Origin of the sequence: Acinetobacter sp. YH01008, assembly GCF_013420435.1 — a bacterium.
Classification (GTDB): domain Bacteria; phylum Pseudomonadota; class Gammaproteobacteria; order Pseudomonadales; family Moraxellaceae; genus Acinetobacter; species Acinetobacter pseudolwoffii.
This window is the reverse complement of the sequence record NZ_VOYD01000010.1, coordinates 1-57,671: the sequence shown is the minus strand read 5'-3', so window position 1 is coordinate 57,671 and position 57,671 is coordinate 1. Positions and strand designations below refer to the sequence as shown.

The 57,671-nt window shown below is 42.4% G+C and carries 52 protein-coding genes, 3 tRNA genes and 1 pseudogene (1 of these 56 running past the window's edge); 33 read left to right on the top strand and 23 right to left on the bottom strand.

From position 1 onward, the window contains the following. Both FTT75_RS07785 and FTT75_RS07780 read left to right on the top strand, forming a co-directional pair. Positions 1-1,008: the 3' portion of a sodium:proton antiporter gene (locus FTT75_RS07785; protein WP_005171990.1), read on the top strand. Its footprint begins 492 nt before the window's first position; the window shows 1,008 of its 1,500 coding nt (coding positions 493-1,500); the start codon falls outside the window, past its left edge; its stop codon occupies positions 1,006-1,008. Positions 1,009-1,206: 198 nt separating this feature from the next. Then, positions 1,207-1,503 (top strand): MGMT family protein, encoded by a 297-nt coding sequence (locus FTT75_RS07780; protein ID WP_005096272.1) that lies wholly within the window; start codon positions 1,207-1,209, stop codon positions 1,501-1,503. Positions 1,504-1,556: 53 nt separating this feature from the next. Here FTT75_RS07780 and FTT75_RS07775 read toward each other — a convergent pair whose 3' ends face one another. Both FTT75_RS07775 and FTT75_RS07770 read right to left on the bottom strand, forming a co-directional pair. Then, positions 1,557-1,997 carry a universal stress protein gene (locus FTT75_RS07775; RefSeq protein ID WP_005096273.1) on the bottom strand — a complete coding sequence of 147 codons (441 nt, stop codon included), beginning with the start codon at positions 1,995-1,997 and terminating at the stop codon, positions 1,557-1,559. Between the two features lie 240 nt (positions 1,998-2,237). Beyond that, entirely contained in the window at positions 2,238-2,642 is a 405-nt protein-coding gene (locus tag FTT75_RS07770; protein WP_005171986.1) for a hypothetical protein, read from the bottom strand. A 176-nt stretch (positions 2,643-2,818) separates the two neighbouring features. On the opposite strand from FTT75_RS07770, the gene FTT75_RS07765 reads away from it, so the two are divergent. Next, positions 2,819-2,895: transfer RNA gene (locus FTT75_RS07765), tRNA-Met, on the top strand. Positions 2,896-3,110: 215 nt separating this feature from the next. On the opposite strand, the gene FTT75_RS07760 is transcribed toward FTT75_RS07765, so the two are convergent. From FTT75_RS07760 to gltA, 3 genes are all read right to left on the bottom strand, one after another. Beyond that, complete coding sequence (locus tag FTT75_RS07760) at positions 3,111-4,736, bottom strand: NAD+ synthase (RefSeq protein ID WP_180186200.1); 1,626 nt, start codon at positions 4,734-4,736, stop codon at positions 3,111-3,113. A 372-nt stretch (positions 4,737-5,108) separates the two neighbouring features. Beyond that, positions 5,109-5,612: a hypothetical protein gene (locus FTT75_RS07755; protein WP_074383086.1), complete on the bottom strand. Its 504-nt coding sequence runs from the start codon at positions 5,610-5,612 to the stop codon at positions 5,109-5,111. Between the two features lie 151 nt (positions 5,613-5,763). After that, entirely contained in the window at positions 5,764-7,038 is a 1,275-nt protein-coding gene (gene gltA / locus FTT75_RS07750; RefSeq protein WP_005096279.1) for a citrate synthase, read from the bottom strand. 1,008 nt (positions 7,039-8,046) lie between these two features. On the opposite strand from gltA, the gene sdhC reads away from it, so the two are divergent. The 9 genes from sdhC (at position 8,047) to sucD (ending at position 20,091) form a co-directional block, all read left to right on the top strand. Next, complete coding sequence (gene sdhC / locus FTT75_RS07745) at positions 8,047-8,445, top strand: succinate dehydrogenase, cytochrome b556 subunit (protein ID WP_074383085.1); 399 nt, start codon at positions 8,047-8,049, stop codon at positions 8,443-8,445. Then, a complete protein-coding gene (gene sdhD, locus FTT75_RS07740) occupies positions 8,445-8,810 on the top strand; it encodes a succinate dehydrogenase, hydrophobic membrane anchor protein (RefSeq protein ID WP_005096282.1) in 366 nt (121 codons plus the stop codon). Before sdhC ends, sdhD begins: the two co-directional genes overlap by 1 nt. A gap of 12 nt (positions 8,811-8,822) precedes the next feature. Continuing rightward, positions 8,823-10,721, top strand: a complete 1,899-nt coding sequence (sdhA, locus tag FTT75_RS07735; RefSeq protein WP_005171973.1) for a succinate dehydrogenase flavoprotein subunit — start codon at positions 8,823-8,825, stop codon at positions 10,719-10,721. A gap of 14 nt (positions 10,722-10,735) precedes the next feature. After that, complete coding sequence (locus tag FTT75_RS07730; RefSeq protein WP_005171970.1) at positions 10,736-11,446, top strand: succinate dehydrogenase iron-sulfur subunit; 711 nt, start codon at positions 10,736-10,738, stop codon at positions 11,444-11,446. 821 nt (positions 11,447-12,267) lie between these two features. Continuing rightward, positions 12,268-15,090: a 2-oxoglutarate dehydrogenase E1 component gene (locus FTT75_RS07725; RefSeq protein WP_074383181.1), complete on the top strand. Its 2,823-nt coding sequence runs from the start codon at positions 12,268-12,270 to the stop codon at positions 15,088-15,090. A gap of 18 nt (positions 15,091-15,108) precedes the next feature. Continuing rightward, the gene (gene odhB, locus FTT75_RS07720) at positions 15,109-16,323 is read left to right on the top strand and encodes a 2-oxoglutarate dehydrogenase complex dihydrolipoyllysine-residue succinyltransferase (RefSeq protein ID WP_005171964.1); all 1,215 of its coding nucleotides are present in this window, start codon (positions 15,109-15,111) and stop codon (positions 16,321-16,323) included. A gap of 95 nt (positions 16,324-16,418) precedes the next feature. Continuing rightward, the gene (gene lpdA / locus FTT75_RS07715; RefSeq protein ID WP_005096288.1) at positions 16,419-17,849 is read left to right on the top strand and encodes a dihydrolipoyl dehydrogenase; all 1,431 of its coding nucleotides are present in this window, start codon (positions 16,419-16,421) and stop codon (positions 17,847-17,849) included. A 172-nt stretch (positions 17,850-18,021) separates the two neighbouring features. Beyond that, complete coding sequence (gene sucC, locus FTT75_RS07710) at positions 18,022-19,188, top strand: ADP-forming succinate--CoA ligase subunit beta (protein ID WP_005096289.1); 1,167 nt, start codon at positions 18,022-18,024, stop codon at positions 19,186-19,188. Between the two features lie 12 nt (positions 19,189-19,200). Next, the gene (gene sucD, locus FTT75_RS07705) at positions 19,201-20,091 is read left to right on the top strand and encodes a succinate--CoA ligase subunit alpha (RefSeq protein WP_005096290.1); all 891 of its coding nucleotides are present in this window, start codon (positions 19,201-19,203) and stop codon (positions 20,089-20,091) included. 64 nt (positions 20,092-20,155) lie between these two features. On the opposite strand, the gene FTT75_RS07700 is transcribed toward sucD, so the two are convergent. From FTT75_RS07700 to FTT75_RS07690, 3 genes are all read right to left on the bottom strand, one after another. Beyond that, complete coding sequence (locus tag FTT75_RS07700) at positions 20,156-21,862, bottom strand: flotillin family protein (protein ID WP_005096291.1); 1,707 nt, start codon at positions 21,860-21,862, stop codon at positions 20,156-20,158. Positions 21,863-21,899: 37 nt separating this feature from the next. Continuing rightward, positions 21,900-22,535, bottom strand: a complete 636-nt coding sequence (locus FTT75_RS07695) for a YqiJ family protein (protein ID WP_005096292.1) — start codon at positions 22,533-22,535, stop codon at positions 21,900-21,902. A 308-nt stretch (positions 22,536-22,843) separates the two neighbouring features. Continuing rightward, a complete protein-coding gene (locus FTT75_RS07690) occupies positions 22,844-23,386 on the bottom strand; it encodes a hypothetical protein (protein WP_005171949.1) in 543 nt (180 codons plus the stop codon). Between the two features lie 311 nt (positions 23,387-23,697). Here FTT75_RS07690 and cysD point away from each other — a divergent pair, with 311 nt between their 5' ends. The 3 genes from cysD to FTT75_RS07675 all read left to right on the top strand — a co-directional run bounded on the left by cysD (position 23,698) and on the right by FTT75_RS07675 (position 26,781). After that, entirely contained in the window at positions 23,698-24,612 is a 915-nt protein-coding gene (gene cysD / locus FTT75_RS07685) for a sulfate adenylyltransferase subunit CysD (RefSeq protein ID WP_005096294.1), read from the top strand. A gap of 138 nt (positions 24,613-24,750) precedes the next feature. Further along, entirely contained in the window at positions 24,751-26,367 is a 1,617-nt protein-coding gene (cysN, locus tag FTT75_RS07680) for a sulfate adenylyltransferase subunit CysN (RefSeq protein ID WP_005171945.1), read from the top strand. A 144-nt stretch (positions 26,368-26,511) separates the two neighbouring features. Continuing rightward, positions 26,512-26,781 carry a hypothetical protein gene (locus FTT75_RS07675; RefSeq protein WP_005171942.1) on the top strand — a complete coding sequence of 90 codons (270 nt, stop codon included), beginning with the start codon at positions 26,512-26,514 and terminating at the stop codon, positions 26,779-26,781. Positions 26,782-26,857: 76 nt separating this feature from the next. Here the strand turns inward: FTT75_RS07675 and FTT75_RS07670 are convergent, their stop codons facing one another. After that, on the bottom strand, positions 26,858-27,202 hold the full coding sequence (locus tag FTT75_RS07670) for a co-chaperone YbbN (RefSeq protein WP_005171940.1): 345 nt from the start codon (positions 27,200-27,202) through the stop codon (positions 26,858-26,860). Between the two features lie 127 nt (positions 27,203-27,329). Between FTT75_RS07670 and FTT75_RS07665 the strand changes: the two genes are divergently transcribed. The 3 genes from FTT75_RS07665 (at position 27,330) to FTT75_RS07655 (ending at position 29,795) form a co-directional block, all read left to right on the top strand. Further along, a complete protein-coding gene (locus tag FTT75_RS07665) occupies positions 27,330-28,322 on the top strand; it encodes an NAD(P)H-quinone oxidoreductase (protein WP_180186199.1) in 993 nt (330 codons plus the stop codon). A gap of 213 nt (positions 28,323-28,535) precedes the next feature. Further along, entirely contained in the window at positions 28,536-28,739 is a 204-nt protein-coding gene (locus tag FTT75_RS07660; RefSeq protein ID WP_159516433.1) for a hypothetical protein, read from the top strand. A gap of 153 nt (positions 28,740-28,892) precedes the next feature. Continuing rightward, the gene (locus FTT75_RS07655; RefSeq protein ID WP_180186198.1) at positions 28,893-29,795 is read left to right on the top strand and encodes a YafY family protein; all 903 of its coding nucleotides are present in this window, start codon (positions 28,893-28,895) and stop codon (positions 29,793-29,795) included. 119 nt (positions 29,796-29,914) lie between these two features. On the opposite strand, the gene FTT75_RS07650 is transcribed toward FTT75_RS07655, so the two are convergent. Next, positions 29,915-30,000: transfer RNA gene (locus FTT75_RS07650), tRNA-Leu, on the bottom strand. A 10-nt stretch (positions 30,001-30,010) separates the two neighbouring features. Continuing rightward, a tRNA-Cys gene (locus tag FTT75_RS07645) sits at positions 30,011-30,084 on the bottom strand. A gap of 153 nt (positions 30,085-30,237) precedes the next feature. Between FTT75_RS07645 and folD the strand changes: the two genes are divergently transcribed. Together folD and FTT75_RS07635 are read left to right on the top strand one after the other, a co-directional pair. Then, complete coding sequence (folD, locus tag FTT75_RS07640) at positions 30,238-31,086, top strand: bifunctional methylenetetrahydrofolate dehydrogenase/methenyltetrahydrofolate cyclohydrolase FolD (protein WP_180186197.1); 849 nt, start codon at positions 30,238-30,240, stop codon at positions 31,084-31,086. Positions 31,087-31,221: 135 nt separating this feature from the next. Further along, a complete protein-coding gene (locus tag FTT75_RS07635; RefSeq protein ID WP_180186196.1) occupies positions 31,222-31,890 on the top strand; it encodes a methyltransferase in 669 nt (222 codons plus the stop codon). 61 nt (positions 31,891-31,951) lie between these two features. On the opposite strand, the gene FTT75_RS07630 is transcribed toward FTT75_RS07635, so the two are convergent. After that, positions 31,952-32,374: a hypothetical protein gene (locus FTT75_RS07630; RefSeq protein WP_180186195.1), complete on the bottom strand. Its 423-nt coding sequence runs from the start codon at positions 32,372-32,374 to the stop codon at positions 31,952-31,954. Positions 32,375-32,509: 135 nt separating this feature from the next. Beyond that, positions 32,510-34,339: a phosphoenolpyruvate carboxykinase (GTP) gene (locus FTT75_RS07625; RefSeq protein ID WP_180186194.1), complete on the bottom strand. Its 1,830-nt coding sequence runs from the start codon at positions 34,337-34,339 to the stop codon at positions 32,510-32,512. 415 nt (positions 34,340-34,754) lie between these two features. Here FTT75_RS07625 and FTT75_RS07620 point away from each other — a divergent pair, with 415 nt between their 5' ends. The 4 genes from FTT75_RS07620 to groL all read left to right on the top strand — a co-directional run bounded on the left by FTT75_RS07620 (position 34,755) and on the right by groL (position 38,607). Beyond that, complete coding sequence (locus tag FTT75_RS07620; RefSeq protein WP_180097242.1) at positions 34,755-35,693, top strand: diacylglycerol kinase family protein; 939 nt, start codon at positions 34,755-34,757, stop codon at positions 35,691-35,693. Next, positions 35,674-36,450 carry a metallophosphoesterase gene (locus tag FTT75_RS07615; protein WP_005171918.1) on the top strand — a complete coding sequence of 259 codons (777 nt, stop codon included), beginning with the start codon at positions 35,674-35,676 and terminating at the stop codon, positions 36,448-36,450. The genes FTT75_RS07620 and FTT75_RS07615 overlap by 20 nt, the downstream gene beginning before the upstream one ends. A gap of 168 nt (positions 36,451-36,618) precedes the next feature. Continuing rightward, positions 36,619-36,906, top strand: a complete 288-nt coding sequence (gene groES / locus FTT75_RS07610) for a co-chaperone GroES (RefSeq protein WP_005096311.1) — start codon at positions 36,619-36,621, stop codon at positions 36,904-36,906. Between the two features lie 66 nt (positions 36,907-36,972). Continuing rightward, on the top strand, positions 36,973-38,607 hold the full coding sequence (groL, locus tag FTT75_RS07605) for a chaperonin GroEL (RefSeq protein ID WP_180075194.1): 1,635 nt from the start codon (positions 36,973-36,975) through the stop codon (positions 38,605-38,607). 430 nt (positions 38,608-39,037) lie between these two features. On the opposite strand, the gene FTT75_RS07600 is transcribed toward groL, so the two are convergent. Beyond that, positions 39,038-39,451, bottom strand: coding sequence for a hypothetical protein (locus FTT75_RS07600; RefSeq protein ID WP_180186193.1), 414 nt, complete (start codon positions 39,449-39,451; stop codon positions 39,038-39,040). Positions 39,452-39,938: 487 nt separating this feature from the next. Here FTT75_RS07600 and FTT75_RS07595 point away from each other — a divergent pair, with 487 nt between their 5' ends. Next, positions 39,939-41,627, top strand: a complete 1,689-nt coding sequence (locus tag FTT75_RS07595) for a YadA C-terminal domain-containing protein (protein ID WP_180186192.1) — start codon at positions 39,939-39,941, stop codon at positions 41,625-41,627. Positions 41,628-41,694: 67 nt separating this feature from the next. Here the strand turns inward: FTT75_RS07595 and FTT75_RS07590 are convergent, their stop codons facing one another. After that, positions 41,695-42,189, bottom strand: a complete 495-nt coding sequence (locus FTT75_RS07590; protein ID WP_180186191.1) for a copper resistance protein NlpE — start codon at positions 42,187-42,189, stop codon at positions 41,695-41,697. 229 nt (positions 42,190-42,418) lie between these two features. Between FTT75_RS07590 and FTT75_RS07585 the strand changes: the two genes are divergently transcribed. Both FTT75_RS07585 and FTT75_RS07580 read left to right on the top strand, forming a co-directional pair. Further along, complete coding sequence (locus FTT75_RS07585) at positions 42,419-43,573, top strand: LuxR C-terminal-related transcriptional regulator (RefSeq protein WP_180186190.1); 1,155 nt, start codon at positions 42,419-42,421, stop codon at positions 43,571-43,573. Positions 43,574-44,488: 915 nt separating this feature from the next. Next, positions 44,489-45,037: a 1-acyl-sn-glycerol-3-phosphate acyltransferase gene (locus FTT75_RS07580; RefSeq protein WP_171255736.1), complete on the top strand. Its 549-nt coding sequence runs from the start codon at positions 44,489-44,491 to the stop codon at positions 45,035-45,037. 78 nt (positions 45,038-45,115) lie between these two features. Here FTT75_RS07580 and FTT75_RS07575 read toward each other — a convergent pair whose 3' ends face one another. From FTT75_RS07575 to FTT75_RS07565, 3 genes are all read right to left on the bottom strand, one after another. Next, positions 45,116-45,436: a hypothetical protein gene (locus tag FTT75_RS07575; protein ID WP_005096317.1), complete on the bottom strand. Its 321-nt coding sequence runs from the start codon at positions 45,434-45,436 to the stop codon at positions 45,116-45,118. Positions 45,437-45,570: 134 nt separating this feature from the next. Continuing rightward, positions 45,571-46,332 (bottom strand): 3-oxoacyl-ACP reductase, encoded by a 762-nt coding sequence (locus tag FTT75_RS07570; protein ID WP_180050718.1) that lies wholly within the window; start codon positions 46,330-46,332, stop codon positions 45,571-45,573. 99 nt (positions 46,333-46,431) lie between these two features. Further along, on the bottom strand, positions 46,432-47,166 hold the full coding sequence (locus FTT75_RS07565) for a sulfite exporter TauE/SafE family protein (protein ID WP_180186189.1): 735 nt from the start codon (positions 47,164-47,166) through the stop codon (positions 46,432-46,434). 245 nt (positions 47,167-47,411) lie between these two features. Here FTT75_RS07565 and FTT75_RS07560 point away from each other — a divergent pair, with 245 nt between their 5' ends. Then, on the top strand, positions 47,412-47,630 hold the full coding sequence (locus FTT75_RS07560) for a hypothetical protein (protein WP_005171910.1): 219 nt from the start codon (positions 47,412-47,414) through the stop codon (positions 47,628-47,630). Positions 47,631-47,722: 92 nt separating this feature from the next. On the opposite strand, the gene rsmD is transcribed toward FTT75_RS07560, so the two are convergent. Next, positions 47,723-48,280, bottom strand: coding sequence for a 16S rRNA (guanine(966)-N(2))-methyltransferase RsmD (gene rsmD, locus FTT75_RS07555; protein ID WP_005096323.1), 558 nt, complete (start codon positions 48,278-48,280; stop codon positions 47,723-47,725). A gap of 1 nt (position 48,281) precedes the next feature. Then, positions 48,282-50,333, bottom strand: a complete 2,052-nt coding sequence (gene mrdA / locus FTT75_RS07550) for a penicillin-binding protein 2 (protein ID WP_074383064.1) — start codon at positions 50,331-50,333, stop codon at positions 48,282-48,284. A gap of 238 nt (positions 50,334-50,571) precedes the next feature. Between mrdA and FTT75_RS07545 the strand changes: the two genes are divergently transcribed. From FTT75_RS07545 to FTT75_RS07530, 4 genes are all read left to right on the top strand, one after another. Further along, a complete protein-coding gene (locus FTT75_RS07545) occupies positions 50,572-51,090 on the top strand; it encodes a hypothetical protein (RefSeq protein WP_180039487.1) in 519 nt (172 codons plus the stop codon). Positions 51,091-51,155: 65 nt separating this feature from the next. Beyond that, positions 51,156-52,472 carry a hypothetical protein gene (locus tag FTT75_RS07540; RefSeq protein ID WP_005096327.1) on the top strand — a complete coding sequence of 439 codons (1,317 nt, stop codon included), beginning with the start codon at positions 51,156-51,158 and terminating at the stop codon, positions 52,470-52,472. Between the two features lie 75 nt (positions 52,473-52,547). Then, positions 52,548-53,207 carry an adenylate kinase gene (gene adk / locus FTT75_RS07535; protein WP_005096329.1) on the top strand — a complete coding sequence of 220 codons (660 nt, stop codon included), beginning with the start codon at positions 52,548-52,550 and terminating at the stop codon, positions 53,205-53,207. A gap of 86 nt (positions 53,208-53,293) precedes the next feature. Continuing rightward, entirely contained in the window at positions 53,294-53,509 is a 216-nt protein-coding gene (locus tag FTT75_RS07530) for a DUF3149 domain-containing protein (protein ID WP_005096331.1), read from the top strand. A 117-nt stretch (positions 53,510-53,626) separates the two neighbouring features. Here FTT75_RS07530 and nth read toward each other — a convergent pair whose 3' ends face one another. Together nth and FTT75_RS07520 are read right to left on the bottom strand one after the other, a co-directional pair. Next, complete coding sequence (nth, locus tag FTT75_RS07525) at positions 53,627-54,340, bottom strand: endonuclease III (protein ID WP_100328794.1); 714 nt, start codon at positions 54,338-54,340, stop codon at positions 53,627-53,629. A gap of 4 nt (positions 54,341-54,344) precedes the next feature. Beyond that, positions 54,345-55,136 (bottom strand): RnfABCDGE type electron transport complex subunit B, encoded by a 792-nt coding sequence (locus FTT75_RS07520; protein WP_100328793.1) that lies wholly within the window; start codon positions 55,134-55,136, stop codon positions 54,345-54,347. Between the two features lie 347 nt (positions 55,137-55,483). On the opposite strand from FTT75_RS07520, the gene gdhA reads away from it, so the two are divergent. Further along, a complete protein-coding gene (gene gdhA / locus FTT75_RS07515; RefSeq protein WP_074383062.1) occupies positions 55,484-56,827 on the top strand; it encodes an NADP-specific glutamate dehydrogenase in 1,344 nt (447 codons plus the stop codon). A gap of 65 nt (positions 56,828-56,892) precedes the next feature. Here gdhA and FTT75_RS07510 read toward each other — a convergent pair. Continuing rightward, positions 56,893-57,543 (bottom strand): annotated as a pseudogene (locus tag FTT75_RS07510) (DUF4377 domain-containing protein); the annotation flags it as partial. Between the last annotated feature and the right edge of the window lie 128 nt (positions 57,544-57,671).

The following is a 57,671-nucleotide window of genomic DNA, read 5'->3' as shown; positions in this document are numbered from 1 at the left end:
GTTCGCGCACCGCATCATCTGATTGTCAAGCTGGAAGGCGAATCGTTATTTAATGATGCCATGTGTATCGCCTTATTTATGACCCTGCTCAATGTTCTGCAAGGCGAAAACTTTACGGTACTGGCTGTCATGCAAACTTTATTGTATGAGATTGTGGTGGCCGTACTGATTGGTCTGGGATTTGGCTTTGCAATATTAAGAATCTTGCGTGGCAAGCATGAAATGGAGTCACTGATTCTGACCACTGCTTTATTGGCATGTGGCTCTTATCTTATTGCTTTATTGGCCCATGCTTCAGCACCGATTGCCTGTGTCATTGGTGGCTTAATTGTCGGTAATAAATGGAAAGAAATTCTGGCCGATGCCGATATTGGTGACGTGAACCATTTCTGGCATACGGTTGAAGGGATTATTAACTCCTTCCTGTTTACTCTGATTGGTTTGGAGTTGTTTATTCTTGACCTGAGTACCAGTCTGGTCTTGGGCGGGATTGTGGCATTTATTATTTTACATTTAGCCCGCTTTGCTGCCAATCACTTGGCATTTGCCATGTTCCCCAAAATACGCCGAAAAAGCTATAACGGCAGTTTAACGATTTTGTCCTGGGGCGGTGTGCGTGGCGGGATTTCCCTGGCGCTTATTCTGGCGGTGGCCAATATTCCTCAGCTAGAGGCTTATAGCAGTATCTTGGTGGGCTATACCTTTATTGTGGTGCTCTTGTCGGGTCTGGTGTGTGGTCTGGGCTTACCTGCAGTGATGAATGCTTTTTACTATAATCCCGAGGAAGACACACAGGGCTTTAAAGGCTGGTACCAGCGTATGTGCCACAAGCTGAACCGTAAGGGTTTTCAATATATTGTCGGAGAAGATGTCAAAGGAAATGAAACCATCACTATTTTTCAGCCAGAGATTCTGATTGATCAGAAAGATATCGATGGTGTTGCTACCGTACATCATCCAGACAAAGTTCAAGAGGTAAAACGGCTGGAAAATCCAGATAATTTCTAAAGATAAAATCCAGAAGATAAAGCGCTACTGGATTATGTTTAATAGTGAAATGAGATCGCTTGAATCAGCATTTAATCAGGCGTGATTATTTTCCTATAGCTGTTAATAGGGGGATCAGGGCGTGATCTTTTATTTAAAGGTACTATTGAACAGATGAAATGCAGCAAGACAAGTTCAGCCAGTCAGGAAATGGCAGAGATGATTTTGACTGTGGTCAGTCAGATCCCTTATGCAAAAGTTGCAACCTATGGGCAGATTGCCAGACTGGCCGGTTTACCTCAACATGCACGTTTAGTGGGTCGGGTTTTAAGCCATCTGGAAGAAAATACCGACATTCCCTGGTATCGGGTGATCAATGCACAAGCTAAAATCAGTCTGAACAAGCTTGATTCATCTGGCCAGAATATTCAGCAACAAAAGCTGATACAGGAAGGGATTGTACTTGACGGTGATCGTGTGGATTTAAAACGCTATCAGTGGGATGGTTGGGTCTAGATATAAAAAATCCCCGCTTTTAGAAAGTGGGGATTTTAAGTTTGATGCACGGATTACTTGCGAATAACCATCACTGGAATATCGGCCTGACCTAGAATGCTTTGAGCTACGCTGCCCAGGAACAGTTTCTTGAAGCCAGTACGGCCATGTGAACCAATTATGATCAGGTCAGAATTTAAATCTTTCGCTGCTTTGACAATCTCGCTATAAATCACCTGGCCTTCAAGTAGCTGGGTATCTACTTCAACACCTGCACCAGAGAATTTTGCTTTGGCTTCATCCAGAGTTTTTAAGATCGAGGTGCGGGCACGTTCAATCAGGTCGTTGGTTTGCGCTGCAGAGATATATTCCGCAGCAATATAAGGGTCGAGTGTCAGTACCTGTACCACTGTCACTTTACTGTTAAATGCTTTGGCAACTTCGACTGCTTTATCAACGGCAGCATAAGATGTTTCCGAACCGTCAATAGGGACTAAAATATGTTCAAAAGGCATTAGAATTCTCCTGTTGGGAATTAAGTGTTATAAAAATGATGACACGTTAAACCGAGTACGAATAGTTGTTTATACTTTGATCATAGCCTGTATTGTATAAAAATAAAACCAAGTAAATACATAGGTATAATGTCTAATAGATTAAACAGTTAAGCGCAGGTTTCTGAGTTTTAAGTTTCATGGTTTATTGATTTTAAATAATTGAATTATATGAATTTACAGGAATATTCAAGCTGATTGTCAATCACATTGAATGGATGCCGGGTCCAATTTGATTTGTGGTGCCAGTTGTTCATATTGATTTAAAATCGCCTGCGTCTCAGGTGCGAAAATTTGTTGTTGCAGTTGCTGGATTTTATGTTCGTTCACATGCAAACGTGCACAATAGAATGCAATCTGATTTTCTTTGGCAATGGCCAGTCGTTGAGTCTGATCATATTCCGGATAACGCTTGATTTGCTGTTGAGCCCGACTTAATTGCGCCAAGGTGCGTTTCTGTTGCATGCTCATGAATTGTTGATGATTAATCCACTGTGCCACATCGCGACGTACTCCATTGTAGTTGACAAAAATAGGAGAAATCACTTGGCAGGCGGTGATTGCTAAAGTGCTGAGCAAAAGAATCAGTATGTTAATTTTGTACATCGGTGAAAGCTCCAATCATTAAAGTTCTTCATAAGAATATGTGAAATACCAAATAAAAAATCTAATATTGTTTAAAGTTTAAGAGTTTATTCTTCATTTGCATAAAGACTGAACATTTGTGTTTTAAAATGCTTGACGATAGCACCTGAAATTACGATAATGCGCACACAGTTTACGGCTATGTAGCTCAGTTGGTTAGAGCACCGCACTCATAATGCGGGGGTCACAAGTTCAAGTCTCGTCATAGCCACCATTTTAAAAGACCAAGCTCTCAGCTTGGTCTCTTTTTTTGTCTTTTAAAAAGTATGGCGCATGATAAAAATTATTTGAAGCATCCAGTAAATTTTCAGATATTTCCAAAATTATTTTTCTGTGATTGTTGATTAATTTTCTACTTTTAGCGTCGATATAAAAAAATCGCCCCAGTATTCACTCGGGCGATTTGATTTAAATGACTAAGAAAAGGGCTTAGTTACCTGCTTTCCAGCCATTGACGATTGGATAACGACGTTCGCGCCCATAAGAACGTGAACTGATTCGTGGTCCAATTGCACCTTGGCGGCGCTTGTATTCATTCATGTCGACCAGACGGATGACTTTTTTCACCACCTCGGCATCAAAACCTTTGTCAATAATATCGTCTTGACTCATGTCTTCTTCGATGTATGAATACAGGATGGCATCCAGAATGTCATACGAAGGTAAAGAGTCTTGATCGACCTGATCTGGACGCAATTCTGCTGATGGTGGGCGAGTAATGACACGTTCTGGAATCACGGGTGTTTCTGAAATACTGTTACGATATTTCGCCAGTTCAAACACAATGGTTTTGTACACATCTTTCAAGACGGCATAGCCACCGACCATGTCACCATACAGTGTGCAATAACCTACAGCCAGTTCAGATTTATTTCCGGTCGCAAGCACCAGATTGCCGAACTTGTTGGAAAGCGCCATTAATAAGGTGCCACGCGAACGTGCTTGCAGGTTTTCCTCAGTCGCATCTGCCGGGGTGCTTCCAAAGAACGGGAAGAGTACCTGCATAAAGCTGTTTACTACCGGATTGATTTCGGCAATACCAAAAGTTACACCCATATTTTTTGCTTGTTCAGCCGCATCTTCTACGCTGATTTGCGCGGTATAGGTATAAGGCATCATGACCGCCTGAACTTTGTCTGCACCAATGGCATCTGCAGCAATCGCAAGGGTCAGGGCAGAATCGATCCCACCCGATAGGCCCAGAATCACGCCGGGGAAGCCAGAGCGCTGTACATAATCACGGGTTGCCATCACCAGGCTCTGATAGATCTCAGCCATGGTGTCCAGCGCAGGTGTAATTGTACCTTTGCTAAATTGAAGCTGTTCAGCATCATATTCTGCGATAGAAAGGCTTTCCTGGAAACTTGGGGCCTGTAGCGCGACTTCGCCAGATTTATTTAACACAAAGCTGGTACCGTCAAAGATCAGATCATCCTGACCACCGACCTGGTTACAATAGACCAGATTGATATTCAGCTGTTTTACCAGAGCTGCCATGGTCTCGATACGGTGTTGTGGTTTACCCACTTCATATGGAGAGGCATTCAGTACCAAAGCAGTTTCGATATTGAGTTTTGCCAGCTGCTGTACAGTAGCTAAAGACCATGCGTCTTCACAAATCAGCACACCAAATTTGTGTCCGAGATATTCAAATACCAGATGTTGATGACCTTCACTGAAATAACGCTTTTCATCAAATACACCATAGTTTGGCAACACCTGTTTGTTATAAATACCCAGCACCTCACCATCTTTCATGACGGCTGCTGAGTTATAACGCTGGCCATCTTCAGTTTGATTTACAAAACCGAAGACCATCACAATATCTTTGACTTCAGTCAGTTTTTCAAAAGCAGCTTTGGTGCGTTTGGCCAGACTTGGACGAATTAATAGATCTTCTGCAGGGTAGCCCAAGATTGCAAGCTCAGGGAAGATAATCAGATCAGCCTTATCTTTTTTAGCCTGATTGGCCTGATCAATCATTTTTTGAGTATTTGCATCCAAATTGCCCACATGTGGAGAGAGCTGAGCAATCGCAATTTTAAAACTTTTCATTCCAATTAAATCCTATTCCTATAGGTTAATACACTAAGTCACTGATTTTTATAATTCTAATTATCCAGCTGAGTGCATTTTGATACTTAAAAAAATGCCAAATGGCAAAAGAAAAAACGTCTTTATCACAGGATCGTTAAATCTTGATCTGCGAGCTAAAATATCATACTTGGGTTATTTTATCGAAATTTAATCCAGAAGCTAGAGCTGTTTTGCGAGAATGAATGTTGAAATGAAAAGTTATTATCCAAAAATAAAGAATATGTAGGTTTTCTGCACATGAATAAATCTCAGGATTTAAATCATTTATTCATGGCCTTAATTTTCAAAATGCCAAATCAAGATGATATTTTGAATAAAAATGATTATATATCAAACAATTGTTTGGCTATCTAAAATAATATTGGGTATTTTTTTAAGAAAAATATCTCGGGCAATATCACCTTGTTGTTCAATATTATACTGTGAAAATGATTTGTTGGGATTAAATTGATATTTGTAAGGATTATATTTCCCTAAGCTTAAAAAATAAGCACTTTGTAGAAATGCGCCTTTTAAAACCACATTAATCTGCTGTTGGTATTGATAAATATGGGTCATCTCATGAATAAACAGTGCCTGATAGGCCAAGCTTTCACATGAATAGTCTTCCCGATAATTTAAATTTCGTGCATGGATATAACCACTGGGCGCCATAATCACATGGCTGGATTGCCAGGGTAAATAAGGGTGATTCATGATTCTGACTGCCGAATAGTCAATCAGATTGCCAAATACCTGCTGACAGATTCTGATTTCACCGGCCGTTAAGTTACGGCACTTAAACTGTTCAAAACGGATGAATCTTAAAATAAACGGTAGGGCATACAACAACATCAAGCACAGATCCTGTTCAAGTTTTCAATCTATGAATATGGTCGAGGTTCATGCATTTTAAAATGGATTAAAGAGGCTATATGTAGGATTTTGTCAGCACTAAAAAAACCACCCCAAAGGGTGGTTTTTCTGTCTTGCAACGCCGTTCGAATTAACGAGCGATATCGCGTTGAACTTCACCAGTATAAAGCTGACGAGGACGACCGATCTTGTAAGGACCGCTGTGCATTTCTAACCAGTGGCTGATCCAGCCAACAGTACGTGCAAGCGCGAAGATCACAGTAAACATTTCTGTCGGGATACCAATCGCTTTAAGGATGATACCTGAGTAGAAGTCTACGTTCGGGTATAGGTTACGTTTGATGAAGTATTCGTCAGAAAGCGCAATACGTTCAAGTTCCATAGCCAAAGCAAGTTGTGGATCGTTGATGCCAAGCGCACCAAGAACTTCGTCACAAGTTTCTTTCATGACTTTCGCGCGTGGATCGAAGTTTTTGTAAACTCGGTGACCGAAGCCCATCAGTTTAACTTCTTTAGTCTTCACTTTTTCCATGAAGCCAGCAACGTTTTCTACAGAGCCGATTTCATCAAGCATCTTAAGAACAGCTTCGTTCGCGCCGCCATGAGCAGGGCCCCAAAGTGCCGAGATACCAGCAGCAATACATGCATACGGGTTAGCACCAGTAGAACCAGCTAAACGTACTGTAGACGTAGAGGCATTTTGTTCATGGTCAGCATGAAGCGTGAAGATACGATCCATTGCTTTTGCAAGAATCGGATCAACTTTATAATCACGATCAGCAGGAGTCGCGAACATCATGTGAAGGAAGTTTTCAGCGTAGTTCAAGTCGTTACGTGGGTAAACAAACGGTTGACCGATTGTGTACTTGTAGCTCCAAGCTGCTAAAGTAGGGATCTTCGCAATTAAACGGATCGCTGTGATTTCACGGTGATCAACATTTTCGATGTCCAGATTGTTGTGGTAGAACGCAGATAACGCACCAACAACACCCACCATGATCGCCATAGGATGCGCATCACGACGGAAACCGTTATAGAAGCGGCTAACTTGGTCGTGAACCATTGTGTGGTTACGTACTTTAGCGTCGAATTCTTCTTTTTGCTCAGCAGTCGGAAGTTCGCCATTAAGAAGTAAATAGCAAGTTTCTAGGTAATCAGCTTTAGTCGCCAATTGATCAATTGGGTAGCCACGGTGTAAAAGTACACCTTTGTTACCGTCGATGAAGGTGATTTTAGACTCGCACGCCGCTGTTGCCATAAAACCAGGATCAAAAGTAAAGTGACCTGCAGCCAACACATCTTTAACGTCGATTACATCTGGGCCCAATGTGCCGCTGTAAATTGGTAGTTCAATTTCTTTGCCATCAAGCTGTAAAACGGCTTTCTTGCCAGTTGCTTCAGACATTCAATAGATCTCCTGTCCTGGTGAATGTATATCCGAGTTGTCTATCAATCTTTTAATGCACAAAACGGATGGATCAAAAATTTGCTATAAGATTAGTGAGTACTGAAATTTTGTCAATTATACTTATGGATGAAAAAATGACGCTTGCACAGCGGCTTAGTCACACCATCTTGGTATAAAAAGTTCAGTAAAATCACAGCATCAAACCTCTATAATAAGTCAAATTTAAACAGAGGTGCAGAAAAAAATAGAGGGCCTGAATTATTTGTAAGCGTTTTTTCAGACTAAGAAATGCTGCGAAAAAGTATCGCTGATCTTATTGGGAGTTGTTAAAACTATATAAATCTCATAACTTACATAGTTTTTACTCATTTCCTTTGCACATGCAGAATTATAAATAAAAGCAATTAATTAAATTTTTGACTTGATTCAATTGATTAAAAAATAGCTTAATAAATGGCCAACTTTGCAGCAAAGATCCCCAGTCTAAAAATAAATGAGTGATTTTTCGAATCCAAATCCTCTAAAGCGATCAAAAAACCCATCATCGAGTGCAGTCTAAGTGACTCTTTAAGCTCAGGTTATAATTATACCTGAAAGCAGACCCATCTTAATAACTGCTGCACTACCTGTATGAGCTTGATTTCCATTTAAATTAAATCGAGATTTTAAATAAGATTTGTGCTGCAACTGTGCATCTTTAGTCTAAATAGCGGTAATTGGCTTTAAAAAGAATAACAGAGTAAATTGATCAAGTTAATTATTTAAAAACAATTATATAGATGAAAATTAGTGGATTCTTAGTCACTAAAGAACCTCATATGTTGTTGTTAATGATTCTTATTTAAAGGGTTTTTCTTGAAAAAGCCAAATCCATCTGTTTGTGTTTTAATAGTTGACGTTTTATAATTCAGTGTCGTTTTGATTTTAGGCATGTATTTGCCTAAGAATGCCAGCTTTCCTTCGAATTAATTCCAACAAACTCCGGATGGAGTTTTTACTTACAGGATGCCCGCTGTGAAAAGCAACAGACCTGTCAATTTGTCCATGGGTCAAGTTTTAGAAGTAAACTTAAAATCACCCGTGGCTATTGCATCAATTCTACACCGTCTTTCAGGTGTTATCGTATTCTTACTCGTACCGGTCCTTCTCTGGATTTTAGACAAATCACTGTCTTCACCTGAAGGTTTTGCGCAAGTTCAAGAAATCATGAATGGTTTCATTGTTCGCTTCATTGTATGGGTATTTGTCGCCGGCTTGATTTTTCACTTTATTGCGGGTGTTAAGCATTTACTTGCTGACATTGGCGTTGCTGAAGAATTAGAAAGTGGCCGTGTCGCATCTACTATCGCATTAATCTTGTCTGCAATCGGTATTGTTGCAGCATTTGTATGGATCGTACTCTAATGAAAAGCGCTACTGGTTTAACAGGTTCAGGTTCTCGCGATTGGTTTCTCCAACGTGTTAGTGCTGTTATTTTGGCTGTTTATACCGTTGTTATTTTGGGTTGGATCCTGTGTAACAGTGGATTCAGCTATGAACAATGGTATGGCTTCATGATGACAACTCCAATGAAGATTCTATCTTTATTGTCAGTCTTATCTCTTGTTGCACACGCTTGGATTGGTATGTGGCAAGTTTTCACAGACTATGTGACGACTCGTCAAATGGGTCCTTCTGCGAATGGTTTGCGTATTGTACTGACTTCAGCAGTGATTATTGCTGTGTTGGCATATGCAATCTGGGCGATCCAGATTTTTTGGGCGAATTGATAGGAAACAATCATGGGCGCTATAAACCCTAAAGAAGATTACACAAATATTCCACACGAAACCTTCGATGCAGTCATCGTGGGTGGTGGTGGTTCAGGTATGCGTGCGTCTTACCAACTTGCTCAAGCTGGTTTGAAAGTTGCGGTACTGACCAAAGTTTTCCCAACCCGTTCTCACACTGTGGCAGCGCAGGGTGGTATTGGTGCATCTCTTGGTAATATGCAAGAAGATAACTGGCACTACCATTTCTACGACACAGTAAAAGGTTCGGACTGGTTAGGTGACCAAGACGCAATCGAATTTATGACGCGTGAAGCACCTCAAGTGGTATACGAATTAGAACACTTGGGTATGCCATTTGACCGTAACGCTGATGGTACAATTTACCAGCGTCCATTCGGTGGCCACTCTGCGAACTACGGTGAAAAAGCGGTGCCACGTGCATGTGCTGCTGCCGACCGTACAGGTCACGCACTTCTTCACACGCTTTATCAAAGCAACGTGAAAATGGGTACACAATTCTTCGTAGAATGGATCGCACTTGATTTGATCCGTAACGAAGCAGGCGACGTACTTGGTGTCACTGCAATTGACCAGGAAACTGGTAAAATTGCTGTATTCCAAGGTAAAGCCACATTGTTTGCTACCGGTGGTGCGGGTCGTGTTTACCGTGCATCTACCAATGCCTATATCAATACTGGTGACGGTCTTGGCATGGCGGCGCGTGCAGGTATTCCATTGCAAGATATGGAATTCTGGCAGTTCCACCCTACGGGTGTTGCGGGTGCAGGTGTATTGTTGACTGAAGGCTGTCGTGGTGAAGGTGCAATCCTTCGTAACAAAGATGGCGAACCGTTCATGGAGCGTTATGCTCCAACTTTGAAAGACTTGGCGCCACGTGACTTCGTATCACGTTCTATGGACCAAGAAATCAAAGAAGGTCGTGGTTGTGGTCCTAAAGGTGACTATATCCTGCTTGATATGACGCATTTAGGTGCGGATACGATCATGAAGCGTCTGCCATCGGTATTCGAGATTGGCAAGAAATTCGCGAACGTGGATATCACCAAAGAACCAATTCCAGTAGTACCAACAATCCATTACCAAATGGGTGGTATTCCAACCAATATTCATGGTCAGGTTGTTGTGCCTGAGTCACGCGAAACTGAAGCGCTGGCGGCACATTACAACAAGGATACCGATGTTTATTCGACCAATGCAGCCGAACGTGATTTCACTAAGCCAGTGAAAGGTTTCTATGCAATTGGTGAATGTTCATGTGTATCTGTACATGGTGCCAACCGTTTAGGTACCAACTCATTGCTTGACTTGGTGGTATTTGGTAAGGCTGCGGGTAAACACATCATCGATTATGTGACTAAGCATCACGGTGATGAGTACGAGCCACTACCAACAACTGTACTTGAGCAAACGGTTGCGCGTATTCGTAAACTTGACGAATCCACAACAGGTGAGAATGCTCAGGAAGTTGCAGATGCGATTCGTGACATTGTTCAAGATCATGCAGGTGTATTCCGTACATCGGCACTACTTGAGGAAGGTGTAAAGCAGATTCTTGCAATTGAGCCACGTGTTCGTAATATTCATTTGAAAGACAAATCTAAAGTATTTAATACTGCACGTGTTGAAGCATTAGAAGTTGAAAACTTGTATGAAGTTGCAAAAGCGACCTTAATTTCAGCTGCTGCGCGTAAAGAATGTCGTGGTGCGCATACTGTGGTAGATTTCGAATTGTCACCGGATCATGCGGATTATCCATATGGTCGTCGTGATGATGAGTGGATGAAGCACACATTATGGTTCTCTGTGGACAATCGTCTTGAGTACAAGCCAGTTCGTTACCGTCCATTGTCGGTTGACGCGATTCCACCTAAACCACGTACATTCTAATCAGGAGAATTCATATGAGTAGAGGTACTCGTACATTTCATATCTACCGCTATGATCCTGACAAGGATAAAGCACCGTACATGCAGACTTTTAAATTGGAATTGACTGACAAGCACCGTATGTTGCTTGATGCACTTCTAGCATTAAAAGTACAAGACGAATCTTTAACGTTCCGTCGTTCATGTCGTGAAGGTATTTGTGGTTCTGATGGTGTAAACATCAATGGTAAAAATGGTTTGGCGTGTCTTTGGAACCTGAACGATTTACCCAATGAAATTACTGTTCGTCCATTGCCTGGTCTTCCTGTAGTGAAAGATCTGGTGGTTGACATGAACCAGTTCTACGATCAGTACAACAAGATCCATCCATTCTTGATCAACAACCAGCCTGCGCCTCCAAAGGAACGTTTACAGTCTCCTGAAGAGCGTGAGCATCTTGATGGTCTGTATGAATGTATTCTATGTGCATGTTGTTCAACCTCATGCCCGTCATTCTGGTGGAATCCGGACAAGTTCCTAGGTCCTTCAGCATTGTTGAACGCTTACCGCTTCATCATTGACTCGCGTGATACTGGAACACAAGAGCGTTTGGCTCGTCTTGACGATCCATTCTCATTGTTCCGTTGTAAAGGCATCATGAACTGTGTATCTGTGTGTCCTAAAGGTTTGAACCCAACTAAAGCAATCGGTCACATCCGTAATATGCTTTTAGATATGGCAGGTTAATAGGCTGCTGATAGCAGTTTGGAAAAAAGCACACCACAAGGTGTGCTTTTTTTGTGCAAACCATTGAAGCAAAATAAAAAATCATCAGATAAAAATAAAGATACTATACTTAAAATGTATAAAGTTGAGTCAGGTAGTCAGGAAATGACGGGTGATGTTAAGTGCCATAGAAGAAGAACATGTAATTATTTGGGGTATTTATGATTTTTAGCTGTAAAACTGACCTGAAAAATAACAAGAACGATGTTATTATATAACGGAAATTTAAGGAGGGAGTGGATTGAAAGGTTTGCTCTCTTTTTATTTATCGGAAATGCTTAGGACTTAAGTCTACATTGAATCTATTTTTGAGATAAAGCACCATAGGTTAGAGTAAAATATCTGAACTGTATTTAGCCAATTTATGAAAGGTATGTGTCAAAAAAATCAATTGAAAACTTGAGAACATGTTAGCATTTAGCCTATGACTATCTTTAGAAAATGCCATTTTAGGTACATTTTTTAAACATTGCATAACCAGGGACTGGTATATAAAGGTAGGCTTGAGTCGCTTTAGAAAAAATCTTTGTTCCTACTTGTTTTTTCTAAGTCGATTTGCAAAAAATTGCCCGGTTTCGATCGGGTATTCAATGAGTAATGATACCGCTGAGGGGTGTTATTGTTCATTAAACATATCAAGATTTTCTTGGTGTGGTGATAACGCCTCATGGCTTATGCCTTATGGGGGACTAGTGTCATATTACCAATCTGACACTAATAATCCTGGGTTTTGCTTAAAAAGCATCCTGAAAATGTTTTTGCAATAGGAAATGGGTCCACAAATGCAAGAAGTTGCTGACGCTCTGCGTCTTGACACTGAACTTAGCGCTGATAGTGCAGCGTATATTGAAGAACTTTATGAGCAGTATTTGACGGCTCCGGATTCAGTAGGTGCTGACTGGCAAGAATACTTCGGTAAATTCCCAAAAGGTGATCAACCACACAGTAATGTACGTGAGCAATTCCTACTTTTAGGTCGTAATTCAAGCCGTATTCAGCCTGTTGTTCAATCAACTGTCAGCTCAGAGCATGAACGTCGCCAAATTGGCGTGTTGCAGCTGATTGCTGCATACCGTAATCGTGGTCACCAGAAAGCAAAACTGGATCCATTGGGTTTGGCGAAACGTGAAGTTGTGCCTGATCTGGATCTTGCTGCGCATGGTTTAACTCAGTCGGACCTAGATACGGTATTCAATACTGGCAACCTGGCGATCGGTAAAGAAGAAGCGACTTTGGCTGAGATGGTTCAGGCAATGGAAGCCACTTACTGTGGTTCAATCGGTGCTGAATACATGCACATTGTGGACACCAAAGAGAAACGTTGGATTCAACAACGTCTGGAAAGTGCACGTGGTCAATATGGTTTTAATGCTGAACAAAAGAAACATGTCCTTGAACGTTTAACCGCAGCTGAAGGCCTGGAAAAATATCTAGGTAATAAGTTTGTTGGTGCAAAACGTTTTGGCGTTGAAGGGGGTGAATCATTCATCCCGATGGTTAACGAAATTATTCAGCGTGCAGGTTCTGTTGGCTGTAAAGAAGTTGTAATCGGTATGCCTCACCGTGGCCGTTTGAACCTTTTGGTTAACATCATGGGTAAAAACCCGGCTGACCTGTTTGGTGAATTTGAAGGTAAATCGATTCACAAGAAAGGTTCTGGTGACGTTAAGTACCATCAAGGCTTCTCTTCAAACGTGATGACCCAAGGTGGCGAAGTTCACTTGGCATTGGCGTTTAACCCGTCACATTTGGAAATCGTTGGCCCTGTGGTTGAGGGTTCGGTACGTGCACGTCAAGTACGTCGTAAAGACATTGGCGGCGATGACGTATTGCCATTAATCGTACATGGTGATGCTGCATTTGCAGGTCAGGGCGTCAACCAGGAAACTTTCCAGATGTCACAAACTCGCGGTTATACCGTGGGTGGTACAGTGCACATTGTGATTAATAACCAGGTGGGTTTCACCACTTCTGATCCACGTGATGCGCGTTCTACAGAATACTGTACTGATATCGCGAAAATGATCCAGGCACCGATCTTCCATGTCAATGGTGATGATCCTGAGGCTGTGGTATTCATTTCACAATTGGCTCATGACTTCCGTCATACTTTCCGTAAAGACGTTGTGATTGACATGTTCTGCTACCGTCGTCGTGGTCATAACGAAGCGGATGAGCCGGCTGCAACTCAACCAATGATGTATCAAGTGATTAGCAAGAAAGCGACCACGCGTACGCTTTATGCGGATCAACTGGTACAACAGGGTGTTCTTGATCGTGCAAATGCAGATCAAATGGTTGAAAATTACCGTGCAGATCTGGAAGCGGGTAATCACGTTGCCAATGCGCTGGTACTTGAACCGAACAAGAAAATGTTTGTGGACTGGACGCCTTACTTGGGTCATGACTACACAGACGAATGGGATACGACTTTCCCGATCGAGCGTCTAAAAGAACTTGGCGCGAAAATGCGCGAACTTCCTGAAGGCTTCGTGATGCAGCGTCAGGTTGCGAAAGTGATCGATGACCGTCTGAAAATGCAAACGGGTGAAATGCCACTGAACTGGGGTGCTGCTGAAACTCTGGCGTATGCAACTGTACTAGATGATGGTTACTTGCTTCGTTTAACCGGTGAAGACGTAGGTCGTGGTACCTTCTCACACCGTCATGCAAAACTGCATAACCAGGTCGATGGTTCAACTTATCTTCCGCTGTGTAACCTGAAAGAAAACCAGCCGCGTACTGCAATCTATGACTCATTGTTGTCAGAAATGGCGGTATTGGCATTTGAATATGGTTATGCGACGACTCTTCCTAAGAGCTTGATCATTTGGGAAGCGCAATTCGGTGACTTCGCGAACTGTGCACAGGTTGTGATTGACCAGTTCATCTCGTCTGGTGAAACCAAATGGGAACGTGTCTGTGGTTTGACCATGCTTCTTCCACACGGTTTTGAAGGTCAGGGTCCGGAACATTCATCTGCACGTTTAGAGCGTTTCTTACAGCTATGTGCTGAAGACAACATGCAAGTGATCACACCGACCACACCTGCACAAATTTATCATGCTTTACGTCGTCAAGCGATTCGTCCAATCCGTAAGCCATTGATCGTGACTTCACCGAAGTCTCTTCTTCGTCACAAACTTGCAACGTCTACGCTAGAAGAACTTGCAAACGGTAGCTTCCAGACCGTGATTGATGAAGTGGACAACATCAACAAGTCAGATGTAACCCGTCTGGTTCTGTGTGGTGGTAAGGTGTATTACGACCTGATTGAAAAACGTCGTGAAAAAGAATTGAACAATACTGCGATTGTGCGTATTGAACAATTATATCCATACCCAGAAAAACGCCTGACAGAAGTCCTTGCACAATATCCAAATGTGAAAGAACTGGTTTGGGCACAAGAAGAGCCTAAAAACCAAGGTGCTTGGTTGTTCATCGCTCCGCGTCTATATGACGATGTGATGAAAGCGGATAAACAAGTCCGTATTAGCTACGCTGGCCGTGAAGCATCTGCTGCACCGGCTTGTGGTTCACCATATTTGCATGCAAAACAACAAGCTCAGCTCATCAACGACGCGCTTGCGATCGACGCTGAATAATCCAGGAGATTCTAAGTAATGGCAACCGAAATTAAAGCACCGGTATTCCCAGAGTCAGTTGCGGACGGTACGATCGCAACTTGGCACAAACAACCAGGTGAAGCAGTATCACGTGATGAAGTGATCTGTGATATTGAGACTGATAAAGTTGTTTTAGAAGTTGTTGCTCCTGCAGACGGTACAATTGCCTCTATCATTAAAAATGAAGGCGACACTGTACTTTCAGCTGAAGTCATTGCACAGTTTGAAGAAGGTGCTGTTTCTGGCGCTGCTCAAACTCAAGCAGTTCAGTCTGAAGAGAAAGTTGAACAAGCTGCGGCGAATACTGAAGCAGGTAATTCACCAATCGTTGAACGTCAGCAAGTACAAGACCAAGCGCCAGCAGTGCGTAAAGCATTGACTGAATCTGGTGTTGCAGCAGCTGATGTTGCGGGTACAGGTCGTGGCGGTCGCATCACCAAAGAAGATGTGGCAAACCACCAAGCGAAACCAGCTGCTCCTGCTGCTGCGCCATTAAGCGTTGCTGTGGGCGAACGTATCGAAAAACGTGTTCCAATGACACGTCTTCGTAAGCGTGTTGCTGAACGTTTACTTGCAGCGACTCAAGAAACTGCAATGTTGACCACGTTCAACGAAGTGAACATGAAACCAATCATGGAAATGCGTGCTCAATACAAAGATGCGTTTGAAAAACGTCATGGTGCACGTCTTGGCTTCATGTCATTCTTTGTTAAAGCAGCAACTGAAGCGCTAAAACGCTATCCGGCAGTGAACGCATCAATCGATGGCGATGACATTGTTTATCACGGTTACTATGACATTGGTGTTGCAGTTTCATCTGAGCGTGGTCTGGTGGTTCCTGTACTTCGTGATACAGACCGCATGAACTATGCCGAAGTTGAAAACGGTATTCGTGCATACGCTGCGAAAGCGCGTGATGGCAAATTAGGCATCGAAGACATGACTGGCGGTACATTCACGATTACCAATGGTGGTACTTTCGGTTCATTGTTATCTACTCCGATCTTGAACACGCCACAAACTGCGATTCTGGGTATGCATAAAATCCAGGAACGTCCGATGGCAGTGAATGGTCAAGTAGAAATCTTGCCTATGATGTACCTTGCATTGTCTTATGACCACCGTCTAATCGATGGTAAAGAAGCAGTCGGTTTCCTTGTAACAATCAAAGAATTGTTAGAAGAGCCAGCGCGTCTTATCCTTGATCTGTAATTTATTTATTAAGAATCTTCCCTAATCCCTTTTTAAAAAGAGGGCTTAGGTCTCCCTTTTGAAGGGAGATTAAAGGGGATTATTTGGAGATAAACATGTCTCAATTCGATTTAGTCGTAATTGGTGGTGGCCCGGGCGGCTACGAAGCAGCAATTCGTGCAGCTCAACTTGGTTTCAAAGTTGCGTGTATCGAAAAACGTATTCATAAAGGCAAGCCATCTTTAGGTGGCACCTGCTTAAACGTGGGTTGTATCCCGTCTAAAGCTTTGCTTGATTCTTCTCACCGTTACGAAGATACAGTGCAGCATCTAGATGATCACGGTATTACCACGGGTGAAGTGAAATTTGATCTTGCTAAACTTTTAGCGCGTAAAGACAAAATCGTTGACCAATTGACCATGGGTATTGATGGCTTGCTGAAAGGCAACGGCATCGAATGGTTAAAAGGTACAGGTAAATTACTTGCCGGTAAAAAAGTTGAGTTCGTTTCTCATGAAGGCGAAACTCAAATTTTAGAACCAAAATACGTGATTCTTGCGACTGGTTCTGTGCCAATCAATATCCCATCTGCACCTGTTGATCAAAACATTATTGTTGACTCAACTGGCGCACTTGAATTCCAAGAAGTACCTAAACGATTAGGCGTAATTGGTGCGGGCGTTATCGGTCTTGAATTAGGTTCAGTTTGGCGTCGTCTGGGTGCTGAAGTTGTTGTATTTGAAGCAATGGATGCATTCTTACCAATGGCTGATAAAGCCTTGGCAAAAGACTACCAAAAACTGTTGACTAAGCAAGGTCTTGATATTCGCGTTGGTGCGAAAGTTTCTGGTACTGAAGTGAACGGTTCTGAAGTGACTGTGAAGTACACTCAGGGCGGTGAAGACAAGACTCAAACTTTCGACAAGTTAATCGTATGTGTAGGCCGTCGTGCTTATGCTGAAGGTTTATTGGCGGATGATTGCGGCATTAAACTGACTGAGCGTGGTCTGGTTGAAGTGAACGATTGGTGTGCAACGTCTGTGGACGGCGTATACGCAATTGGTGACTTGGTTCGTGGTCCTATGCTTGCGCATAAAGCCATGGAAGAAGGCGTAATGGCCGTTGAACGTATTCACGGTCATGCCGCTCAAGTCAACTACGACACGATTATTTCTGTCATCTATACCCATCCGGAAGCGGCGTGGGTTGGTTTAACAGAACAGCAAGCCAAAGACAAAGGTCACGAAGTGAAAACCGGTCAATTCGGTTTTGCTGCAAACGGCCGTGCAATGGCTGCTGGCGAAAATGCTGGTTTTGTGAAGTTTGTTGCTGATGCGAAAACAGATCGTCTATTGGGTATGCACGTGATTGGACCTGCTGCGTCTGACATCGTACACCAAGGTATGATTGCACTTGAGTTTGTATCTTCAGTTGAAGATCTACAGTTGATGACTTTTGGTCATCCAACTTTCTCTGAAGTGGTACACGAAGCTGCACTTGCGGTCGATGGTCGTGCGATTCATGCGATTCAACGCAAACGTAAATAAAATTAAAAAAAGAGCGGCTTAGGTCGCTCTTTTTACATTTCATGGTTGTTTTTATGGGAACAATCATCTAAAAATAAAGATAACGATTTTAAGAAATGCTGGTACTGCTTTGACGGACGTCTGGGTACTGGTGGGTTTATAACAAGGCAAAGAAGTAATAAAAGGTTATTGAATGAATTTACATGAGTATCAAGCAAAAGCGCTATTAAAAAAATATGGTATGCCGGTACAGGAAGGGATACTTGCCACCAATGCCGATGAAACGGTACATGCTTTTGAGCAGTTAGGTGGAAAGTTCGCAGTACTGAAAGCTCAGGTGCATGCAGGTGGTCGTGGGAAGGCCGGTGGTGTAAAAGTCGTTAAATCGGCTACCGAGGCTGCTGAATATGCCAACCAGATCATCGGTTCAAACCTGGTAACTTATCAGACCGATGCCAATGGTCAGCCGGTAAATAGCATTTTAGTATCTGAGGATGTTTATCCTGTTGAGCGCGAACTTTATTTGGGTGCGGTGGTCGATCGTTCAACCCGCCGCATTACTTTTATGGCATCGACTGAAGGCGGTGTTGAAATTGAGAAAGTGGCCGAAGAAACCCCTGAAAAAATTATTAAAGTTGAAGTTGATCCTTTAGTGGGGCTCATGCCATTTCAGGCTCGCGAAGTGGCTTTTGCCCTAAAACTCAAAGATGGCCAAATTAATCAATTTGTTAAAGTCATGACTGCTGCTTATCAGGCATTTGTAGACAATGATTTTGCACTTTTTGAAATCAATCCGCTGTCGGTACGTGAAAATGGCGATATTCTGTGTGTGGATGCCAAAATCGGGATTGATTCGAATGCACTGTACCGTTTGCCTGAAGTGGCTGCGCTACGTGATAAGTCTCAGGAAAATGAACGTGAACTCAAAGCATCTGAATTTGATCTGAACTATGTGGCATTGGAAGGGAACATTGGCTGTATGGTGAATGGTGCCGGTCTTGCGATGGCAACCATGGATATTATCAAGCTTTATGGTGGTCAACCTGCCAACTTCCTCGATGTCGGTGGTGGTGCGACCAAAGAGCGCGTGATTGAAGCTTTTAAAATTATTCTGGCAGATCACTCTGTGCAGGGTGTGTTGATTAATATTTTTGGTGGAATTGTACGTTGTGACATGATTGCAGAAGCAATTATTGCGGCGGTTCAGGAAGTAAATGTGACCGTTCCTGTGGTTGTTCGCCTCGAAGGCAACAATGCGGAACTGGGTGCAAAATTACTGGATGAATCAGGTTTGAAATTGATTTCTGCAAATGGTCTTGCTGACGCTGCAGAAAAAATCGTTGCTGCTGTAAAAGCTTAAGGAGTATCAATCATGAGCGTATTAGTGAATAAAGACACCAAAGTATTGGTACAGGGCTTTACAGGAAAAAACGGTACATTTCATTCTGAGCAGGCTTTGGCTTACGGCACCAAAGTTGTCGGTGGTGTAACACCGGGTAAGGGTGGTCAAACCCATCTGGAATTACCAGTATTCAATACCATGCGCGAAGCGGTGAAAGAAACTGGCGCAGATGCTTCGGTGATTTATGTTCCTGCACCATTTGTGCTGGATTCTATTGTTGAAGCGGTTGATTCGGGCATTGAGTTAATTGTGGTGATCACTGAAGGTGTACCGACCATCGACATGCTTAAAGCCAAGCGTTATCTGGAAACCAATGGTAATGGCACGCGTTTAATCGGGCCAAACTGTCCGGGCATTATTACGCCGGGTGAATGTAAGATCGGGATCATGCCGGGTCATATTCATCAGCCGGGTAAAATTGGAATTATCTCGCGCTCAGGGACTTTGACCTATGAAGCCGTAGCGCAGACCACCAAGCTTGGACTGGGTCAGTCTACTTGTATCGGGATCGGGGGAGATCCGATTCCGGGCATGAACCAGATTGACTGCTTGAAACTGTTCCAGGACGATCCTCAGACTGAAGCCATTATTATGATTGGTGAAATTGGTGGTACCGCAGAAGAAGAGGCAGCGGAATATATTCAGGCTCATGTCACCAAGCCTGTGGTCGGTTATATTGCAGGTGTTACCGCACCTAAAGGCAAGCGTATGGGGCATGCGGGTGCAATTATTTCAGGTGGTAAAGGAACTGCTGAAGAAAAATTTGCTGCCTTTGAGCGTGCGGGTATGGCATATACCCGCAGTCCTGCGGAACTTGGTTCAACCATGTTGCAAGTATTGAAAGATAAAGGTTTGGTTTGATTTATAGATTAAACATGCACTAGAAAGCTCCCAGTTGGGAGCTTTTTTATATCTCATTCTATTTTTAAGTTTTAGCCTTCAGACTCTGGGTCATACCATTAATATCACCACCCTGAATACCAAGTTCATTCATTAGGCTGTCAATTAAGGGTGCTTGGCTGCGATAACGCAGGGCGCTATTTACCACCTGATCTGACAGGGCAACATTGCCATTTTCATGATGCGCATCTGTCTGACAGGAACCGGCATGACTGCCATGCAGGCCATTGACCTGAAGAATCTTGATGTCATCAATATTTTCCATCGGTTTAACACTTTCCCGGATAATTTCAGGCAAGTATTTCAACATGGCTAGGCGAATCTGCATTTCGACCTGTTCAGGTGACAGCACATTATTGGCTTCGTTGACTGCACGGGTACCTTCAGCATCGACCTGATACTGTTTTTCCATCGCCTGAGCCAGTAGAATTTTTGCGTCCGCTTCACCTTTGGCCTTAAGACGAACTTTTTCAGCTTCAGCTTCAGCAGCAATACGTACTGCTTCGGCATCATCTGCTGCGGCTTGTTTTCCGGCTTCAGCGGCAACCGTAATTGCAATTGCATCTTTTTCCGCATGTTCTTTGGCTGCGACCAGCTCAACCGCTTTTTGACGCTCTGCCTGCTGGATTTGGCGTACAGTGATGACTTCTTCTTCCGCTTTTACCGCTTGAGCACGTGCCTGATCGGCTTGCGCTTTGGCTTCAGATTCGGCGCGAGATTTTTCTGCAATGGCAATGGCACGATCCTGTTCGGCCAGCTCAATAGTTTTCTTTTGTTCGACTTGGGCTTTTTGAATCAGCTGCGCTTTTTGGATATTCTCATTTTCTACATCACGGGCCGCTAAAATACGCTTGAGGTCGACTTCTCGTTCAGCAGCAATTTGTGCTTCTTCTGCTTCACGTTTTTTACCGGCTTCCTGAGCAGAAATTTCAGCCAGTTGCTCGGCACGGCGAATGGCAATTTCGCGTTCCTGTTGCAGCTTGGCATATTCTTCTTCACGAATGATTTGCAGGCGCGCCTGTTCTGCTTCCAGATTTTTAGTTTTGATCGCCAGGTCGGTATCCTGCTCGATATGATTTCGCTTGCGACGACGATCTTCAATGGTTTCAGTGAGCTTGGTCAGGCCTTCAGCATCAAAGGCATTTTGTGGATTGAAATATTTAAATCCAGTTTGATCCAGGCCAGTCAGGGAAACGGTTTCCAATTCCAGACCATTTTTATGCAAATCTTCTGAAACCACTTGCTGTACTTTTTGTACAAAGTCGACCCGTTTTTCATGCAGTTCTTCCATGGCCATTTCTGCTGCTACTGCACGCAGTGAATCGACAAATTTGCCTTCGACCAGATTTTTTAATTCATTCGGTGACATGGTCTTTTGCCCGAGCGTTTGTGCGGCTGTTGCAATTGAATCAGCAGTAGGTTTGACTCGTACATAGAATTCGGCCATGACGTCCACGCGCATACGGTCACGGGTAATCAGTGCCTGATCATCTGCACGGCGCACTTCAAGACGCAGGGTGTTCATATTGACTTGAATGATTTCATGCAAGACTGGGAGCACGATTGCTCCTCCACCCAAAATCACTTTTTCACCACCCCAACCGGTACGCACAAAGGAGATTTCTTTACTGGAGCGGCGGTATAGGCGCGCAATGATGAGACCGAAGGTCACCAGTGCTGCAAAAATAATTCCAGAAATAATTAAAATATTATATAAATCAAAAGTTAACATTGTTATAAAGTCTCAGTTTGGTTCTGGCTGAATAAAATTAGAGTGCAGTGGCTTGAAAGCCATTTTTGGTTTTATGGGTCAGTACGACATTCTGACCTTGATTTAAAATTTGATTGGTTTCTGGTTCGACTAAAACATAATGGGTCTGGCCATGCTGATCCCGGACTTTGGCTTGTGCAGGAGAGTTGACTTTGGCATCACCCAGAATAATGATTGCGGTACGCCCAATAAGCTCGTCACTATAAATGGCAGAAGTTTCATCTTGAGGCATAAGCTTGCTGGCAGCCATGGCAAGCCAGCGCACTATCGGCATACACAGAAACAGACAGGCTGGGGAAATTAGCCATACATTGAAGAGCTGGCTGGTCAGGCGTTCAAATATTCCCTGAATCAATAAGCCACTCAGGCCATAACTGGTCAGAAAAATGATGAGCCAGATAAATAAAGGCAGACGTCCCAGATATAACCAGTCAAATACTTTGGTGAAAAAGCCGGGATGTTGATCTGGATTAATTTCTGGTTGCAGGGGGTCTTCAGGCAAAAACTGTTCTAACATATTCTGCGAGCCGCCACCGAGCAGCAGTAATATGCATTCCAGTGCAGCAAACATCAGCATCAGACTCAGGCTGATACTAAATACGATATTTGACGGATGAGTAAACAGTTCCCACATTTTTTATCTCTATAATTATGTTTTAGGAAAAGTGTAAGGAAGCCTCTGATGCTATAACGATAGCAGTAATTGTTAATTTTGTATGCAAAAAAATAACAAAAAACCTTATAAACAAGGATTGAATATATTATGTATTTAATAATTGTTGAACTATTAAAGTTAATAGTAAACTATAAGTTCATTTAGGATTTGCTAAAAAATTAATTATCTTCAATGTTTTACATGAATTTTAAGGTTATGTGGATTGGTTTTTCTGAGAAATATAGAGATACTATGTCTTAGTATCTCTATATTTCTCTCTTAAAGACTTAGAGTAAGGCAGTCTGAATCCGAACTTTCATATCCAGAGTCTGTTGCAGAATATAGTTTTTTATCCATGTGATCTGTTCACCCATCGGGTTCACCTTGATCGCAGTATCCAGAAAATGCAGATCCGGCTGACTGAAAAGTTGCTGTTCCAAAGTCTGCTCCAGCATCTGGCTATTGCTGGTTAAAGGCAATGCCACCAGATAGAATGCTTTAGGGTAATTGTAAAATGCATAGAGTAAGTTAAAGGCTTTTTGATCACCTTTAAGATTACCCGCACCGATTTCATAAGCTGCATTTTGGTTGCTATACGTCACACCCAATAAGAATTCCCAATGACCTTCTTGCAAACGCAGACCAAACTGTAATCCGATCTGGTCGGCAGTCAATTCATGTTGCAAATAGATATTTAAAGGCTTGCCGTCTTCACTGAAAGGTTCTTGTAAGACTAAAATGTGTTGCTGATGCTGATAAATGTAACCTGCAAGCTCTGCTTGTTCCAGGCGAGTTTTTAGAGTGGAGAGATCAAAAGCGCTATAAGCCATAAGCAAAATATATCAAAGGGAGAATTTAGCCTACTCTATTAATTTTTCAGCATCTTGGAAACCACTACTTTAGATTATTTATCTATACTTTTATGGGTGATTTTAAAAATTAATACAGCAAAAATAGTCAGATGTGGTGACGTTCATTATTGATTCATAAAAACTGATATTTGTTATTAGTGAATTTTTATATGAGCTTTTGATATATCAATATCATAAAACAAGCAATGGCTAAGATAAGTAAATCACTATAATGAATATAAATTTTCAAAAGTGTCATAAGTACACGTTTTTCTAAGCTGGTGTTGTCCATGTCGTTAAATGAGGAAAGACTTACTCATCTCAAACAGCTTGAAGCTGAGAGTATTCATATTATCCGTGAAGTAGCAGCTGAATTTGAAAATCCAGTCATGCTTTATTCCATTGGTAAAGATTCAGCAGTCATGCTGCATCTTGCACTGAAAGCGTTTTATCCAGCCAAACTTCCATTCCCGCTACTGCATGTAGACACGGGTTGGAAATTTAAAGACATGATTGCTTTCCGTGACAACATGGCAAAAAAACATGGTTTTGATTTGATCGTGCATCAAAACAAAGAAGGAGTCGAGGCAGGCATCAATCCTTTCGATCATGGTAGTTCAAAATATACTGACATCATGAAGACCCAAGGTTTAAAACAAGCCTTAAATAAATACAAGTTTGATGCTGCTTTTGGTGGTGCGCGCCGTGATGAAGAAAAATCTCGTGCCAAAGAGCGTGTCTATTCATTCCGTGATGATAAACATCGTTGGGATCCCAAAAACCAACGCCCTGAACTTTGGAACCTTTACAACGGTAAAGTGAATCAAGGTGAAAGTATTCGTGTATTCCCGTTATCAAACTGGACCGAGTTGGATATCTGGCAATACATCTATTTGGAAAGTATTCCACTTGTGCCACTTTACCTGGCTGCAGAACGTCCTGTGGTTGAGCGTAGCGGTACACTTATTATGGTTGATGACGAACGTATGCCTTTAAAAGAAGGTGAAGTTCCACAAATGAAATCGGTACGTTTCCGTACTTTAGGTTGTTATCCATTAACAGGTGCAGTTGAATCAACTGCAGATACCTTGCCGGAAATTATCCAAGAAATGCTCTTGGCAACCAGCTCTGAGCGTCAGGGTCGTATGATTGACCATGATGAAGCAGGCTCGATGGAGAAGAAGAAGCAGGAAGGCTACTTCTAATTTAATCTCCCCCTAAAAATCTCCCCAAACCCCTCTTTGAGAAAGAGGGGCTTAAAAGTGGAGGAAGTCTCCCTTTTATAAAGGGAGATTTAGAGGGATTCAAAACCGATTTCTAAAGAATATGTGGAGCTTTGGGCAATGTCTCATCAATCAGAACTGATTAGCCAAGATATTTTGGGCTATTTGAAACAACATGAAAATAAAGACCTGTTGCGTTTCCTGACTTGCGGTAACGTAGATGATGGTAAATCGACTCTAATTGGTCGACTGCTTTACGATTCAAAATTGATTTATGAAGATCAATTGCAAGCCGTCACCCGTGACTCGAAAAAAGTTGGTACCACAGGCGATGCACCTGACTTGGCACTTCTGGTAGATGGTCTGCAGGCAGAACGTGAGCAGGGCATTACCATTGATGTCGCCTATCGTTATTTCTCGACTGAAAAGCGTAAGTTCATCATTGCCGATACTCCGGGACATGAGCAGTACACCCGTAACATGGCAACAGGTGCATCGACCTGCGACCTTGCGATTATCTTGATTGATGCGCGTTATGGTGTGCAAACTCAAACCCGTCGTCATACCTTTATTGCAAGCTTACTTGGTATTAAAAATATTGTTGTTGCGATCAACAAGATGGACCTGGTGGACTTCTCTGAAGCCCGCTTCAATGAAATTCAGGCAGAATATGCAGCATTCGTTGCGCAGTTGGGTGATCGTAAACCATCGAACATCATCTTTACGCCAATTTCTGCATTGAATGGCGATAACGTGGTGAACAAGTCCGCCAATACACCGTGGTACACCGGTGAAACATTGATGGGTACGCTTGAGTCGGTAGAAATTAACCGTACTTCGGCAAAAGCAGATTTTCGTTTTCCTGTGCAATATGTCAACCGTCCAAACCTCGATTTCCGTGGTTTCTGCGGCACGATTGCACTTGGTGATATCAACGTTGGCGATACCGTAACGGCTTTACCATCAGGTAAATCATCAACAGTAAAAGAAATCGTTACTTTTGATGGCAATCTTGAGCATGCTGTTGCAGGTCAAGCGGTGACTTTAACGCTCAACGATGAAATTGATATTTCACGTGGTAACGTATTAATTCGTGCCGATCAAGCGGTTCCAAATATTTCTCGTTCAGTTCAAGCGACTGTGGTGTGGATGGCAGATCAAGCGCTGGTGATTGGCAAGCTGTACAACATTAAGATTGGTACACAGACTGTTCCTGCAAAAGTGACAGCGATTCATTACCGTACCAACGTCAACACACTGGAGAAAGTTCAGGTCGAAAATCTTGAGCTGAATGCGATTGCCAATGTGACTGTTGAATTTGATGCGCCCGTGGTCTTTGACCGTTATCAAGACAGCCGTTATACCGGTTCATTTATCTTTATTGATCGTTTAAATAACGTGACGATTGGTGCAGGTATGGTGGAAGAATCAGTTGAATGGTCTGCACATGATGAGCCTGTGACTGCTGAAGTGCGTGCTGCGCGTTTGGGTCAAAAACCTGCTGCGCTGACTGTCTCGGCAAAAGCTTTGGAAAATGCTCAGGCACTTGAAAGTTTACTGATTCAGCAAGGCATCGTGGCAATTGCCAGAGCGGGTCTTGATGCTGCACAAGTTGCATTGCTTCGTGAAACAGGTGTGGTGGTGATTACCGATACTGCTGAAGGTACAGACACCACTTTAATTGTGGAAGCAGTCGAAGAGCTTGCTGAGAAAATTGTAGAATTGGTTCGATTATAAGACTGAGTCGATTTAAAAAAACCGCTGTAAAGCGGTTTTTTTTATTTGGATACTTTTTAAGTATGTAAATAATGTGCAGCCGTGTGAATGTTGAACTTTCACTTAAATTTCTTCTCGATATAATACAAATATTGAGGGGTGTTTATGAAAAAAATATTTATTTTAATCGGGTTGTGTTTGGCTTTTGGGGTGGACGCTAAACAGGCGACCAGTACAGATGCAATTAAGCAAAAAATTATCCAGCAGTCGATTGATCGTTATCCGGGGAATTGTCCATGTCCTTACAATACGGCCAGTAATGGCAGTCGCTGTGGTAAACGTAGTGCATATAATCGGGCGGGTGGGCATGCACCTTTGTGTTATCCGGAAGATGTCAGTGATCGGATGGTCAAAGAGTATAAAAGCCGTGGTTAATTACCAAGTCCGGATTTTACCGAGGGGTAAAAATGAAATTTTCTCTACAGTTTATCTTCAGATATGTATGCTTTAATTATTCAGAAAAATCAGTTAGGGATTGAGATAGAATCGTCTTTATCTCCGTTAGACTTTTTGCACCAGCAATCCTTTTAATGATTGTGCCATTTTTAAAAATCAGCGTAGAAGGTAGACCATAAACATGATAGCGCAAGGTTAATACTGGAGATTGGTCGATATTTACTTTGCCAAATTTGATTTCGGGCTTGCTTTCAGCATATTGCGCTGCCAGTTCATTAAAGACCGGAAAATTCTGAATACAAGGCTTACACCATTCGGCATAAAAGCGAATGACTGCAAAACCTTCGAACCATTCAAAATTACTGTAATTATTCTCGTTATACTCAATGATCTCGCTCATATCCATCTCCTATCAATTTTTTGAATAGTGACTTGATTATACATAAGTCCGACTTGGCTTCATTCCTCAGCTTAACTATGTTCAAATAAAGCCAAGTATCTTGAATATTCAATAAGCAGGGAAATATATGTCACAAGCAAGCATGCAACAGATTATTATTATAGAACCGGGCGATATCGATAAATTGGCTTATGAAACGGTTGCAATCCCCGAAGCCAAAGCAGATGAAGTTCTGGTGAAAGTCCATGCTTTCGGAATTAACCGTCCAGATATTTTGCAACGTCAAGGTTTGTATCCAATGCCAAAAGGCGTAACACCAGTCCCGGGCCTTGAAGTCGCGGGTGAAGTGATTGCAGTTGGTGCTGAGGTAAGCCAGTTTAAAGTTGGTGATAAAGTCTGTGGCTTGACCAATGGTGGTGGTTATGCAGAATATTGTGTCGTACCAGAAAGCCAGACCTTGAATATTCCGGAAGGTGTAAGCTTTACACAGGCGGCAGCCATTCCTGAAACCTTTTTTACCGTGTGGGCCAATGTGTTCCAGATGGGGCAGGCCAAAGCAGGGGAAACCGTGCTGATTCATGGCGGGAGCAGCGGCATTGGCACTACTGCTTTAATGTTATGTAAAGCACTCGGAATCAAAAGCTTTGCGACTGTCGGTACGGATGACAAGGTTGCAGCTATTTCAGAGTTAACTTATGCGATTAACTATAAAACGCAAGACTTTGAGCAAGTGATTAATGAAGCAACTGACAATGGCGGAGTCGATGTCATTCTGGATATGGTGGGTGGGCCATATTTAGAGCGGAACCTGAATTTGCTGCGTCGTGATGGACGTCTGGTGTATATCGCCTTTTTGGGCGGTCGTAAAGCCAAAGAGGTTAATTTAGGTCCTATCATGATGAAACGTCTGACCATTACGGGTTCGACCATGCGTGCACGTACTACGGCTGAAAAAGCTGAAATTGCACAAGGCCTGAAAGAGCAGATTGCACCATTGTGGGCAAAAGGCGAATGTCTCCCGATGATCTATAAAACTTTCAAGTTTGATCAAATCCAAGATGCACATGCAGCCATGGATACCGGGGAGCATGTCGGTAAAGTTGTGGTTGAAATTATTTAATACGAGATAAATGATTTAAAAAAGCCAGTAATTTTACTGGCTTTTTTAATTTTGAGTAAAATCTTATTACAAATAAATATATAAAATTTTGAATAAAAATTAAAAAATGTTAACTGTTCGACACAACCTGTCAAGAATGCCACGTAAATTGCATCTATCGATAATTCCGACTAATTGGTTCAACATTCACATGAATGTGAGAGGGAAAATAAGATGAAAATTATTCCAATAGTATATAGTTCAAAACATAGTTTAAAAGCATTGCATCGTATTCATAAAATGATTATTCGCGGAAGCATGAGTTGGGCAGAGTTACATAAAATGTATCGAGCGATGCTGCATCTGGAGCGTTATATGGAAAGATTAACGCTCCAGAATCGTCCTTTAAGCAAGAAAGCATCCAGAAAATCCAAATAAGGTCTTGTATTTTTGGGATGAATAAAGGGTCAAGATCTGAGGTAAAAGAATATCTTAGACTTTATCCTAATATGATTCACTTATTGGTATTTAGTATAATCATTAAGTATCTAGCGATAAATAAGTACATGTGAATGTATTAAGTGGGGATTTATGAAGCGCCCAGCTTCAACACATGAGCGTCTTGCAGAGCGTTTAGCCAGAATTTTGACCAAATTAAATGTCGGATATCAACTCCGGGCTGCAGAGCTAGCTGCAGAATTTCAGGTCAGTAGCCGCACCATTGAACGTGATTTTGACCGATTAAACTCTTATCTGCCTTTACGCCAAGATCAACAGAAACGATATTATCTGGATCCCTCTTATTTGGGGCGGTTCAAGTTGCAGGATATTCAGACCTTTGCCCAGCTTTCCGGGATCAGTGAGCTGTATCCCGCACTAGATATGTCCTTTTTACGTGAATTGCTGGATGATCGCGCCAATCTGGTGTTTTCTGCAAAAGGCTATCATTTTGAAGACACCAAACAGTTTGCTGAGCATTTTAAAACTTTAGCCGCTGCTATTCATAAGTGTTATTATATTCATTTACGTTATCGTGAAGAATCCAGAAATATCCAGCCTTATCGTTTAATCCATCATCATGGCATTTGGTATCTGGCGGGTATAGATCAGGGAAAACTAGGCACCTACCGTCTCAGTCAGATTCAGCAAGTTGAATTGTTGCTTGATCTGAAGCCCTTTGAACATGAGGCTGAAATATTAAAAATTCTGGAGGATGAAGAAGGGATCTGGTTTGGGCAGCAGAAACAACAAGTCTGGGTAAAAATTCAGCCAGAAGTCGCCATGTTTTTTAAAGAGCGTCGTTTATTTCCGGAACAACAGATTGAGCAAGAGTCAGCATCGGGAGAGTTGTTAATCAGTTGTCAGATTCGCCATGAAATGCAGCTTTTACCTTTGGTGCGTTACTGGATGCCCCACATCAAGATTACTGAGCCTGTACATTTTCAGCAGAAACTGGAGCAAGATTTAGAACGTTATTTACGTTCTGCGGGATAAAATCGCACGTCTGTATAAAATGGCTTGATTGATAGTTTGACTTATTTTCTAAATTTCAGACATAAAAAAACCAGCTTAATGCTGGAGATTTTATTGCACCATTTTAACAAGGATTAAAATGGTGCCCGAGGCCAGACTCGAACTGGCACGCTTTGTGGGCGGGGGATTTTAAATCCCCTGTGTCTACCGATTTCACCACTCGGGCTTTAACAAGATGGAGGCGGAGGTCGGAATCGAACCGGCGTCCACGGAGTTGCAGTCCGCTGCATGACCACTCTGCCACCCCGCCGCGTCTTGTTGATGCGTATATTATCAAGCTCAGAAAAAAAAACAATAGTGTATTCATCTGTATGCGCATAAAAACATCATCTGGCGGAAAATATTTAAATTATTCATGTAGAATGTGCAAAATTGATTCATATCAACACTTGGGAGAAGTGCCGTGGCATTAGTTCTAGACGGTCGTGCATTGGCGAAGCAAATTGAAGCTGACTTGTTTACTCGCGTAGAAGCGCTGAAAGCAAAATCAGGTCGTACTCCAATTCTTGCGACGATTTTGGTAGGTGACGATGGCGCATCTGCAACTTATGTTCGCATGAAAGGTAATGCCTGCCGCCGTGTTGGTATGGATTCACTCAAAGTGGAACTTCCTAAAGAAACCACCACTGAAGAATTATTGGCTGAAATTGAAAAGTTAAATGCCAATCCAGATGTGCACGGGATTCTGCTTCAACACCCGGTTCCGGCTCAAATTGATGAACGTGCCTGTTTTGATGCAATTTCGCTTGAAAAAGACGTAGATGGTGTGACTTGTCTGGGCTACGGTCGTATGGCAATGGGCGAAGCAGCCTATGGTTCAGCGACGCCTGCTGGGATTATGACCATTTTGAAAGAAAACAACATCGAAATCGCTGGTAAACATGCGGTGGTTGTAGGTCGTTCTGCAATTTTGGGTAAACCAATGGCTGCGATGCTGCTAGAAGCGAATGCAACCGTAACCATTTGCCATTCACGTACTCAAGATCTTGCAAGCTTTGTTAAGCAAGCTGACATTATTGTCGGTGCAGTAGGTAAAGCTGAACTGATTCAAAAAGACTGGATCAAATCAGGCGCGGTGGTTGTTGATGCTGGTTTCCATCCACGTGATGGCGGTGGTGTAGGTGATATCCAGTTGCAAGGCATTGAAGAAATTGCGTCTGCTTATACCCCGGTTCCGGGTGGTGTGGGCCCGATGACCATCACCACTTTGATTCGTCAAACGGTAGAAGCTGCTGAAAAAGCGCTTGGTTAATTAAATCCTCCCTGACCCTCCTTTTTCAAAGAAGGAAAGCTAATCATCAATTTTTAGATGGAAGTTCCCCTCTTTCCTAAAGAGGGGTTATGGGAGATTTTTTGAATATATAGATATAAATTAAAAGAAAACCCAATGAGCTGTACCTTTCAATTGCCTAAAGCCCCTCAGCATCTGCTAAAAGCCTTACATGGTGTGATTCCACATTGTGAATTACAGGCGCAGCAGCTTCCCGATACGCCTATTTCTTTATGGCTCATTCCACCGGTATTTCCAACAGATAAACTCGATGATGAAGTGATTCGCCGGATCTGGAACGATACACCGTATTGGATCTTTTGCTGGGCCTCAGGCTTGGCGATGGCTCAATGGCTATTGGCAGAGCCGCATCATGTCAAAGATAAAGTAGTTTTGGATTTTGGGACTGGATCGGGCGTAGTTGCCATTGCAGCGAAAATGGCAGGCGCAAAACGCGTCATCTGCTGTGACATCGATCAAGTCAGTTTGGATGCCTGTCGTGCCAATGCTGAGTTAAATGAAGTTGAGCTGGAATATCTGGATGACCTGTATAAGGCAGAACAGGTAGACATTCTGTTAGCCGCAGATGTGCTCTATGATCAATGCAACCGTTTCTTCCTGGATGAATTTTTAAAATTCGCACCTGAAGTATGGGTAGCAGACAGTCGAGTCAAAAATTTTAGTCATCCAAAGTATATAAAGCTGGATGAACGTAGCGCGACGACCTGGCCAGACCTGGATGAATCACCAGAATTTCGTAATGTCAATTTTTATAAAACACTTTGAATTTGAAAAATAAAAAGGGCAATAAGCCCTTTTTATTGTGTTGCTTTGAATATATCGGATATTAAGAACAAGTATAACGAATGACACGCATCGTGGTTGGGCGGGCGTCTAAGGCTTCGCGTGCACCCGGGTTCTGGCTATTATATAGATCTGGGGTATTGCTTAAGCTGATTTGCGTGCGGCTATTACCTAATTGGCGGCCATATTGTTCCTGCTCCGCAAGTGGATTAGAAATTTCATTAGTGCTTAAAATCTGAATATTATAGGTTTTTGAACCGCCCAAAGTCTGTTGACAGGCTGCCTGTAATCTTCTTTCATCCTGATTAGGCCGTCCTGAAAGCGTATAGCTCAAGGTTGCTGTATTGCCTGAACGTTCCAGAATTTCATAGCCACTTTTTCCGTTGAACTGATGTGGTGCAGTCTGACACGCACTCAACATGAAGCTGCTTGCAGCCAGAGCTAAAATGACTGTTGTTCTTTTCATATTTATAGTTCCTAAAGTCTTGGCTTAAGTATGCCATATTTTGCTTAAGCAGCTGCTCTCATCAATTGTGATCAATTGTTTAAACAGCCAATAAAAAAGGCCGCTTACGCGACCTTTTTGGAATTAAATCAGCAATTAAGCAGATTTAACCGCAGCAATAAGTTCTGCTTGACGAGTTTTTAACGCTTCCGGTAAACGCTCACCCAGCTTGTCAAACAATTCAGTATGGCTTTCAAGCTCTTTGATCCATTGATCTTTGTCTTGAGAAGTTACTAGGTCAAATTGTTCTTTAGTGAAGTCAGAACCAGTCCAGTTCAACTGTTCGTAAGTAGGAACTAGGCCGATTGGTGTTTCAACAGCATCAGCACGACCTTCACAACGGTCAATGATCCACTCAAGAACACGCATGTTTTGACCGAAACCAGGCCATACGAAGTTGCCTTCAGCATCACGACGGAACCAGTTCACGTTGTAGATACCTGGAAGTTTGTTGCCAGCAGCTTTTGCTTTCTCGCCAACTTTCTCACCCATTTCTAACCAGTGCGTGAAGTAATCCGCCATGTTGTAGCCAGCGAAAGGAAGCATCGCGAACGGGTCACGACGAACAATACCTTGTTGACCAACAGCAGCAGCAGTGGTTTCAGAGCCCATAGTTGCAGCTTTGTAAACACCATCAACCCAGTCAAATGCTTCTGAAATTAGAGGCACTGTGTCCGCGCGGCGGCCACCGAAGATGAACGCAGAAATTGGAACACCTGCTGGATTTTCCCAGTCAGCGTCAATCGAAGGGCATTGACCAGCAGCAACAGTGAAGCGAGCATTTGGATGCGCAGCTTTTTCTTCGCCAGTGTGAGGTTGACCTTTCCAGTTGGTTAGGTTAGCAGGTACTTCTTTAGAAAGACCTTCCCACCATACTTCGCCGTTGTCAGTTACAGCAACGTTGGTATAGATCACATCTTTAGTTAATGTTGCCATACAGTTCGGGTTGGTCTTGGTATTTGTACCCGGCGCTACACCGAAGAAACCAGCTTCAGGGTTAATTGCATATAAGCGACCATCTTCACCTGGTTTGATCCAAGCAATATCGTCACCTACAGTTTCAATTTTCCAGCCTTCGTAGCCCGCTGGTGGAATCAACATCGCGAAGTTTGTTTTACCACATGCAGATGGGAATGCCGCTGCGATATAGTGTTTTTCGCCTTGTGGATTGGTCACGCCAAGGATCAGCATGTGTTCAGCTAACCAGCCTTGTTGACGACCCATAAATGATGCAATACGTAAAGCCAGGCATTTTTTACCCAACAATGCGTTACCGCCGTAACCAGAACCGTAAGACCAGATCTCACGAGTTTCTGGATAATGCACGATGTATTTTTCAGGGTTGCAAGGCCATGCAACGTCTTTTTCGCCTTGTTCTAGCGGAGCGCCCACAGTATGTACACATGGAACGTATTCGCCATCAGTACCTAGAACGTCATAAACAGCTTTACCCATGCGAGCCATTTTAGACATGCTTACAGCAACGTAAGGAGAATCTGTTAATTCGATACCGATGTGTGCAATATGAGAACCTAAAGGACCCATAGAGAAAGGCACAACGTACAAAGTACGACCTTTCATAGAACCATCAAACAAACCGTTGAGGCGAGCACGCATTTCAGCAGGTGCTTCCCAGTTGTTGGTTGCGCCAGCGTCTTCTTTGTTTTCAGAGCAAATGTAAGTACGACCTTCAACACGAGCAACGTCAGAAGGATCAGAATTCGCAAGATAAGAACCAGGATGAGTTTCTTGATTCAGTGCTTGCATTGTGCCGTTAGCGATCATCAAGTCGATATAACGTTGATATTCTTCTGCGCTACCGTCACACCATTCAATTTTTGCTGGTTTTGTTAATTTAGCAATCTCTTCCACCCAAGCAATAAGCTTAGGGTGACGAACGAATTCTGGTGCGTTCACTTGGGTCATGGTGAGGCCTATCTCAAATGTGTACAAAAAGGATGTACAAAGTACAATCCGAGCAATAAAAATGTTGCCCGGATGATATATGAAAAAAAGTGGCTGTATTAAAGCATAAAATGATAAAAAAAATAAGACCAAAGAAGCACTAGATTTCTTTTGGCATATAATGCTATTTTATTTGTAAATATAATGAAAACAATAAGATAAAACTAAATATTTGAATTGTCTTGGTTATTTATTTTAATTATGAATAGTATTTATTTTAAAAATTATTAATAAAATCAATTTATTAATTTTATAGCACGTCTCATATTCGTTATTGATTAAATAAATGGTTGCCATTTGAATTTTACATAAAGCTACTGTTAATTGTCTATGAATTGGACAAAATGCCAATAGGCTTCATAAAGTTGTGCGAAAAATGTCTAATCAATCTAAACCCTTATCGCTTATTTATAATCATAATGCTGGTTTTCGCATACAAGGGCCAGAAGGGATCTATGAACAACTGACTGAAATATTTTCAGCGCAAGGTTATCAGACTAAAGCCTATGAAATCAATGATTCACAGCAATTTGATCATGTTATGGCGGAGGTGTTGACACGACATTTAGCGTCGGATGAAGCAGGCATCGTGGTGGCAGCAGGTGGGGATGGTACTTTAAATACAGTCGCCAAGCATTTATTAAATACGCAAATTTCTGTCGGAATTTTACCCTTGGGTACCTTTAATTATGTAGCCAGATTATTAGATATTCCCTTGGATTTAATTGAAGCCGCTAAAGTGATTGCCACGGGACAATCTAAACGTATCAATGTAGCCCAAATTAATCAGGATATTTATCTGAATAATGCCAGTTTGGGTCTGTATCCCTTATTTATCAAAAAACGTGAAGATTATAACCGGCGGTTTGGTCGATTGCCGTTACATGCCTATACTTCCGCACTGGATGTGCTGATTCGCGACCGTAAGGAACTGAAACTGGAAATCTGGGTAGATCACAAGAAATATCCGCTAAAAACACCCCTGATCTTTTTTGGCAACAATCCCTTGCAACTGGCAGATATGAAAATGCAGATTGCCAAAGCAGCAGAGCAGGGTAAAGTCGCAGGAGTAGTGGTTTCTAAAAGTGATAAGCTAACTTTATTTAAGCTTGTGTATCAGTTGGTTCGTGGCAAGATTGATCAGGCTTCGGATGTTTACAGTTTTGCTGCCGATCAAGTCCGTATCGAATCTAGATCCAAGAAATTGATGGTGGCGATTGATGGCGAAATCGTAGAAATGGCGCCGCCCCTCAATATTTCTGTTTTAAAAAACAGCCTGAGTGTAAGGGTGCCGCATGATCCTGCATCTGTCTGATCTGCATTTTGGGACAGAAAAACCCGAGTGTTTAGAGGCAATTCGACAGTTCTGTCAGACTCATCCTCTGGAAGCGGTCGTCGTCAGTGGTGATCTGACCCAACGCGCACGTTTAAGCCAGTTTTTGGCCTGTAAACGGTTTTTAGATCAGCTTGAGACACCTTATCTGGTAATTCCGGGTAATCATGATATTCCGCTCTATCATTTATGGAATCGGCTGTTCAATCCATTTACCCGTTATCAGCTTTTTTTTGGTGAACTTGAACCCACACTTGAAACAGACAACTTTTATCTGGTGGGGGTGAACTCAATCCGGCGCCGCTATCACACCAAAGGGCATTTATCGCTTGAGCAGATTCAGCGTATTGATCGGAAATTAGGCCAAGCGCCTTCTTCCAAATTAAAAATTATTGTCAGCCATCAACCGTTCTATGTGCCTTTTCAAAATAAGCGCGGTTTTAAGGATAGTCCATTGATGGCCAAAATTGCTTTAGAAGCTTGGGCAGCACATGGCCTGTTTGCAGTCTTGCATGGACATCTGCATCAACCTGCGGTTTATGATTTGAACCTGATCTTTGATTTGGGGGCAGATCATCCTGTTTATGATGTACATGCAGGTACTTCAGCCTCGCATCGGCTACATAAAAAAGAGCCAAATAGTTTTAATCTGATTGATGCATCAGGAAAAATTTCCCAGTATTTATTCGATGACGTGACCCAGTCCTTTCTGTTAAAGCCTGATATGTTGAATAAATAGACGAAAAATCAGTATTCGTTAAAAAAAAGCAATTTTTTTTCATTTTTGCCCTTGAAGCGTTTTATTCCATCTCCATAAAAGTGACATCAAAAATTTTTGATGATGACCCATGGAATAATTAAGTCGTCATCAGTGACCTAAAAAAGACTTAGTCTGATGGAGTTAAATATGAGCAACATTCGTCCATTACATGACCGCGTTGTTATTCGTCGTGTTGAAGAAGAAACTAAAACAGCTGGCGGTATTTTACTTCCTGGTTCTGCTGCAGAAAAACCAGCTCAAGGTGAAATCATTGCTGTAGGTAATGGTCAAATCACTGACAATGGTGTACGTGCGCTAGATGTAAAAGTTGGCGATAAAGTATTGTTCGGTACGTATGCGGGTACAACTGTGAAAGTTGACGGCGAAGAACTTCTTATTATGAAAGAATCTGACATTTTAGCGGTATTTGCTTAATTTCCGTTTAAAGTCGTCTTATGTTCATCAGAATTTAAAAGATATTAAAAGTATTTGGAGTCAAAAATGTCAGCTAAAGACGTAAAATTTGGTGATTCAGCACGCAGCAAAATGATTGCTGGTGTGAATATCCTTGCAGATGCAGTGAAAGTAACACTAGGTCCTAAAGGCCGTAACGTTGTGATCGACCGTTCTTTCGGTGCGCCACACATCACCAAAGATGGTGTAACGGTTGCCAAAGAAATCACCCTAAAAGATAAATTCGAAAATATGGGTGCTCAGCTGGTTCGTGAAGTGTCTTCTAAAACTAATGACATCGCAGGTGACGGTACAACCACTGCAACTGTATTGGCTCAAGCAATTTTGAACGAAGGCATCAAGTCAGTTACAGCGGGTATGAACCCAATGGACTTGAAACGCGGTATCGATATCGCTGTTAGATCTTTGGTTGCTGAAATTAAAGCAACTGCTCAACCTGCGTCTGATTCTAAAGCGATTGAACAAGTCGGTTCGATCTCTGCAAACTCTGACACCACTGTAGGTAAACTGATTGCGCAAGCAATGGAAAAAGTGGGCAAAGAAGGTGTCATTACTGTAGAAGAAGGTTCAGGCTTTGAAGATTCTCTAGATGTGGTAGAGGGTATGCAGTTTGACCGCGGTTACATCTCGCCATACTTCGCAAACAAGCAAGACACGCTAACCGCGGAGCTTGAAAATCCGTTCATTCTTCTGGTTGACAAAAAAATCAGCAACATTCGTGAGTTGATCACAGTGCTTGAAGCTGTTGCGAAAACAGGTAAACCGCTTTTGATCATCGCTGAAGATGTTGAAGGCGAAGCGTTGGCAACTTTGGTTGTCAACAACATGCGCGGCATCATCAAAGTATGTGCAGTAAAAGCGCCTGGTTTTGGTGATCGTCGTAAAGCGATGCTGCAAGACATCGCGATCTTGACTGGCGGTACGGTGATTTCTGAAGAAATTGGCATGCAGCTAGATCAAACTGCACTTGAACATTTAGGTACTGCACATAAAGTGACTGTATCTAAAGAAAACACAGTGATTGTGGATGGTGCGGGTAATGCAGGTCAAATTTCTGAACGTGTTCAGCAAATCCGTGCGCAAATTGAAGAATCTACGTCTGAATATGACAAAGAAAAACTTCAAGAACGTGTTGCTAAATTGGCAGGCGGTGTTGCAGTGATCAAAATCGGTGCTGCGACTGAAGTTGAAATGAAAGAGAAGAAAGACCGTGTAGACGATGCACTTCATGCAACGCGTGCTGCGGTTGAAGAAGGTGTGGTTGCAGGTGGTGGTGTTGCACTGGTACGTGCAGCGAAAGTATTGGATAACGTAACTGGCGCGAATGATGACCAAAATGTAGGTATCAACATTCTACGTCGTGCGATTGAAGCGCCGCTTCGTCAAATCGTATCGAATGCGGGTGATGAGCCTTCAGTGGTGATCAATGCTGTGAAAAATGGCGAAGGCAACTTCGGTTATAACGCGGCAACAGGTGTTTATGGCGATATGCTCGAAATGGGTATTCTTGACCCAGCAAAAGTAACGCGTTCAGCACTTGAGCATGCTGCTTCTGTTGCTGCATTAATGTTGACAACTGAATGTATGATCACGGATATTCCAGAAGACAAGCCTGCAATGCCTGATATGGGCGGCATGGGTGGTATGGGCGGCATGATGTAATTCATGTTGATCATTTGATCTTGAAAAATCCCTACCTCAGGTAGGGATTTTTTTTATTTCTTGATAAAAAAGTACGATTTCAATAAAAAATAGAGTAAAATTTGAGACATAAGTTTGATCTAGATTAAAAAATGCAAACAGGGTATCATTTTTTATTAAAAAATTGATTAATGTTTATTTTTGTAACATTTGATCTTGGAATATATAAATTTTTGATTTATGATTTAATCAAAATATAATTGATGTGCGGCTATATGAACAGTACAGTTATAAATAATGAGGGGAAAAGTTCAGAGGATCATTCTGAACTGGTATTGATTAGTAAATGTGAATTAAAGTCTTTATACCGGAAATTAAAGGAATATGAAGATCGTTTACGGAGATATGAACATGAGCATAAAAAAATTTTAGCTTATTTCACGCATAAAAATTAGAATTGATTTAACTCATCAATCAACTTTTTAATGATATCTTTATGATGATTTTTTAAAGCGCGAAACTTCAGATAATAGTCTAGATCTCCAGCATCGTGTTCTGAAATCTGGGCACTAGGATTAATATCTTGGTCTCCAAATCTTAGCCATTGATTAGATACATTTAACCAAATCGCTAAAATAGAGAGTTTATCTTGGCTAGGGATGGCCTTACCTAATAACCAGTTATTTGCAGATTGCACCGAAATAGAGGTGCCATCATAACGGTTATTAAACTCCTTGGATAAATAAGTCGGACTAATAGGGTGTCCGTTATCCATTAAAGCTTGTTTCAAACGTTCGGCAAATAATTTTTTTTCTTCTTGACTGCTCATAAAACCCATTCTCTCTCTTTCTAAACCATCATACATTTTTAAATTCTATCTTAAAAATGTATTTTGAATGCCACAATATTTTTCAGAGCCCAATTTTAAGAAAACTCTATTCATATTTCAATTGTAACAAAGTTCTTCAGCCTATCTTGTTGTAATTATTTGTAATTTTTATTTATTTCTACACTTTAGATTGAATTCAACTAAATAAAAATATTAGTCAATCAATCTGTGAATTAATCAAGGTTACTTTATCATTTTTTATTTCTTAAATTGCTATTTAAAACAAAATCTTAAGTTAATTTCATATTATTTTCACCCTCAAAATCAATTTTAAATTTAAAAATAAATCAAATATTGATTGATATCTTTGTTTCGTTTTGTATATTATTGCCTCAGGTCCGCTCTAGCAGCGGCAGGTAGTGGATGGCAGTCTCCAGAACAACCAGACATTCAACTCAGTTTTGCTGGTTTACATCAATCCTAGGGTAGACCAGTCTTTTTATAAAAATTGAAGGAAATTTATATGAAATTTCAAAAGACTTTATTGGCAGCTGCATTAGCAGCAGTAAGTTTTGGTGCGCTAGCAGCAGTGAACCAAGCAGATGTAGTAAAATACGCAAATGCTGAAGGTGATGTTCTTGTTAAAGTAGAAGATGCTAATGACAGCAATGGGGTTGTTCAAAATGGTTGGTATAAGCTTGAAGGCAATAAGCTAACAGCATTTACAGGTGAAACAAAAGATTACACAATCGTAGTGTCTGCTGGTCAAGTCCAAATTACAGAATCAACTCCATCTACAACAGGTGGTACTACAACAGGTGGTTTAAGCTTTGATGGTAATGTAGACCAAAATAATTATTGGTCTTTTGGTGGATCAACCGCCACCACCACAACAACAACAGCCGGAACTTATACTCTTGACGGTCAGTTAGTAAATACTGACTGGCATGGTAATAATGGTCTAGTTGATGAGAAAATCACTTTTACAGGTGAAACATCACCAGCAACTACTGCAACTGATGTAGTTTCAGTTAAAAAAGATGTTCAAATTGGTAACATTACTGAAGAAGATCGTGATACAGCTGGTAAAGCTAAATACGATTTCACTTTAGCTGGAAAAAATGTTCAAGGTACTCTTGCAACAATTAAAACTGAAGCTGATGCCAATACTGCTGTAGCTGGTGTTACAGGCAATGGTTTAGCTGTCTTGGATGTGGCGAAAGGTGGAGTGGTTGATCTTGAGAAAGGTACAGTAACTACAACTTCAGTTACAGGCACTACTACAACTGCACCAACAGCAGTACTAAATGCTTACGATGATAAAGATGGTAATCGTGTAGTTGAATTTAATGGTAAATATTTCAAAGCAACTGATAATACTTTGACTGCTTACACTGGCGATACTAGTGATGCTAACTTAACTAAAGTAGGTAAAGGTACAGCTGATGAAACAACTGGTGGCGATCGTACTACTACAGTAAATACTGGTTTAGTATCAAATCTAAACGTTACCTATGGTGAGTCTGTTTCTAAAGCCCCAAATGCTGGTGAAATCAAAATTTCTAGTACAGACCCATTAGTTGCAAATGATACAAGTGGTAATAAATATACAGTAACTTCTAATGCTCCAGTATCTACATCAACTAAGGATGTAAAAATTGGCATTATTCCAGTAGATGAAGCAGGTAATAAAACTTACGGTTTACAAGCTACAAATACTACAGATGGTAAAGTTACAGCGCAAACTACAGTAACTGCAGCTGGTATTGAAACCACTGGTGACATCGCTTTTGTTGACGCTGCTACTGGTTCAAAAACTTCTGTGAAAGGCTACTTAGAAGAAACTTCTAAAGCTGTTGATGCTAAAGTTGCTGAAGTTGATCAACGTTTAACTACTCAATTCAATACAACAGCTGGTCAATTAAATAGCCGTGTAAATCAGTTGAACTCTCGTATTGATGACGTAGAAAAAACTGCTTACCGTGGTGTGGCAATTGCATTAGCTGCTCAACAACAAATTCCTAACATCGGTGCTGGTCAATTCGCTGTATTTGGCGGTGTAGGTCACTATGAAGGTGAGTCTGCTGGTGCTCTAGGTGTTGCAAGCGTGTTTGCTGATGGCCGTACTTCTGTAAGTGCTGCTCTTGGTTTCGCTGGCGGTAACGAAGTTGGTGGCCGTGTAGGTGTATCATACGTATTTGGCGGTAAGTAATTACTCCTTATACTGAGCTATAAAAAAATCCCCGCAATATGCGGGGGTTTTTTATGTCTTTACAAAATTATGATGAAGACTTTTTAACTAATTTGTAATTTAAATTACTCTCAATTTTTTTACCTGATTCAACATCACGTGCTTCGATAAAATTTTCGCTAACAAAGAATTTACGGTTTTCAGCTTTGTTATCTAATGTGATGAGTGACGGATCCTGAGGATCAAAACTAAAACTGCCTTTGAGTTCAAATTCATTATTATTAGCTTTTCCTAAATATTCTTCACTCAGTTCATAAGTCTTATCTGAATTAAGCTGTAACTCGACTTTAATGCCTTCACAGTCGGCACAAGGAAATACACCTTCATATTCACCTGCCCAATCTAATGAGGTCTCTGCGCTATCAGCCCGAGTCAGATTGGTACCGGAGTTATTTTGCTCCGTCATCGCTGGGCTGGATGGTGCATTATGATTCATTGGCTCATTGTCATTCTGTTTTGAACATGCTGTCAACGTTGATGAAATAGCGACTACCATCGCAGCAGTGAATATAAATTTCTTCATTGTTTTGATCCTATGGATTTATTTGTTAGCTAATTACATTAAAAGCAGTCTATATAGATAAATAGAGCAATCTTGTTAAAGTTTGATTCATTAGGTGAATCAGATCAAAGTTATTCATCAATCAATAGACTTCAGGGATTTTCATAAAATATTAAAGGTATTTTATGTCGTTTCACCAAGGGCTGCTTGGCGCTATGATTAAGAAAGAACTATAAAAAATGAGGCAGCAATGAAATTAGAACAAGAAAATAATCTTATTGCAAAAATTTATGATGCTGCATTATTGCCAGCTTTGTGGCTGGAGGTGATCGAAGATATCGTGAGCTACACTAAAAGTAAGAGTGCAATCTTTACCGGTCTGGATCAGCTTAATCCAGGCTATGATTTTGTTCACACGTATAATATCCCGAATGAAAGTTTGGCTGCCTATCAGGATGAACGTATCAGAGTGATTGATATGAAACTTCATATGCCCTTATGGAATGATATTGAGATGGGGGATGCGCTAAATCAGAATTGTCAGCATTATGCAGAGCGGCCCGGTACGGATCATTATGTATTTTATGAAAAATGTTTAAAGCCAACAGGTGTCTGCTATCTGGCAGGCGTGTTGCTCGATCAAGGTCATTATCGCTGGGCCGTACTCGGTATCCATCGTGCGCCTGAGGTGCAGCCTTTTGAACAGGCAGAGCTGGATTTTCTCCGACGAATCAGTATTCATTTACGCCGGGCTTTACAAATTCACCGACAAATCAGCTTGATTCAACAAGATAATTTAAACTTGTATACGCTATTGGAGGGTTTAAAAACAGGGATTGTGCTGCTTGATCAAAACTTGTGTTTAAGCTATTCCAATCCTGTTGCACAGCAGATGATTCAGCAAAGTTCATGTCTGGATCTGGATAGACATAATCATCTAAAAATCCATCCTTCTCAGCAGGCACGTCTTGATCAGTTGTTAGAAAGTGCTTTACTGGATGCTACAACGGTTCAGGCTGAGGTCGGTGGAGTCTTGGCACTGAGTGATAGTACGGGGTCTCAATTAATGCTCACAATCGTGCCGTTTAAAAAATTAAGAAATATGCAGCTTTTACAAGCGGATCAGCACCAGATTGCATTATTTATGACCGACAAGAACCAGCATTACTCACTGTCCAGAGCTTATCTACAGCAGTGCTACCATCTGTCAAAGCGAGAGTTTGATTTATGTGAATTGTTAATTAATGGCTATAAGCTGGAAGATATTGCAGAACAGTGTGGCATTACGTTGAGTTCGGTACGGACGTATTTTAAAAATATTTATGAAAAAACCCAATGTTGTTCGCAAATCGAACTGATGCATTTATTGATGGGTTGTACCATTCAATTTGAACATATTGATTAAAATAACGCCATCTTCTGATGGGATTATCTGAGTTGATTTTATTTTAGTTGAGTCGAGAGAGTGTAAAACTACCTTCGCCACTTCCCGTCAATGTGAGGATAATAGCATCAATTGTACCTGACAAACCTAAATGTGCATGAGTCTCGGAAAGACCTGCACAACCGTTGGTATCAATGATCTGAACAATCTACAAATAATTTACTATCTCGGATCTGGTAGTTACCATATTCGATTCCCGCTCCACTACAAGATGTGTCTCCACTTTCGACTTGATCATGCCCGATAGCATCAACTAGCGTATATGTATGATTTGCCTTGAAAACGAATAATTGTTTACCCGAACCTGAGCTCCAGGCACCTATAATTCCCGAATTATGAGGGGTAATTTTCGTAAAAATTGCACTTTCATCTGGATTTTAGGCTTCCGAAATTTTTAATTGAGTGCTGTCGAAGAATATTTTCATATGGCTTAATCATTGTCTGAACCGCCACATGCCGTGATTAACCCCGTTAAAGCAAGACAAATTAAAGTCTTTTTCATCAGAATCTTGCTGAAATTATAATGTCAGGGAAGTATAAAAAGACGTGATGTTTTGCCATATCCCAAAATGAGGAGGTTAGGAGCATTTTAGTGAATAAATTCTTGAATTTATTTCACAATCATCGTTGATGGAGCGAGAGAGTCAAATCTGAGAGCAGCTTGATGGGTAAATTAAGTTGAAATGTATAAGTGTTTAATAAGTGTTTAATTCATTTTTTATTTGAAAAATCTAATTATACAAATATAGATTAATTGGTTATTTGTTGTGCAATTTGCACTATCTATATTTGCTTAGATTGCTAGAATCTGCGCAGATTTGAATAGAACTGGTGCATAAGGTGTTTGAGAAGTTAGCAGAACAAAGCCTGAACCTGATGGGTTGGGAAATTGATAACCATTGGCCCCTAGATTTAGACCAATGTGTCATGATTGCTGCTCCTCATACCAGTAATTGGGATGCACTGTATGCGCGACTGGCCTTAAAAGCATTGGGCGTAAATGTTCGCTTAACCATTAAAGACAGTTACATGAAATTGCCATTTGGGCCTTTTGTGCGTGCTATGGGCGGTATCGGGATTGATCGCCGTCCTAAACAGCCGGGTGAGCCTCGTCCGAGCATGGTTCAGCTGATGACGGATTTATTTAAGACCCATCCCAAACTGGTCATGCTGGTCACACCAGAAGCAACGCGTGCCAAACAGGAACAGTGGAAAACCGGTTTTTATCATGTTGCGATCAATGCGGGTGTGCCGATTGCTTTGGCTTATATGGACTATGCCAAGAAAAAAACTGGCGTAGGTAAAATTGTTTATCCGACAGGGGATTATGAAAAAGATATGGCGGAAATCATGGCATTTTATGCAGATATTCAGCCAAAATTCCCTGAATGTTTCAGTGTCGATCAGCGTTATTATCAGAATTAAAATTGCGTTGTAAAAAGAGCAGGGTATTTTCCCTGCTTTTTTATTGCCTAAGAATTAAGAATATCAGACAAATACTACTTAGTTTTCAGAAGCGGGTAAAATTCCACCGAGGCTTTGACAGGCACTTTTATACAGCTCATATTGCTGTTGCACAACTTCCGATAAGGGAATATCAAATAACTTTTCACCTTGGTGATAATGCTCGATATACGCTTCGGCCTTGGATTTTGTGCTATAGAGCGAATGCTGATAATAATCGGTCATACTGGTATGCGACATCTGTGACATCTCGATCTGGGAGCACTGGAAATTTTGCAGCAGCTGTTCCGATTTTTTCAGATCGCTAGACATACAACCTGCCAGCAATAAGGTACTGAGCAATGTCGTGATAAATTTCATAGAAAATAGACAAAAGGTTTTATGGGAACACCGTATTGTAGAAGTAAAACCCGGTCACAAAACCTTTTTAATCTACCAGATGGTCAAAAAATAGAACAATAGAATCTAAAAATCCCGGTCTATTCTCTGGTCAGTTAACCTTTAACCAAGCCGCCATCCACAATCAGGTTTTGTCCGGTCACGGCACGTGAATAAGGCGATAAAAACATCAGGATTGCAGCAGCAAACTCTTCTGGTGTAATCACGCGGCGTAAAGGAGTTGATTGAGCAATTAGATCAAAAACAAAGTCTGGTGTGGCTTTACTGGCATCTGTGGTTTGTAAAAGGCCGCCAGAGAGCATATTGACATTAATACCATATTGTCCCAAATCCTGCGCCGTAGTGCGGGTAAAGGCCAATAAAGCCGCTTTTGCTGCGGTATAGTCATGATAAGGAACCACCGGATTTTGCACTAAGTTTGTGCCGATATTGATGATCCGGCCAAAACCCGTGTGCTTCATATCATCTAGTGCGGCTTGCGTGGTATTGAGGGCAGCCTGTACTGCACCACTGAATTGACGTGACATGGTCTCCCAAGTTAAATCTTCAACCTTAGGACGATCATCCCCATTAAATTCAAACTGAATCAGCGCATTATTGACGACCGCATGAATCGCTTCCCCGAAATGGTTTTTTGCCGCAGCAAATAAAGTCCGTACCTGATCAGCCTGAGTGACATCGGCCTGATAAATAAAGACCTGCTCGGGATACTGCTGCACAAGCTGTTCGGCGGTTTGCTGACTGCTATGATAATTGACGACGACGCGAGCACCTTCTGCCAATAGGGCTTGAGTAATCGCCAAACCCAAGCCACGTGCTCCGCCGGTAACGAGAACAATCTGATCACGAATCTGCATAATGATGATCTATATTACGAAATATTGGCCCTAACATAGCAGTTATGTCAGCGGATTCAAGCTTGGGGCAAAGTAAATCAACTCTGCATGAGATTGGGCTTAAATGAATTGGGACGCTATAAGAAAACAGCCGGCGCTGAACAGCAAACTCAAAATAATACGTTTAAACAGCAGTTCAGAAATTTTATAAAAGAGTTTTGCCCCTAAAATGGCCGGAATACTGACAAAAACTATTAACACTGCCATATAGGGTAAATGACTTTGATCGATCATACCTTGCCATAGATAGGTACCGAGTGCGAAGACCTGAACTGCAAAATTAAAATGCCTCAAGATATAGCGTTGCTGGGCTTTCGGGAGTTGCTTCAACATCACCCATGCTGAAGGGACGGCTCCACAAAAACCACCAAGTCCGCCTAATATTCCACCCATCAATCCGATACTACTGTCGGCTATCTTTCCCGAGCGCTGAATGGTTTTGATGTGTGGATTGAGCAGCATCAGCGGAGACCAGAGCACCAGAAAAATGCCCAAAACCAGTTTAAATGTATCAGCTTGGATGATGTGCAGCAGGTAAGTGCCGAGCGGTACGCCAATCAGACCCCCCACTAAATAAGGCAGTAGCCACTGTTTAGATAATATGGGTGGTTTCTGTTCCTGCGTCAGTGAAATTAAATGACTCCAGATGGAAGCAAATACCAGCAAGGGCGCTGCCAGTTGCGGAGCCAATACCCAGACCCAGAATGACATGGCAATCAGGGCAAAGGCAAAACCGGTCAGCCCCTGTACGAAACCAGCGACCATTGCACCAAGAATAAATAACAGCCAGGTCATAAAGGTTAGGTCAGAAGGAAAGGCAGCAGTATTCTAAAGATCAGGGCAAAAGCCAAGCTTTTAGTTAGCTGTATTTATGCAAACTAAAGTTCAAATGTGCGTAAAATATTAAAACGAAAATAAGGAATGAGTTTTTTATTCCTGCATAAAAAATGCATAAATCACTACAACAGAGCAACAATGAGTTCGTTTAGTCTCCATGAGCTCGCCTGATACTGATAGGGTGCAGTAAAGAGATTAGGGACATGATTAAAAAAGCGATTTTACTTTCTGTATTGGCAGTGTCATTAACTGGTTGTGTGGTTGATCCATGGGATGATGGTTCTCGTGATCACCGGGATCGCAACGGACATTATGATCGAGACCACAAGGATCGTGACTGGAAAAATCGGGAGCATAGAGATCATCGGGATTGGAAGCGTGACAGAGGTGACAACCGTGATTGGCGCCGTGATCGTGACTAAAATACTTCTCGCGTCTTTCAGTTTGACTATTATTGACAAAAAAGGATTCCACCGCGGAATCCTTTTTTAATGGGTCTTAATTGTAACTTTATTTAAGAAACACTTTTTTGATAAAGCCCTGCACGCACTGTGCCGGCTTTGGTATTTTTAATGAGTCGCCATGACGCTGGTAATTTAAGCAACTGTAGATCACGGTCTGCTTCCACATAAATATAAGCATTATTTTTCACCAGATGATCCGCCTGTAATGCCAGCTCTTCCCATAAGTTCAGGCTATACGGTGGATCGAGAAAAACCAGATCAAATTGTGTTTGCAGGCTGGTTAACGCTTGCTGCGCCGTTGCTATTTTCAATTGGGCGCGTGCTTTGGTGACTTGTAATAGTTCAAGATTCTGGGTCAGGAATTGTGCCTGAGTACGATCTGGTTCAATCATGACGACTGAGGCCGCACCACGCGATAAGGCTTCAAAAGCCAAGGCACCAGATCCTGCACAAATGTCCAAAACCTGTGCATTTTGTACGTCCCACATAAGCCAGTTAAACAGGGTTTCGCGTACTCGATCAGGCGTCGGGCGTAAACCCTCAATACTGGCAAAAGGTAGTTGACGACGTTTCCAGTCACCCCCAATAATTCGAAGTTGGTTTTTCATTTTAGTCTCGTTCTACCGGTGTGGGAGCAGGAGGTGCTACAGCTGGAGCAGCTGCATTTGCAGATGGATTGGTGGCAGGATCTGGTGGCTGAATATTGGCTGGAGCTACAGTTGCTGCATCTTGACTCAACATGCCTGCACCACTTGGCAATTCAGCAGGCTTGATTCCGGCTGTCATCAGACCACCACTGAGCTGATGACCTTGCGGGCGTACCGGCTTCTTATCTTTATGCAGCAACCAATAATCAAAAATCGGACGAGCCAGCACAGTGGCTGCACTACCGCCACGACCATTTTCCAGAATGACCGCAATCGCAATTTCAGGATTTTCAGCAGGTGCAAAACCGACAAACAGGCCATGATCCAGCTGACGGTCGGTCAATAAGGATTCATTATAACGCTTGCCTTGAGCAATGCTCTTCACCTGAGCTGTACCGGTTTTACCTGCAATGGAATATTGTAAGCCACTTTTGATGCCTCGGCCTGTACCAGATTGAATCACGTCGACCATGGCATCACGCATCTTGATCCAGTCTTCTTCCTGACCATTAAAATCGATCTTGCCGTGGGTACCATTATGTACCTTGAACGCTTTGGCACCGCGACTTTCACGTAACACATGCGGAATGACTTTATTGCCATGGTTGGCGGTAATGGCCGTTGCCATGGCCAGTTGTAACGGCGTTGAAGTGAAAGCCCCCTGACCGATACTCACCGAAATAGTTTCACCTCGTAACCATTTGGCGTTACGGGTACGCATCTTCCATTCCGGGTTCGGGTACAGTCCTGAGCTTTCACTTGGTAAATCCACGCCGGTTTTTTCACCAAAACCAAACTGACGCATCCAGGTGTTCATTTTCTCAATGCCCATGCGGTAGGACATGACATAGAAATAAGTATCACAAGAAACGACCTGAGCTTTGTGCATGTTGACTGCGCCATGCCCGGATTTTTTATGGTCACGGAAGCGGTGACTATCGCCCGGCAGACTGAAATAGCCCGGATCAGAAATAGTGGTATCCCAGTCCACCAGACCATAATGCAGGCCGCCCAATGCAAACATCGGTTTAATGGTTGAACCAGGAGGATAAACCCCTTGCACGGCGCGGTTGTATAAAGGTTGATCCAGATTATCACGCAGATCACTATAATCTTTATGACTGATACCGGTCACAAACAGATTTGGATTGAAACTTGGGCTGGAAACCAGCGCCAGAATTTCCCCAGTTTTCGGATTCATCGCCACAATCGCACCACGGCGTCCAGCCAGTTGCTCTGAAGCCACCACCTGCAAACCATAATCCAGTGACAAGAACAGATCATTACCGCGCACCGGATCCTTACGGCCCAAATGCCGTAGCACATTACCAAAAGCATCCGCTTCTACCGATTCATTTCCTGGCACCCCATGCAGAAGTTCTTCATAGGATTTTTCTACCCCAATTTTCCCGATCAGGTTGGTCCCGGCATACAGATCCTTGTCAATGGCTTTGAGTTCTTTGTCATTAATCCGGCCCACATAACCAATCACATGGGCAAACAGGTCGCCATGCGGATAATAGCGGGTCATCTGGGTTTCAATATTCACGCCCGGAAACTGATATTTGACCTCGCTAAAACGGGCAATATCATTTTCATTCAGGTTGAGCTTGATCGAAACCCGTTCGGTTCTACGTGCTGTTTTGATCCGGCTTTGGAAGCGTTCAATATCTTCTTCAGTCAGCTCCAGAATAGGCTTCAGACGTTCCAAAGTCTGGTCAATATCCTGCACATCGGCGCGGCTTAAAGTTGCGGTAAAAACCGGGTAGTTATCGGCCAGCAATACGCCGTTACGGTCATAAATATAACCGCGCGCTGGAGGCAGAGGTTGCAGACGAATCCGGTTTTGGTCAGAAGCGGTACTGAAGGTCTCGAAATTAAAGAGTTGTAAATAGGCATAGCGGCTAACCAGCAGCAGCATAAAAAAGATGACTATTCCAACAGAAATCCATACTCGACTACGATAGATGCGCTTTTCTTGTTGTGCATTTTTTAAAGGAAAGTGCTGCTTCATACGCGATCGACTTGAGACCTGAGGAAAGGAGGAAAGAATCAAAGTGGAATATTCTAACGCAACTGGACTTGATTTGATAATGAAAAACTGCCATTACGATCAGTTCCTTTAAGCTTTGACTTTGCAGACATGAAAATTGTAAAGTGCTGTATATAAGAGTTGTGATAATTCTGATACAGTAAAATCGAATAAAAATAGGACTATACCAAAAACTATAATTAAGGAAGATGGTGAAGGAATGAACAAGGTTTACCCTTTGTTGGCGTTTGCATTGTGGGCGAACGGGGCCTATGCACATGATCAAATCAATAATACTGCAGATAAAGTAGAAGCTACTCAGGCAAAAGCCTTTCATGTTGGGGCTGGTTTTACCCGGAAGCTGGTACATTTAAATACTGAATGGGTTAATCCTTATGGGATTGCTTATGTGAAAGGTGGGGTTTTTCTGGATGATGATCGAACGATAGGGGGGCAAGTAGGCTTTCGTTATCCTGCGCATCTGACCGGCAAGGATAAAAATGGGTATTATGTCGGAGGCTATGCGGGTCATATTGAAAGCAAACGCGTCGACAATGAATACAAGGCTCGCTTAGGTGCTGGAATTGATTTGGCCTATGTTTTGTTGAGTTCAGAGCGAATCAGCAGTTTTAGTGTCGGCATTGGTGCCGGAGAGAAATTTGAAGATCGAAATGGTCGTGTGGTGGCCGAAACTGAACCGCGACTACAATTTTCCTATACTTTAAGTATCGGTTTATAGACAAAATATTTGACCTTATAAATATGTGTATTCTGTGAACAAAAAATTAAATATGGAACTTATGCATGCTTGAGTACGTCAACGAATTGTGGCAAACCTTTGTGAATCGCCCGGATTTTTGGGCCGTGCTCAGCATTATTCCGGTGACCGCATTTGTAACATGGGCTCACGTCTGGATGGCACTGAAAATGGTGTTTTATCCGATCAATTTTTGGGGTGTCCATCTCGGTCCTGTACCTGTCGGCTGGCAGGGGATCGTGCCACGCAAAGCTGGCCGTATTTCAGGCATTATTACCGATAACACTTTGTCTAAACTAGGTTCCATCCGCGAGTTTTTAGAGGCGATGGATCCAGATGATATGGCACGGATCATTGGTGAACAGGTCGGTTTCGAACTTGAACATCTGATTGATGAAGTGATGATGGATCGTAATGCAGTCCTTTGGGAAAACCTGCCTTTTGCCATCAAACGCAGAATTTATGCACAGGCACAAAAACAAATGCCGGCAATTTTGCGTGAATTGGTGACCGAGCTGACCATGAACGTCGAGTCACTTGTCGATATGCGTGAAATGGTGGTCAGCCAGATGGAAGGTGACCGTCGGTTAATGGTGCGCATGTTCCTGAAAGTGGGCCAAAAAGAAATCAATTTTATTTGGCATATCAGTGCACTCATCGGCATGTTCTTTGGTATTTTCCAGATGATTGTCTGGTTCGTGGTGCCGTGGCACTGGACTGTCCCGTTCTGGGCTGCCATCTGGGGCTTTTTGACCAACTGGATTGCAATCTGGATGGTATTCAACCCGCTCTATCCGCACCCGGTAAAGTACCCGCAATTCTTTAGCCGTACCACAAGTCGCAAGTTTCCATGGATTAAACCTGTCATTCCGCGTATTGGCACCTATAACATACAAGGCGCATTTATGAAACGTCAGGATGAAGTCTCTGATGTTTTCGCAAGTGTAGTCACAGAAGATCTGATTACGTTAAAATCGATCATGACCGAGATGATGTATGGCGGGAAAAAAGACAAAACCCGCCGCATTGTCAAACGTCATATTAATGAAATTATGGAAACACCCCTGGTTCGGACCTCTTTACAGCTGTCTTTAGGGCCAAAAGAGTATGCAAAACTCAAGACGGACTTGATCGATCGCTCGATTGAAATTACGATGGTGCCTGTATGCGACCCAGCATTTAATGCGAGCCGTGCACAGAAAATCTATCAAATGTTTAGAGACCGCATACGCGAGTTGACTCCGAAGGAGTTTCAGAATCTTTTACGTCCTGCATTTCAGGAAGATGAATGGATTCTGATTTTATTGGGTGGGGTAACCGGTTTTGTCGCGGGTTTAATCCATTTGTTTGTGGCTTTCTTATAATGAGATGCCGGGGGACACAATCGGGCGATTGTGGTCGTGGCGTCATACATATTGTTTAAATGAGGATGTTTATATATGCGCATTATCTTACTCGGACCACCTGGAGCAGGTAAAGGTACACAAGCTCAGTTGATCTGTAAGCGCTACAATATCCCACAAATTTCAACCGGTGATATGCTCCGTGCTGCAATTCGTGAAGGAACTGAATTAGGTCTACAAGCTAAAAGTGTCATGGACAATGGCGGTTTGGTTTCTGATGAGTTGATCATTGGTCTGGTCAAAGAGCGTATTGCGCAACCTGATTGTGTAAATGGCTGTATTTTTGATGGTTTCCCGCGTACCATTCCTCAAGCAGAAGCTTTAGAAAACGAAGGTATCAACATCGATCACGTGATTGAAATCGATGTTCCAGATGAAGAGATCGTACAACGTCTTTCTGGCCGTCGTCAGCACCCGGCATCTGGCCGTGTGTATCACATCGTTTACAACCCGCCAAAAGTGGAAGGTAAAGATGACGAAACGGGTGAAGATCTGGTTCAGCGTCCAGATGATCTGGAAGCGACAATTCGTAAACGTTTAGGTTCTTACCATACTGAAACGGAGCAACTGGTGGGCTTCTACCAAGGCCGTGCAGCATCAGGTGAAAATGCACCGACTTACAACAAGTTAAACGGTCTGCGTCCAATCGATCAGGTTCAGACTGAGCTTTTCGCGATTCTGGATCAAGCAAAATAATCGGCTAACGATGATTTTGACAATCGAAGAGCCCTAAGTCATATTAGGGCTCTTTTTTATTGCGTATTTGAACAGGTGCTATGGCTATGAAATTTGGCGTGTTGGTATTAATGGTTATATTTCTGGCAGTGTTGATGGGTCTGTTCTATATGAGTTTTAAAATACTGAATAAAGTACGTCAGGAAGAACGTGCAGAAAATGCAGCCAAGCATCCACAACGCCAGTTGCACCCGAAATTGCAGGCGGAGCTTGAACAGCGCAAAAAAGAACAGGAACAGGCTGAACACGATCAGAATAAATAATTCGGCATGCTTCAGTGGAAGCTGAGTCCAGTTTTAAATAAAAGCGGTATGCTGAAAATTGTAGAAAAGGTGAGGTATTGATCACCTTTTTTTCGGTCTTAGTTTAGTTCTGCAATTCTATTCAGAAATAGCGATATTCTTCACTGCAATTGCGCGTGCTGCACCAAATTCAAAACGATCAGGCCAGTTACACACATCGGCGACCACACATTCATGACATTTCGGTTTACGGGCAATACAGCAATAACGGCCATGTAAAATCAGCCAGTGATGAGAATCAATGATAAATTCTTTCGGAATCACTTTGACCAGTCGATGCTCAACTTCAAGCACATTTTTACCTGTAGCCAGCCCGGTACGGTTACCAACCCGGAAAATATGTGTATCCACCGCCATGGTCGGTTGACCAAAGGCAGTATTCAGCACCACATTGGCCGTTTTGCGTCCCACACCCGGCAAGGCTTCCAGATCCGCACGATTATCCGGTACCACGCTGTTGTGCTTCTGAATCAGCATCTCACAGGCTTTAATTACGTTGACTGCTTTTGAGTTATATAAACCAATAGTCTTGATATATTCCTTTAAACCATCCACACCAAGCGCATAAATCGTTTCCGGTGTATTGGCGACTGGAAACAGTTTGTCCGTGGCCTTATTCACGCTGACATCGGTGGCTTGGGCAGACAGAGTCACGGCGACCAGTAATTCAAAGGGATTGGCATAATTCAGCTCGGTTTTCGGATTGGGGCGCTGTTCACGCAGGCGTTCAAAAAAGGTCTGAATCTGTTTTTTGGTCATGTTTTTTACAGGTTTTGTGCTCGCAGTGGTCATGTACTTATCCCTGTAAGGTCTGTAATTTTTCAGCTAATTCTGTCAGTTGCAGGCGTTTGCTGGCATCTTCACGAACCGAAAGCTGTTTTTCCAGCTTTTTAATTTGGGTGCGTAGTTTTGCCAGTTCAATCGTGGTTTTAGAATCTAGCGTAATCGGAGTATTCGCCGGCTTATTCACAACTTCAATCACAGGAAGCTGCTCATTTAAAGCAGAGAACTGGGCAAACAGGGCAGTATTGATTTCTGCACGGACGACTGGGCCCTTGCGGTCAGTACGGCGTTTTTCTTCACGCTGGATATGCGCATAATAGCGCTGACGTAAATCGTCCTGCTCAGCAATACGCTGTGCTTCAGTCGGCAAAGGCTGTGGGTCTTCGACCAGATCGATACAGTCAACCGGACACGGTGGAATGCACAGTTCGCAGCCAGTACACAGATCGGTCAGAATTGTATGCATCAGTTTGCCGGCGCCAATAATCGCATCGACCGGGCAGGCGCTAATACATTTGGTACAGCCTATACATTCATCTTCACGAATTACGGCTTTGATGCGCTGCGGGCGACCGTCGGCTTGAATGGGCCAGACACTTTCTTCTGCCACAAGTTCAGGACGATTTAATAATGCAGCCAAAGCATCGGCAACAGGCTGTCCGCCTGGCACACATTTATTGGCATTTTCACCCTCAGCAATCGACTGGGCATAAGGTAAACATCCGTCACGATGACCACAGAGTCCACATTGGGTTTGAGGGAGTAAAGCATCAATCGATTGGACCAGAGAAATTGGCGAATTCATGAATAACCAGAGCTGCTCATGCTGAGCTTTGCAGTAAGTGAAACAAAATATGTTGAGTTATGCATTTTAACATATTTTTAAACTCCTAAGTCGTGCGCAATTAAAGGTCAAGTTATGCTTTATTATTAAGCATAAATCTGAATCTAAGCCTTGATTCAATTGGCATTTCCTGACATAGAAAAAATATTCATAATCAATATAAATATTTGTTATCAAATTAATTTTAAAGTATTTTCAAAAAAAGTATTGTAGATTAGTTACAAAAGATATTTAATATTTTGCGCCAAAATTTAACATTGATTGTAAATTTGACCAATTTTGATCCATTTTCTGCTGAGGATTAAGCGTTGAAATACAACACACTTAATGAGTTCCTAGATTACGTAAAATCACGTGATGCACACCAACCAGAATTTCTTCAAGCTGTCGAAGAAGTGATGACCAGTTTGTGGCCATTCATTCAAAAGAATCCACAATACGCAGCACATGGTTTGCTAGAACGTCTAGTTGAGCCAGAACGTGCGATCCAGTTCCGAGTTTCTTGGGTAGATGACCAAGGTCAAACTCAGGTAAACCGTGCGTTCCGCGTACAATACAACTCAGCGATCGGTCCATTTAAAGGTGGTATGCGTTTCCACCCTTCCGTGAATCTTTCAATCCTAAAATTCTTAGGCTTTGAGCAAACATTTAAAAATGCTTTAACCACACTTCCTATGGGTGGTGGTAAAGGCGGTTCTGATTTTGACCCTAAAGGCAAATCAGAAGGCGAAATCATGCGTTTCTGCCAAGCTTTAATGATCGAGCTATATCGTCACCTAGGTGCGAACACAGATATCCCTGCAGGTGATATTGGTGTGGGCGGTCGTGAAGTGGGCTATATGGCCGGCATGATGAAAAAATTAAGTAACGACACTGCATGTGTATTCACCGGTAAAGGTTTAACCTTCGGTGGTTCATTGGCGCGTCCGGAAGCAACGGGTTACGGTACTGTGTATTTCGCTGAGGAAATGCTCAAGTCTCGTGGCGAAAGCTTCAAAGACAAAGTTGTCGCAATTTCAGGTTCTGGTAACGTTGCGCAATATGCTGCTGACAAAGCGTTGTATCTGGGCGCGAAAGTGGTTTCACTTTCTGACTCTGCGGGTACGGTTCACGTCAAAGACGGTTTCACTGAAGCATTGCTTGCTGAAGTGATGGAACTTAAAAACGTAAAACGGGGTCGTATTTCAGAATTTGCCTCTAAACATGGTTTTGAATATCTGGAAGGACAACGTCCTTGGGGTATTCCATGTGATATCGCACTGCCATGCGCGACTCAAAACGAACTGGATGCGGAGGATGCTGAAAAGCTTCTCGCAAATGGCGTGATCTGTGTCGCTGAAGGTGCAAACATGCCTTCAACCTTGGCTGCTGTAGAGAAATTCATTGAAGCGAAAACGCTTTATGCGCCAGGTAAAGCATCAAATGCAGGTGGTGTTGCCACTTCTGGTCTGGAAATGTCGCAAAATGCATTGCGTTTAGGCTGGACCTTTGAGGAAGTTGATGAGCGCTTACATGCGATCATGAAAGAAATTCACCGTAACTGCGTAAAATTCGGTACCAAAGAAGACGGTACTGTGAACTATGTAGACGGTGCCAACATTGCAGGCTTCGTAAAAGTGGCTGATGCAATGCTTGCTCAAGGCGTATTCTAAGTCTGATTGAGTGTCGCTTTAAAAAAACCGAGGCCATAGCCTCGGTTTTTTTATGGATAGATATTTTATAATGAACCTTTCACGGCTTCGCGCTCGACTGCCATGTCATAAATATAAGCATATTTAGATTGATCTGCCGCAGGGTTCTTAATTTCAAAACGTTTTAGCCGAATAATCTGGCGTTCATTCGGTGAATGCTGAAAACCTTCAATCTGGTCATAGAATAATGTCCAGTCCTTATCGACCTGGGTCTTCAGACCGTTTTGATCATATTTAACCTGTTTAACTTGCAAGCAGCTTTGCTGAGCCACACCGGTACATGATTTTGTATCTGGGGAAATTTCCAGAAAAATTGTTTCAGCTTGCCCCTGATATCTGGTTTCCGGAGTCATTTTCCCGGTAAATTCATATTTTTGACCATCGGCAGCGGAAAGCGTTAGGGTCGGCTGGTCAAGGTTCGTGGTATTGAGCGCAAAAGGAATTGCACGTTTTTGTAAAAGCTGGCTGACAAAGCGTTCCTGTTGCATCAGTGCGGTATCGCAGGCCATTTCGGTTCCTATGACTTCGCTGGTGCTGATAATATTATCTTTCACTGACCAGTTTGTACTGAGTCCATTACAGCCCGTCACGGCACTCAGGCGGCCTTGAGCATCGAAACTGAGCACGATTGGCCGTTCCAGCCCGCGATCTAGTTGCCAGTGGTAGGCAGAAAGAAGCGGCAGAGTAAAACTTGAAGTGCGACATAAACCACCTAATTAATTTAAAGGGTTTATGGAGTATATAAAATTGTCATACCATCATCTTAACTTTGAAGATCGTACTGCATTAATGCTTGAGTCAAGAA

Bases quoted from the DNA above. Each gene is read 5' to 3' on its own strand.
- FTT75_RS07780 (WP_005096272.1), top strand. From the start codon at position 1,207: ATGATTTTGACTGTGGTCAGTCAGATCCCTTATGCAAAAGTTGCAACC.
- FTT75_RS07775 (WP_005096273.1), bottom strand. From the start codon at position 1,997: ATGCCTTTTGAACATATTTTAGTCCCTATTGACGGTTCGGAAACATCT.
- FTT75_RS07770 (WP_005171986.1), bottom strand. From the start codon at position 2,642: ATGTACAAAATTAACATACTGATTCTTTTGCTCAGCACTTTAGCAATC.
- FTT75_RS07760 (WP_180186200.1), bottom strand. From the start codon at position 4,736: ATGAAAAGTTTTAAAATTGCGATTGCTCAGCTCTCTCCACATGTGGGC.
- FTT75_RS07755 (WP_074383086.1), bottom strand. From the start codon at position 5,612: ATGTTGTTGTATGCCCTACCGTTTATTTTAAGATTCATCCGTTTTGAA.
- gltA (WP_005096279.1), bottom strand. From the start codon at position 7,038: ATGTCTGAAGCAACTGGCAAGAAAGCCGTTTTACAGCTTGATGGCAAA.
- sdhC (WP_074383085.1), top strand. From the start codon at position 8,047: ATGCCCGCTGTGAAAAGCAACAGACCTGTCAATTTGTCCATGGGTCAA.
- sdhD (WP_005096282.1), top strand. From the start codon at position 8,445: ATGAAAAGCGCTACTGGTTTAACAGGTTCAGGTTCTCGCGATTGGTTT.
- sdhA (WP_005171973.1), top strand. From the start codon at position 8,823: ATGGGCGCTATAAACCCTAAAGAAGATTACACAAATATTCCACACGAA.
- FTT75_RS07730 (WP_005171970.1), top strand. From the start codon at position 10,736: ATGAGTAGAGGTACTCGTACATTTCATATCTACCGCTATGATCCTGAC.
- FTT75_RS07725 (WP_074383181.1), top strand. From the start codon at position 12,268: ATGCAAGAAGTTGCTGACGCTCTGCGTCTTGACACTGAACTTAGCGCT.
- odhB (WP_005171964.1), top strand. From the start codon at position 15,109: ATGGCAACCGAAATTAAAGCACCGGTATTCCCAGAGTCAGTTGCGGAC.
- lpdA (WP_005096288.1), top strand. From the start codon at position 16,419: ATGTCTCAATTCGATTTAGTCGTAATTGGTGGTGGCCCGGGCGGCTAC.
- sucC (WP_005096289.1), top strand. From the start codon at position 18,022: ATGAATTTACATGAGTATCAAGCAAAAGCGCTATTAAAAAAATATGGT.
- sucD (WP_005096290.1), top strand. From the start codon at position 19,201: ATGAGCGTATTAGTGAATAAAGACACCAAAGTATTGGTACAGGGCTTT.
- FTT75_RS07700 (WP_005096291.1), bottom strand. From the start codon at position 21,862: ATGTTAACTTTTGATTTATATAATATTTTAATTATTTCTGGAATTATT.
- FTT75_RS07695 (WP_005096292.1), bottom strand. From the start codon at position 22,535: ATGTGGGAACTGTTTACTCATCCGTCAAATATCGTATTTAGTATCAGC.
- FTT75_RS07690 (WP_005171949.1), bottom strand. From the start codon at position 23,386: ATGGCTTATAGCGCTTTTGATCTCTCCACTCTAAAAACTCGCCTGGAA.
- cysD (WP_005096294.1), top strand. From the start codon at position 23,698: ATGTCGTTAAATGAGGAAAGACTTACTCATCTCAAACAGCTTGAAGCT.
- cysN (WP_005171945.1), top strand. From the start codon at position 24,751: ATGTCTCATCAATCAGAACTGATTAGCCAAGATATTTTGGGCTATTTG.
- FTT75_RS07675 (WP_005171942.1), top strand. From the start codon at position 26,512: ATGAAAAAAATATTTATTTTAATCGGGTTGTGTTTGGCTTTTGGGGTG.
- FTT75_RS07670 (WP_005171940.1), bottom strand. From the start codon at position 27,202: ATGAGCGAGATCATTGAGTATAACGAGAATAATTACAGTAATTTTGAA.
- FTT75_RS07665 (WP_180186199.1), top strand. From the start codon at position 27,330: ATGTCACAAGCAAGCATGCAACAGATTATTATTATAGAACCGGGCGAT.
- FTT75_RS07660 (WP_159516433.1), top strand. From the start codon at position 28,536: ATGAAAATTATTCCAATAGTATATAGTTCAAAACATAGTTTAAAAGCA.
- FTT75_RS07655 (WP_180186198.1), top strand. From the start codon at position 28,893: ATGAAGCGCCCAGCTTCAACACATGAGCGTCTTGCAGAGCGTTTAGCC.
- FTT75_RS07635 (WP_180186196.1), top strand. From the start codon at position 31,222: ATGAGCTGTACCTTTCAATTGCCTAAAGCCCCTCAGCATCTGCTAAAA.
- FTT75_RS07630 (WP_180186195.1), bottom strand. From the start codon at position 32,374: ATGAAAAGAACAACAGTCATTTTAGCTCTGGCTGCAAGCAGCTTCATG.
- FTT75_RS07625 (WP_180186194.1), bottom strand. From the start codon at position 34,339: ATGACCCAAGTGAACGCACCAGAATTCGTTCGTCACCCTAAGCTTATT.
- FTT75_RS07620 (WP_180097242.1), top strand. From the start codon at position 34,755: ATGTCTAATCAATCTAAACCCTTATCGCTTATTTATAATCATAATGCT.
- FTT75_RS07615 (WP_005171918.1), top strand. From the start codon at position 35,674: ATGATCCTGCATCTGTCTGATCTGCATTTTGGGACAGAAAAACCCGAG.
- groES (WP_005096311.1), top strand. From the start codon at position 36,619: ATGAGCAACATTCGTCCATTACATGACCGCGTTGTTATTCGTCGTGTT.
- groL (WP_180075194.1), top strand. From the start codon at position 36,973: ATGTCAGCTAAAGACGTAAAATTTGGTGATTCAGCACGCAGCAAAATG.
- FTT75_RS07600 (WP_180186193.1), bottom strand. From the start codon at position 39,451: ATGTATGATGGTTTAGAAAGAGAGAGAATGGGTTTTATGAGCAGTCAA.
- FTT75_RS07595 (WP_180186192.1), top strand. From the start codon at position 39,939: ATGAAATTTCAAAAGACTTTATTGGCAGCTGCATTAGCAGCAGTAAGT.
- FTT75_RS07590 (WP_180186191.1), bottom strand. From the start codon at position 42,189: ATGAAGAAATTTATATTCACTGCTGCGATGGTAGTCGCTATTTCATCA.
- FTT75_RS07585 (WP_180186190.1), top strand. From the start codon at position 42,419: ATGAAATTAGAACAAGAAAATAATCTTATTGCAAAAATTTATGATGCT.
- FTT75_RS07580 (WP_171255736.1), top strand. From the start codon at position 44,489: ATGGGTTGGGAAATTGATAACCATTGGCCCCTAGATTTAGACCAATGT.
- FTT75_RS07575 (WP_005096317.1), bottom strand. From the start codon at position 45,436: ATGAAATTTATCACGACATTGCTCAGTACCTTATTGCTGGCAGGTTGT.
- FTT75_RS07570 (WP_180050718.1), bottom strand. From the start codon at position 46,332: ATGCAGATTCGTGATCAGATTGTTCTCGTTACCGGCGGAGCACGTGGC.
- FTT75_RS07565 (WP_180186189.1), bottom strand. From the start codon at position 47,166: ATGACCTGGCTGTTATTTATTCTTGGTGCAATGGTCGCTGGTTTCGTA.
- FTT75_RS07560 (WP_005171910.1), top strand. From the start codon at position 47,412: ATGATTAAAAAAGCGATTTTACTTTCTGTATTGGCAGTGTCATTAACT.
- rsmD (WP_005096323.1), bottom strand. From the start codon at position 48,280: ATGAAAAACCAACTTCGAATTATTGGGGGTGACTGGAAACGTCGTCAA.
- mrdA (WP_074383064.1), bottom strand. From the start codon at position 50,333: ATGAAGCAGCACTTTCCTTTAAAAAATGCACAACAAGAAAAGCGCATC.
- FTT75_RS07545 (WP_180039487.1), top strand. From the start codon at position 50,572: ATGAACAAGGTTTACCCTTTGTTGGCGTTTGCATTGTGGGCGAACGGG.
- FTT75_RS07540 (WP_005096327.1), top strand. From the start codon at position 51,156: ATGCTTGAGTACGTCAACGAATTGTGGCAAACCTTTGTGAATCGCCCG.
- adk (WP_005096329.1), top strand. From the start codon at position 52,548: ATGCGCATTATCTTACTCGGACCACCTGGAGCAGGTAAAGGTACACAA.
- FTT75_RS07530 (WP_005096331.1), top strand. From the start codon at position 53,294: ATGAAATTTGGCGTGTTGGTATTAATGGTTATATTTCTGGCAGTGTTG.
- nth (WP_100328794.1), bottom strand. From the start codon at position 54,340: ATGACCACTGCGAGCACAAAACCTGTAAAAAACATGACCAAAAAACAG.
- FTT75_RS07520 (WP_100328793.1), bottom strand. From the start codon at position 55,136: ATGAATTCGCCAATTTCTCTGGTCCAATCGATTGATGCTTTACTCCCT.